Here is a 56,268-nt window from a genome sequence, read left to right on the forward strand (position 1 = left end):
CGGAAACTTTCGAGCAGGTGATCCTGCCGCTGGCCGACAAGCTCGGCGCCGCCGTCGGCGCTTCGCGCGCGGCGGTGGACGCGGGCTATGTGCCGAACGACTACCAGGTCGGCCAGACCGGCAAGATCGTGGCGCCGGAAGTCTACATCGCAGTCGGCATCTCGGGCGCGATCCAGCACCTTGCGGGCATGAAGGACTCGAAGACCATCATCGCCATCAACAAGGACGAGGACGCCCCGATCTTCCAGGTGGCGGACGTCGGCCTGGTCGCGGACCTGTTCACCGCCGTGCCGGAGCTTACCGGTAAGCTCTGAGCGGCGTTAAAACCGTGAAATGATGCGAACCCCGGTCAGGAATGGCCGGGGTTTTGCTTTGTCGGCGCTAGACGACGGTCGACGATTACGCTTGCCATGTCCGGTTTGGCACATAGTCTGCGGGGCATATTTCACGCATGTGCAAGGACTTGGCATGAGCAGAACCCATTCCGCAGCTCTGGCTGCCATGGCGGCGGTCATTTTGACGTCGGCGCCCGCCATGGCCGAGACCACGGTGCTGACGGCCAGTTCGCCCTGGCAAATGGACAATGGCACCGACTCCTGCAGCCTGAAGCGCGGCTTCGGCACGGCGGATAATCCGGCGCTTCTGGAAATCGAGCGGATCGGCCCGGGCGATCGCTTCTATGCCACGATCACTGCCAAGGCCTTCAACGGTCTGGCCGAATCCTCGCACCTCGTGCTCAAGACCGGCCCCGACGGCGTAGAGCCTATTGCCGACCGCTTCACCGTCGCGGATGCGCCGATCGAAGGCGGCGCCAAGCTGACCGCCCTGATGTTCTCCGCCACCACCTGGAACGGCTTCAGGAAAGACGGTCAGTTGCCCGCGGCGGTAACGCCCGAGCGCGAGGCGGCCATTACCTCTCTGATCGTGTCCTGGGGCGACAAGGCGGTTCAGCTCGGAACGGGTCCGCTGGGCAAGGCCATGGCGGCAATGCGCGAATGCACGGATGGCCTGGTGCGTTCGTGGGGCCTCGATCCCGCGCAGCAGGCAAGTCTTTCCGCGCGCCCTGTGCCGAAGACTTCGCCCGATACCTGGATCGCGGCCAACAGCTATCCCTTCGGCGCGGACAATCGCCATCGCCCCGGCCTGACGCGCGCGCGCCTGCTGGTCGATGCTTCCGGCGCGGTGAGCGGCTGCAAGGTGGTGGACAATTACGGCGACGCGGCCTTCGCAGCGACAGCCTGCGAGCAGATGACATCGAAGGCGGCTTTCTCGCCGGCGCTCGATCAGGCCGGCAAGCCGGCGGCGTCCTATTATGAGGCCAGCATCCGTTGGAAGGTACGGCGCCCGATGAAGCAGGTCGGCCAGCGCCGCCGCTGAACTGTGCCAAGAGTCTGTTTGAAAATCCGCGAAATGCGAATTTTGCGGGCCGGTGCCGTTCAAAAATGCCCATCTGGGCATTGTTAAAACAGTCTCTAAGGAACGCGCTCGAACAGGTTGACGATCACGGGTTTGCCGTCTTCGCCGATGTCGTGGCTGCCGCAGGGGGTGAAGCCCAGTGCGGCAGCGACGCGTTCGGAGCCGAGGTTGCCGTCCTCGATCATGCAGGCGATCCGGCGCGGGCCGTGGATGCGATCGAACCATTCCAGCGCGGCCTGCATGACTTCCCTGGCAAGGCCGATGCCCCAATGGTCCTTGCGGACGATCCAGCCCGCTTCCGGCGCGTCGTCCATGCCGTGGCCGAAGCCGCGCCAGGAGTGGAACACTCCGCAATTGGCCACGATCTCGCGCTCGCCCCGCAGGCGCACGGGGAACGTGCCGTAGCCGTAAAGCGCCCAGGAGCCGCCGTTACGCTGGAGGCGTTCGAACACGCCTTTCGGCTCGGCCTGGACAAGGCCGAGGAAACGGCGCGTCTCTTCATCGGCGATGAGGCGGATCATGTCGTCCAGATCGCCGGCCTGCGGCTTCCAGAGTTCGAAACGCTCGGTAACCAGAACCGGGCCGTCCAGCGTCGCCACGCTCACAGCAGCCCGTCCACGACATGGATGCAGACGCCGAACAGGCCGCCGACCAGCGTGCCGTTGATGCGGATGAACTGGAGGTCGCGGCCGACCGCGCCTTCGATGCGATCCGTCACGGTGCGCGCGTCCCAGCGCTTCACGGTTTCCGACACCAGCCTCACGATTTCCCCCCCATAGCGCGACACCACGCCGACCAGCGTGCGCCGCGCGAAGCGATTGACCATGTACTGTAGGCGGGGGTCTTCGCCGAGCGCCAGCCCCAATTGTGCCAGGCTTTCGCCCAGCGCGCCGGAGAGGGCCTTGTCGGGATTGCGCACGGCCTTGAGCAGGGCACTGCGCGTGCGTTCCCAGGTGCTGTCGATCCACGCACCGACGGCCGGGTTTTCGAGCAGTTCGTTCTTGATCCGCTCGACCTTGGCCTGGGTTTCCGGGCGGTGGCGCAAGTCGTCGGCAAGGCGGGTGAGCGCCTCGTCGATGCGCGCGCGCAAGGGGTGGTCGGGCTGCACGATCACTTCGGCAAGCAGGCGATAGGCGCCGTCGAGCACGCCGTTGGCAAGCCTTTCGTCCAGCCCGGTCCAGCGCATGATCGAGTTGGCGCGCTGGTGGATCATCTCGCGGATCATCGGCTCGTTGGCCTCGATCGCTTCGCCGATCTTGCGCATCAGGCTTTCGAGAAGCGGCAGGTGACGGCGGTCGGCAATGGCGTTGGAAAGCATCTGGCCCATCAGGGGCGCGGCCTCCACTTTCTCGATCTGGCGCCGCAGGCCGGTCTTGACCATGCCGCCCATCTGTTCGGGATCGAGCGATTCCAGCACGTCGCCCAACAGGTTCGCCGCGCCCGAACGGATGCGGGACTGCTCTTCGCGCGCCGGGTTGGCCAGGAAGGCACCCGCCGCCGCGGCAAGGTTGAAGCCCCGCAGCCGCCGGGCGACGACCTGGGGCGTCAGGAAATTGTCGCGCAGGAAGGTCGCCATCGAATCGGCGATGCGATCCTTGTTGTCCGGGATGATCGCGGTGTGCGGGATCGGCAGCCCGAGCGGGTGGCGGAAGAGGGCGGTCACCGCGAACCAGTCCGCCAGCCCGCCGACCATCGCGGCCTCGGTAAAGGCGATGGCATAGCCCAGCGGCCCGCTCCATTCGGGATGGAGCACTGCCAGCCTGCGGAGAACCACGAAGGCCGCCGCCATGAACAGCAGCAGCCCCGTTGCGAAGATCCGCATGCGTCTGGCCCGATCGGTCACGACCGGGCCAGACCGTAAAAAGTCTTGCCGTGCCACGGGGATGCTACGCTTGAATCCCGGCAATGTTCCTCCCCGCGGTAAACGGCGGCATCATTCGGCAGCGATCGGCTGCGGGATGGCGCCGGGGCCATCGCCGCTGACATTGTCACCATGGGCGTGGTGCGGCTCGAACGTGAGCAGCTTGCGCCGCAGCCAGGGGCCGAGCCGCTTTTCGAACCCATCCGCAAGGCTGAAGGCGGCAGGCACGATGACCAGCGTCAGCATCGTCGACAGCAGCAGGCCGCCGATCACGGTAATGCCCATCGGCGCGCGCCAGGCGGCGTCGCCCGAGAGCGAGATCGCGGTGGGCACCATGCCTGCCGTCATTGCGACGGTGGTCATGATGATCGGCTGGGCGCGCTTGTGCCCGGCGTCCATGATGGCGGTGAGCTTGTCGACGCCCTTTTCCATCTCCTCGATCGCGAAATCGATCAGCAGGATGGAGTTCTTGGCGACGATGCCCAGTAGCATCAGGATGCCGATGTAGACCGGCATCGAGATCGGCTGGCCGACTATCACCAGCGCCAGCAGTCCGCCCAGCGGTGCCAGCAGCAGCGAGGCCATGTTGACCAGCGGCGAGACGAAGCGGCGATAGAGCAGAACCAGCACCGCGAAGACCAGGAAGATGCCGCTGATCACAGCGATGACGAAGCTGTTCACCATCTCGGCCTGCCACTTGTCCTCGCCCACCGGGGCGTTCGACACGCCGGTCGGCAGGTTGGTCATGATCGGCAGCTTCTGGATCTGCTCCATGATCGGACCCTTGACCTGTCCCTCGCCGAGGTCGGCACCGACGAAGATGCGGCGCGACTGGTTGTAGCGCTGGATCTGGGTCGGCCCTGCGCCGAAGCGGATCTCGGCCACGCGCTTGAGCGGGACGGAGCCGCCGCTGGCGGTGGTGACGGGCAGGTTCTCGATGGTCGAGAAGTCCCGCCGCGAGGCGCGGGCAAGGATGACGCGGATCGGCACCTGGCGGTCGCTCAGCGAGAACTTCGCGGCGTTCTGGTCTATCTCGCCCAGGGTGGCGATGCGGATCGTCTGACTGAGCGCGGCGGTGGTGACGCCGAGCTGGGCGGCGAGATCGAGACGCGGCACGATGACCAGTTCGGGCCGCTGGAGATCGGCGGCGATGCGCGGCGCGATGACGCCGGGGATCGTGCGCATCTGGTCGGCCAGGGTCTGCGCGGTCTTGTAGAGCAGCTTGGAATCGCTGCCCGAAAGCATGACCGAGATATCGCGGCCGCTGCCGAAACCGCCCGACTGGGTGGCGAAAGTCACGCGGGCATCGGGAATGTCCTGAAGCTGCGGGGCCATCCGGCGTTCGAACTCGATGCTGGTCGCCTTGCGCTGGTCGGCGGGCTTGAGCGCGATATAGAGCGATCCCTTGCCCTCACGCGAGGCGGCCAGGATGTGCTGCACTTCGGGCTGGGCTTCCAGCAGGCGCGTCACCTTGCCGGCCACGGCGGCGGTCTGTTCGATCGTGGTGCCGGGCACCATTTCGAGATTGACCGTGCTGGTATCGTTGTTGGTGTTCGGCTGGAACTGCGAAGGCAGGCCCGCGAGCAGGGCGAACGTGAGCACCAGCGCATAGATGCCGGAGCAGAAGGCGTAGAAGCGGTGGTCGCGCATGCGGGCCGCCACGCGGTCCGAGAAGTAGCGATACCAGTCGCCGAAGCGGCCCAGGGCGCCGAGCACGGTCTTGAGGATGGCGCCCAGCAGGAAGATCACGGCCGGGATCGCGAGCGGCGCCACGACGGCGGCCAGCACCAGGGCGGCCCTATCGAGCCCGATCTGGGTGAGCAGGGCCTTGACGCCCGTAAACAGCAGCGCTGCGGCGCCGAAGCTGACGCCCAGGATGACGAGCACGGCGATCGTCGCGACGAGGTAGTACCACCAGCGCGACGGGGCTTTCACGAGCCGCGCCTTCAGGCGGTGCGCTTCCCTGGAATCGAGGGTCCAGGCCAGGATCCTGAGGTAGAAGTCCATGGCCTTGCCGCCGCCATGCTCGGCATGGCCGTGGGCTTTCAGGAAATAGGCCGCGACCATCGGCGTGATCAGGCGCGCCACGGCAAGGCTCATCAGCACGGCGGCCACGACCGTCAGGCCGAAAGCCTTGAAGAACTGGCCCGGAATGCCCGGCATCAGGCCGACCGGCAGGAACACCGCGACGATCGAGAACGTGGTGGCGACGACCGCGAGGCCGATTTCGTCGGCCGCGTCGATCGAGGCCTGATAGGCAGATTTGCCCATGCGCATGTGGCGCACGATGTTCTCGATCTCGACGATGGCGTCATCGACCAGCACGCCCGCCACCAGGCTGAGCGCCAGCAGCGAGAGGAAGTTCAGCGTGAAGCCCAGCAGGTCCATGAACCAGAAGGTCGGGATCGCCGAAAGCGGGATGGCGATGGCGGAGATCATCGTCGCGCGCCAGTCGCGCAGGAACAGGTAGACGATGACGATCGCCAGCACCGCGCCTTCCACCAGCGCTTCCATCGAGCTGGTGTACTGGCCCTTGGTATAGTCCACGTCCGAGAACAGGCGCGTGATGTGGATGTTCGGGTTTTCCTTGCGGATCTTCTCCAGCGCCTTTTCGGCGCCGTCGTAGACGGCCACGTCGGAAGCGCCGAGCGCGCGGGTGAAGCCGAAGGTCACGACCTCGCGGCCGCGCAGCTTGGCGATGCGGGTCTGTTCGGAATAGCCGTCGTAGACCTTGGCGATGTCGGAAAGCTTGACCTGCCGCCCGCCGCCCACGTTGATGCGGGTCTGCGAGAGCTGGTAGGCGTCCTGAGCATTGCCGAGCACGCGCACCGACTGGCGCGATCCGGCGATTTCCGCCTGTCCGCCCGCCGCGTCGGTATTCACCTGGCGCAGCACGGCGTTGATGTCGTTGGCGGTAAGGCCCAGCGCGATCAGCCGCTCGGGATCGACCACGACGCGAATCTCGCGGTCGACGCCGCCGTTGCGTTCCACCGAGGACAGGCCCTCGATCGAGAGCAGGGTCTTGGAGATCGTATCGTCGACGAACCAGCTGAGCTGTTCCATCGTCATGTCGTCGGCACTAACCGCGTAATAGGCCAGATTATCGCCGTTGGCCTCGATCTTGGTGACCATCGGTTCGAGAATGCCGTCGGGCAACTGCCCGCGCACCTGGTCCACCGCGTTCTTGATCTTGTTGGTCGCGACGTCGGGATCGGTGCCCACCGTGAAGAAGACCAGCGTGGTCGAAGTGCCTTCGGAGGCGGTGGACTGGATTTCCTCGATCCCCGGCACGGAGCGGACCGCGCCTTCGATGATCTGGGTTATCTGCGTCTCGATCTCGGTCGGGGCGGCGCCTGGCTGGGAGATCATGACGTGGACGCCGGGAAACTCGACGTCGGGCATGTTGTTCACGTCCATGCGCATGAACGAGACGACGCCGGCGATCATGACGCCGATGAAGAAGACGATCGGGATGATCGGGTTGCGGATCGACCAGGCCGAGATGTTGCGGAGGCTCATGGCGTTCTATCCGCTCAATTGGTCGCTTTGGTCAGGCGCGGCTTGACCTTGTCGCCTTCGTTGAGGAAGCCGCCGGCCCGCAGCACGACCTTTTCGCTGCCGTCCAGCCCGGACTTGACGGTGATGCCGCGGGCCGTGACCAGCCCGGTCTGCACCGGGCGGCGATGCACCACGTTCTTGGCGTCTACCACATAGACGAAAGAGCCCTTGTCGTCGTTCTGGATGGCCGATTCCGGCAGGACCGGGGCAACCGTCTGGCCGCCGTTGATGACGGCGCTGGCAAAGCCGCCGGGGCGCAGCGCGGTGTTGTAGGCAAGGGCGATGCGGGCCACGCCCTGGCGGTTGGTGGCGTCGATCACCGGCGCGACCTGCCAGACCTGGCCAGTGAAGCTTTCGTTGCTGCCCGTGGGCGTCACGCGGGCCGGGACGCCGACATGCATGCGGGCGAGATCGTCTTCGCTGAGCTGGGCGAGCAGTTCCATCTCGCCGCCCTTGGCAAGGCGGAACAGCACGGCGCTGCCGCCGCCGACCACCTGGCCCAGCTCGACATTGCGTTCGAGCACGAGACCGGAAGCGGGGGCGACGATGTTGAGGCGGGCGGTCTGGGCATCGAGCTGGCCCAGCGTGGCGCGCGCCACCTTGACCTGGGCGACGGCGGAATCGCGCGTGGCGGTGAGGCGATCGACGTCGGCCGCGGAGATGAAGCCGCGATCGACCAGCTTGAGTGCGCGGTCGAGATTGGCCTGGGCAAGGCGGGCATCGGCCTGGGCGACGGCGATCTGGGCCGACTGGCCGGCCTGCTGCTGCGACTGGACCGAGCGGTCGATCACGGCGAGGACCTGGCCCTGAGACACCCAGTCGCCCGCTTCGACGAGCACGGCGCGGACCTGGCCGCCTTCGCCGACCGAACCGATCGGCATCGGGCGGCGGGCCGCCAGCGATCCGGTGGCGGTGATTTCACCTTCGACCGAGGCGCGGCCGGGGACGACAACGGTAACGGCAGGCATCTGGACATCGGTTGCGCCGGGCTGCTTGGCTTCCCCGCCGCCGCGCACGGCGAACCAGATACCGGTGGCCAGCAGCACCGCCGCGATGATCGCGATCAGCCACCAGCGGCGCGAGGTGCCGCTTGGCTCGCCCTCATCGTGCAGCGTTTCGTCGCCGAGCGGATAGCCGCCCGCACCCGTACCGCCCAAGGTCTTGCCCGTGGCCGCCAACCCCTCGTTCTCCGTCACGTCGATCCTGCTGTCGTAATTCATCGTGTCACCGCAAAAACTGCGATTGCCCCCAATCCCGAATGCCTGGCCGGAGGCCCGATCTTCCGCGATGTTGCGAAAGCCGCGCGAAATCGCCGGAAGGCACGATCTGCCGTCGGAGCGCGGACACGCGGGTCCACGCCGCTGCGACGGCCAATTTCCTGCGAAAGGACATATACCTGCGGTGGACGGGTGGCAATCGACAGTCGTTCTTCCGCCGACCCGGATCGACCAGCGTCGATGAAAGTAACGGTAATGGGGTGCGCGACTTATCTGGCGGGAATTGCTTGGAGATATACAGAAAACGGCGACGAACCCAGGTTCGCCGCCGTTTCGGGGTCCTTGCGGGACCAAATAGGCAGTACGCTCAATACTTCTGCTGACGCTCGTAGAGATCGCGGTAGTGCTGAATCCGTGTGACGCGCAGGCCCTGCATGCCGGAGCGGTCCACGGCGCGCTGCCAGGACGCGAATTCCTCGAGCGTGAGCTGGTAGCGTTCGCAAACCTCGTCGATCGTCAGCAGCCCGCCGTTGACCGCCGCCACCACTTCCGCCTTGCGGCGCACGACCCAGCGAGAGGTGTTCGCCGGGGGAAGCGATTCAAGCGTCAACGGTTCGCCGAGCGGCCCGATTACCTGGGCAGGACGGATTTTCTGGTTCTCGATCATCATCACCCTCGTACGCCGGTGCTTGGATTGCCGGCGACGGAAAGGACATTGGCCTGCGCTGGCTTGCGATTGCCTGAAGCATTTGGGTTAACAGTTATTGAGACTGACGCATACGTATGAATCACATTGGCTGCCGGACCGGCGAAGCTGCCGAAGCGGTGGAGACGGGTCGAAACCGTGGTCTCGACGGCGACATCGTCGAGCACCGTGCGCAGATCGTGTGCGGCGAAAAGCCGGGAACGCAAGGAAAACCAGTCGATTGGACGATCGGCCGCGATGAACGCCTCGCTGCCGCGACCCGGCGCATGCCCTGCTGTGCAGGTTTCATGATCGTGAGCGATGTTCATACCGCCCATCTGTAGCGCGGCTTGGTCAAGGGAGTGTAAAGGCCGCGCTTACTCTTTTTTAATCATTGTTAACGCGGCTTCCCGATGCTCCTTAACCGTGACAGCGCGGGCAGGGGCAGGGCAAACCGGGGCCGAAAGCGCGGCACGTGCGGTTGAAAGGTAGGAATTCGCCGCATTCGGCTGTATGGGGCGGCGCATGACCGCCCTTTCCGATCTTGAAGGACTGGTGGCCGGCCTCGACCCCGCCACGCTGTTCCAACTGCCTGCGCCGCTTTCGGCGCGCCGCATCGTCGTTGCCATGTCCGGCGGCGTCGACAGCTCGGTCGTCGCCGCGCTGGCTGCCGCGACCGGTGCCGAGACCATCGGCGTCACGCTCCAGCTCTACGACTACGGCGCCGCGACTGGCCGCAAGGGTGCCTGCTGCGCGGGCGACGACATTCGCGACGCGCGCGCCGTGGCCGACCGCCTGGGCATCGCCCACTACGTCTTCGACCACGAGAGCGCCTTTCGCGAGGAAGTGGTCGAGCGCTTCGCGGACGACTACATGGCGGGCCGCACCCCGATCCCCTGCATCCGCTGCAACATGGGACCCAAGTTCACCGACCTGCTGACAATGGCGCGCGACCTTGGCGCGGACTGCCTCGCCACCGGCCACTACGTGCGCCGCGTGGAAGGACCGGCCGGTTCGGAGCTGCACCGCGCCTTCGATCCCGCGCGCGACCAGAGCTATTTCCTCTACGGCACGACCGAGGCCCAGCTCGATTTCCTGCGCTTCCCGCTCGGCGGACTGCCCAAGAGCGAGACCCGCCGCCTGGCCGAAGCGGCCGGGCTGCGCGTGGCGGACAAGCCGGACAGCCAGGACATCTGCTTCGTGCCCGATGGCGACTATGCCAAGATCGTGCGCGCGGTACGCCCGGAAGGCGAGGCGCCCGGAGAGATCGTCCACGCCCTGACCGGCGAGGTACTGGGCACCCACCGTGGCATCATCCACTATACCGTGGGCCAGCGCCGCGGCCTGGAGATCGGCGGCCAGCCCGAGCCGCTCTACGTCGTGCGTATCGATGCGCCCGGGCGCCGGGTCATGGTCGGCCCGCGCAGCCTGCTCGGCGTTGCCGCTGCCAGGGTGACCGAAACCAACCGGATCGGCCCGCTGCCCGATGCTCCGCTGACGGCCAAGGTCCGGTCGTTGGCCAAACCGGTGCCGATCACGCTCGAAGGACCCTTCGGCGGCGGCGCGGAAACGACGATCCGTTTCGCGACTCCCGAATATGGCGTGGCGCCGGGACAGGCGGCGGTGATCTATGCGGGAGACCGGGTGGTCGGCGGCGGCTGGATCGAGGGCACCGAGGCGGCGATTCCGCTGGATTGAGGGTGAGGGAACGCCCCGCCCCTTACTCCGCCCAGGGCTCCAGCTGGCAACCGCGATCGGCGGCGAACGTGGCGGTCTGGCTGGCCAGCAGGGGCACGCTGGCCTTGACCGTGCGGGCATCGGCATCTTCGGACAGCATCATGAAGCTGGCGGTGCGGCCCAGCCCGGCGACGGCGATCCGGCCCTTGCAGCTTCCTAGCGCCTGCCCGGAAACGAAGCGGCAGGCGCAGGCGACCCGCGCGCCGTAGGAGGTGCTCACCAGCGCTTCCTCGCGCAGGCCGCGCCATGACCAAGCCAGCAGCAGCACCGCTGCCAACAAGGCGAGCAGCACCAGGTTGCGCAGCCAGCGCGACGGCTGGCGGCTTCGCTCTGTGCCGCCCGGAATGCCGGGCTGCGGCGGGCTGTCCCCGGTCCTGTATGTCGTGCCTGTTGCCATATTCCCGCGCCTCGCACATCACACCGCGCGTCATGCCGGTGCGCCGCCCCCCCCTTATCCTCGCCCTTTCGCTCGTGCCAGTCCTGGCGCTGGCGGGCCTCGCCGGCTGTGGACAGGACGCGCAGCAGGGACCGCCGCCGCCGAGCGCCGAATCGCAGGCCGCCATCAAGGATGACGGCGGCGCCCCGCGTGCCGCTTTCGGCCGCGCCATCGACGGGCTGTTCGCAGAGGACGTCGGCCGGACCGAGGCGCTTGTGGTGATGAAGCGCGGCGCGGTCATCGCCGAGCGCTACGGCGAAGGCGTGCGTGCCGAAACGCGGCTGCACGGCTGGGGCATGGGGCAGTGCGTCACGGCGCTGATGGTCGGGCAGCTCGTCAGCGACGGACGGCTGCGGCTGGCCGAATCGGCGCCGATCCCGGCGTGGCAGCGCCCCGGCGATCCGCGCGGCGAGATCACGCTCAAGCAGCTCCTGCAGATGCGCTCGGGCCTGCGCCATTCGGAAACAGGGGGCTCGGCAAATGGCGCAAGCACTGGCGGCAGCCTAGCGCAGCAGTCCGACCGCATGCGCATGCTCTATCTCGACGGGCGCGACGACATGGCGGCTTATGCCGAGGCGCAGCCGCTGGAGGCGCCTGCCGGTGCGCGATTCGTGAACAGCGCGGCCACGCCCGTGATTCTCTCGGACCTTGCCGCGCGGGTGCTGTCGCCTGACGCCCATCCCGATCGTCGCCGCAAGGCGGTGGGCGACTACTTGCGCAACCGGGTCTTCGCGCCGCTCGGCATGGATTCGGCGATGGCCGGGTTCGACCGTTCGGGCACGATGATCGGATCGGCCATGATCCACGCCTCGGCGCGCGACTGGGCGAAGCTGGGCGAATTCCTGCGCCATACCGGCTCGATCCAGGGCGCGCAGATCCTGCCGCGCCGCTGGGTGCAGTTCATGCTGGAATCCTCGCCGCGCAATCCCGGCTACGGGGCGGGCGTGTGGCTCAACCGAACCAAGGCCAAACCCGGCGCGGGCGGGGAGGACGTGCTGTTTCCCGGCATGGCGCCGGGCAATGTCTTCGCCTGCGTGGGCGAGCAGGGCCAGTACGTGATCGGCTCGCCCGACCAGCTCCTGACCGTCGTGCGGCTGGGCGAGAGCGATCCCGTGCAGGAGCGCGTGGTTCACGATAGGCTGGGCAAGCTTCTGGCGATGTTCCCGGGCGGGATCTGAAGAGGGCACCTGCCGCAACGAAAAGGGCCGGAAGCGATGCTGCGCTTCCGGCCCTTTTCGTTAGCGATGGTAAGGCGGTTCAGCCTTCGATCGTGGTCTGTGCGTCGCGGCCGTCGCCTTCCGGGGCGGCCAGGATCGCGCGGGTGACCTGACCCTTGGCGACAGTGTAAGTGCCCGGATCGCCCACGGTGGAGCGAATCGCCGGATCCGACGGACCGGCCATGCTCAGGGTCGACTTCTCGATGTCGCTGCGGGCCTGCGGGCCGCCGAACAGCGCGTCGAGCGCCTGCTGCTGGACATTGTCGTCCGAGGGGCGAGGCTGGCCCTGCTTCGGCGGGGCGAGGGTGAAATCGGGCGGCACCACCAGCGGCGACTGGCGCTGCACGGCGAATTCGTCGGGACGGTTGTGGTCCAGCAGGCCGGTGCTTCCGCAGCCGGACACGAGCACCGCACCGGCGGCGACGAGAATCAGGGCTCCGGTCTTCTTCATGGGCATCAACTCAAATCTCCGGGGCGGCGTCGGGCGCCTTGTCATGTCCGCCATTCGTTTCGGGCTTGTCGCGCGAAAGCAATGAGCGGGCAAGGATAATCAGGACGCCGACCGTGATGGCGACGTCGGCAATGTTGAAAATGAGGAACGGACGCCATTCGCCGAAGTGAAGGTCGGCATAGTCGATCACGAAACCCATGGTGAAACGATCGCGGATATTGCCCAGTGCGCCGCCCAGCACCATGGCCAGGGCGGCGATCTCGCCGAGCTTGCGCTCGCGCAGCATCCAGATGAAGACGAACAGCGCGATGAGGCCGGTCATCGCCACCAGCGCCCAGCGGCCTTCGGGCGAATCCGCCGTGAACAGGCCCAGCGAGACGCCGAGGTTCCTGGTCCAGCGCAAGTCGAAGAAGGGGGCGATTTCGATCACCCCCACGTCCCGCAGCTTGAGCCCCGAGACGACCCAGGCCTTGAACCCCTGGTCGATCACGAAGACGACAGCGGCGATCAGCAGGCCGATCAGGCGTTTGCGGGCGACCGACATCCCGGCCGACATCCCGCCAGTCACGCCTGTTCCTCCACAGCGCCCACCACGTCATCGCAGCGGTCGCAGAGGTCGCCATCTTCCGAGACTTCGGGAAGGTGGCGCCAGCAGCGGCCGCACTTGTGGTCGGTGGAGGGGGTGACGGTCACGTCGTCTCCCTGCCCACGCGTCACTTTCGCGGTGATGAACAGTTCGGCCAGATCGGCGTCAGAGGCACTGGCAGGTGCCGAGGCCGGAACCGTGACTTCGGCGGCGAGGCTGGAACCGACGATCTTCTCGCGGCGCAGCGGCTCGATGGCCTCGGTCACCTTCACGCGCAGGGCGCGTAGGTCTGCCCAGCGGGCGGTATCGGCTTCCACGGCGGGAACGTCCGGCCATTCGAGCAGGTGGACGCTCTCGCTGCCGGGGAAGCGGCTCTGCCAAACTTCCTCGGCGGTGAAGACGGTGACCGGCGCGGCATAGCGCACCAGCGCGTGGAACAAGGTGTCCAGCACGGTGCGATAGGCGCGGCGCTTCGGATCGGAAGGCGCGTCGCAGTAGAGGCAATCCTTGCGGATATCGAAGAAGAAGGCCGAGAGGTCTTCGTTGCAGAAATCCAGCAGGGTGCGGACGTAAGTATTGAAGTCGAAGTCCGCGACGGCCTTGCGCAGCGTGGCATCGACGCCTGCGAGCAGCGAGAGCACGTAGCGCTCCAACTCGGGCATCTCCGAAACCGGCAGCTTCTCGTCGTCCGAGAACCCGTCGAGCGCGCCCAGCAGGTAGCGCATGGTGTTGCGCAGCTTGCGGTACTGGTCGGCCACGCCCTTCAGGATCTCGTCGCCGATGCGGTGATCCTCGGTATAGTCCACCGAAAGCGCCCAGAGGCGGATGATGTCGGCGCCGTTGGTCTCCAACACCTTGATCGGGCTGATGGTGTTGCCGAGCGACTTCGACATCTTGAAGCCCTTGGCATCCATCGTGAAGCCGTGGGTCAGCACCGCCTTGTACGGCGCATGGCCGCGCGTGGCGCAGCTCTCGAGCAGCGAGGACTGGAACCAGCCGCGATGCTGGTCGCTGCCTTCAAGATAGAGGTCGGCGGTGGGGCCGACATGATCCTCGGCGGGCACCAGTTCGGGCCAGCGGCCGGATTCGAGCACGAAGGCGTGGGTCGAGCCGGAATCGAACCAGACGTCGAGAATGTCGACCACGCGCTCGTAGTCATCGGCGCTGTACTTGCTGCCGAGGTATTCCTGCGCGCGCGCGTCCGACCAGGCATCGACGCCGATCTCGCGGATGGCGGCGATGATGCGGGCGTTCACTTCGGCATCGACGAGGTATTCGCCGGACTTGCGATCGACGAACAGCGTGATCGGCACGCCCCAGGCGCGCTGGCGCGACAGCACCCAGTCCGGGCGGCCTTCGACCATGGCGCCGATGCGGTTGCGGCCCTTTTCGGGGACGAAGCGCGTTTCGGCGATGGCGTCCAGCGCGGCTTCGCGCAGCGTCGGCGAGGCTTCGGCGGTTTCGTCCTGCGGATCGATGGCGCCGCCTTCCCCTTCCCAGCGGCGCTCTGCGCGAGTCTTGGAGGGCAGGTGGCCGAGAACCTTGTCCATCGGCACGAACCACTGCGGGGTGCAGCGGAAGATCACCTTGGCCTTGGAACGCCACGAATGCGGGTAGGAGTGCTTGTAGTCGGCCGAAGCCGCCAGCAGCGCGCCAGCCTCACGCAGGTCCGAGCAGATCGGGCCGTCGGGGGCGTTGAACTTGGGATTGATGACCGAGCCCTGACCTCCGAGCCAGCCCCAGTCCTCGCGATACTTGCCGTCGGCTTCGACCACGAACTTGGGGCCGATGCCGTTCGCCTTGCAGAGCAGGAAGTCGTCCTCGCCATGGTCGGGCGCCATGTGGACGAGGCCGGTGCCGCTCTCGGTGGTGACGAAATCGCCCGCGAGCAGGGGACGCGGTTCGGCAAAGAAGCCGCCCAGCGCGTGCATCGGGTGGCGGGCGAGGGTTCCGGCGAGTTCGGAGCCTTTGAAGGTTTCCCGCGAACGACCGGCGATCTGCGCGCCAAGGTTCACCACTTCGGGGTTAACGGCGTTCGATCCGCTGAAATCGATCCGCTTCAATTGGGCGTTCAAACGGGCAAGGAAACCGCCGACCAATTCCGTCGCGATCAAGAACGGGCGGCCAAGGATGAAGCCATTTTCGGCCGCGATACGCTCGGCATCAATGGTGCCTGCCTGGGGAACATTGGCATCCGAGGAACCAGCATCGATGCCGGGGTAAACGAGGGTGTACTCAACCTCAGGCCCATAGGCGAGCGCCTGGTTGGTCGGAATCGTCCACGGCGTGGTCGTCCAGATCACAGCATAGGCACCGACCAGTTCCGGCACGGCGGATTCGGTGATCTCGAAAGCCACGTCGATCTGGGTGGAGACGATGTCCTCGTACTCGACTTCGGCCTCTGCCAGCGCGGTCTTTTCGACCGGGCTCCACATCACCGGCTTGGCGCCGCGATAGAGCATGTCATGCTCTGCGAACTTCAGCAGTTCGGTGACGATGGTGGCTTCGGCCTGGAAGTCCATGGTGAGGTAGGGTTTGTCCCAGTCACCGTTGACGCCGAGGCGCTTCAGCTGCTCGCGCTGCACGTTCACCCAGTTCTGGGCATAGGCGCGGCATTCGGCGCGGAATTCCTCGGCCGGAACCTCGTCCTTGTTCTTCTTCTTCTTGCGGTATTCTTCCTCGACCTTCCACTCGATGGGGAGGCCGTGGCAGTCCCAGCCGGGGACGTAGGGTGCGTTCTTGCCCAACAGGGTCTGGGTGCGCACGACCATGTCCTTCAGGATATGGTTCAGCGCGTGGCCGATGTGCATGTCGCCATTCGCGTAGGGCGGGCCGTCATGCAGCACGAACTTCTCGCGGCCCGCGCGGGCCTCGCGGGTCTTGGCGTAAATGTCCTGTTCCTGCCAGCGCGCAAGAATACCCGGCTCCTTCTGCGGGAGCCCGGCCTTCATGGGGAAATCGGTCTTCGGCAGGAAGACGGTCGATCGATAATCGCGCTGTTCGGTCATATGCGCTGCGCACTAGAGCAAATGCGCGGATGTTGGAAGGGTTCGCAGGCATTGCGGCGCGCGGGTTTTGACGGCGGAGAACCTCTCCACTCCCAGCTCGTCACCCTGAACTTGTTTCAGGGTCCATTTCCCAGCACGCACGGTCCGGTCGGTGTTGCGCGATGGATCCTGAAACAAGTTCAGGATGACGTTGCTTATTGGGCTAACGGGTTTGTCGCGAGCGGGCGTTCACCCGATATGCGACAGCAGTTCCCGGGCGCGGTCGCAGTCGCGGCGCATCTGGGCGACGAGGGCGTCGAGCGAATCGAACTTCGCCTCGGGGCGCAGGAAGTGGTGGAAGGCCACTTCGATCTCCTGGCCGTAGAGATCGCCGGAGAAGTCGAAGAAATAGGGTTCCAGCAGTTCGATCGGCGGCTCGAAGGTGGGGCGCACGCCCATGTTGGCGGCGCCGGGCAGGATGCGCCCGTCCGGCATGCGGCCGGTCACGGCGTAGATGCCGTAGCGCGGGCGCAAGTAGTTGTTCATGTTGATATTGGCGGTGGGGAAGCCGATGGTCCGGCCCAGCTTGCCGCCGTGCTGCACCACCCCGCGCGCCGCGAAAGGGCGGGTGAGCAAGCGGGCGGCGGTCTCGCACTCGCCCAGCTTCAGCGCGTCGCGGATGCGGCTGGAGGAAATCACGCCCTCTGCATCATGCACGGGGCCGACGGTGCGCCCTTCCAGGCCGAAGCCCGCGCCCACTTCGCACAGGACGCGCGGATTGCCGCCGCGGCCCTTGCCGAAGGTGAAATCCTCGCCGGTGACGACCCCGGCGCAGCCGAGCTGGCGGCCGAGCACCTGCTCCACCCAGTCCGCCGCTTCCATCGAGGCCATGGCCCGGTCGAAATGGAGCACCAGCATGGCATCGGCACCGGCAGCCTCGAACAGGTCCTGCCGCTGGTCGAGCGTGGTCAGGCGAAACGCGGGGGCGTCGGGTTTGAACAGGCGGACGGGATGGGGATCGAAAGTCGCGACAATGGCAGGGCGGCCGCGTTCGCGCGCCCAGCGAATCGCTTCGCCGACCACGGCCTGGTGGCCCTGATGAAACCCGTCGAAATTGCCGAGCGCCAGAATGGCGCCGCGCATCGATTCGGGAATGGCTTCGCGGTTGTCGAGACGAATCATGTCGATTGAGGCCTATAAGTCCCGGACCAGCGTTACGAAAGCGTGCGCGGGATAGTCACCGTCCGCCTGATGTTCCTCGCGCGCGGTTTCCCGCCATTCGGGACCGGTCGCGGGCATTGCGGTGTCGCCGGGATAGTCGGCGTGGATCTCGGTCAGTTCGATGCGGCGGGCCAGCGGCAGGAACAGCCGGTAGATCTCGGCGCCGCCGATCACCGCCACGTCGTCGCCGCCCGCCCGCGCAAGGGCGTCCTCTACCGAATGCGCTACTTCCGCGCCCTCGGCTTGCCATGCGGTATCGCGGGTGAGCACGATGTGGCGGCGGCCGGGCAGCGGCGAGGGGAAGCTGTCGAACGTCTTGCGGCCCATGATCATGGGCTTGCCCATCGTCATGGCCTTGAAGCGCCGGAGATCGGCGGGCAGGCGCCAGGGCAGGGCGCCGTCGCGGCCGATCACGCCGTTCGCGGCGCGGGCGTAGACAAGGAAGAGGTCCTGCGCCAAGTGCCGGTCAGTCCCGCTGGAAGGTCAGGCGGGTGACGTGGCCCATCTTGCGGCCGGGACGCGCGGCACCCTTGCCGTAGAGGTGAAGGTGGTTGGCCGGATCGGACAGGATCGCCCGCCAGTCATCCGCTTCGTCGCCGATCAGGTTGCGCATTTCCACGGCATCGGCGGCAAGCCCGGTATCGCCCAGCGGCAGCCCGCAGATGGCGCGGACGTGATTTTCGAACTGGCTGGTGACCGCGCCCTCGATGGTCCAGTGCCCGGAATTGTGGACGCGCGGCGCCATCTCGTTGAAGACGGGGCCGTTTTCGGTCGCGAAGAATTCCAGCGTGAGCACGCCGACATAGTCCAACGCGTCGGCCACTTTGGCGGCGAGTTCGCGCGCGGCGGGAACCTGTTCCAGCAGACGCGCGGGCGCGGGCACGGTGCTGAGCGCCAGGATGCCGCCCTCATGCACGTTGTGGGCCGAATCGAAATAGCGGATCTCGCCGTCCGCGCCGCGGCACAGAATCACCGAGAACTCGGCGAAGAACGTGACGAAGCCTTCGTAGATCAGCGGCTGGTCGGGAAGGTCGAGGCCCTCGGCGTCCCCCGCCGTCATGATGCGCCACTGGCCCTTGCCGTCGTAGCCGTCGCGCCGGGTCTTGAGAATGCCGGGCGCGCCGATCGCGGCGATGGCTTCGGCAAGATCGGCGGCGGAATCGACCGGATGGAAGGGGGCAGGGGTGCCGCCGAGGTCCGTGACGAAGCGCTTCTCGTTGAGCCGGTCCTGCGCGGTTTCCAGCGCGAGAGGCTTTGCCAGCAGCGGCACGTCACCCAGCGCGGCGAGCGGGCCGACCGGCACGTTCTCGAACTCATAGGTGACGACGGCGCAGCCTGCGGCGAAGCGGGCCATGGCCTCGGCATCGTCCCAGGCGGCGCAAGTGAATTCCGCGCTGACTTCGGCGGCGATCGAATCGGCTTCGGGGGCGTAGATATGGCTACGGTAGCCGAGCTGGGCCGCGGCCATCGCGATCATGCGGCCGAGCTGGCCGCCGCCGAGGATGCCGATGGTTTCGCCGGGAGGGATCATCTTTTGGACTCGTTGCATGCAGGCCCTTCGACAAGCTCAGGGCGAGCGGACTTCAATTCAACTCGGATAACACCGTTACCCGCTCATGCTGAGCCTGTCGAAGCATCATGCCCGAGCTGGCAAGACAGCCGGGCCGAAGCGATCAGACCGGCTTTTCCGCCACGCTGGCCGTCTGGTCCGCGCGGAAGGTCTTGAGGCGCGCGGCCAGGGCCGGGTCGGAGGTGGCGAGGATCGCGGCGGCCAGCAGGCCCGCATTGGCTGCGCCCGCCTCGCCGATCGCCAGGGTGCCGACCGGAATGCCGGCGGGCATCTGCACGATCGAGAGCAGGCTGTCCTGCCCCGAAAGCGCCTTCGACTGCACCGGCACGCCCAGCACGGGAAGGTGCGTCATCGAAGCGATCATGCCGGGCAGGTGGGCGGCGCCCCCCGCTCCGGCGATCACCACCTTGAAGCCTTCGCCGTCCGCGCCCTTGGCGAAATCGACCAGACGCTCGGGCGTGCGGTGTGCCGAGACGATCCGGGCGTCATAGGCGACGCCCAGCTTGTCCAGCATCTCGGCGGCGCGGATCATGGTCGGCCAATCGGACTGGCTGCCCATGACGATGGCAACAGGAGCCCCCACCCCGCTCATCTCAGCGCTCCGAGAGATAGTAGCGGTCGAGCACCGCGAGATCGTCCGCCAGTTCGTAGACGATCGGCTGGCCGGTCGGGATTTCGAGGCCGGTGATCTCGTCGTCCGAGATGCCGGACAGGTGCTTCACCAGTGCGCGCAGGCTGTTGCCGTGGGCGGAGATCAGCACGTCGGCGCCGGCCTTGAGGTGCGGCACGATCGAGCCTTCGTAGTAAGGCAGGACGCGCGCGATGGTGTCCTTCAGGCTTTCGGTCTGCGGCACGTCGATCCCGGCGTAGCGCGGGTCGGTGGAGAGATCGAATTCGCTGCCGATTTCGAGGACCGGCGGCGGCGTGTCGAAGCTGCGGCGCCAGATCTTGACCTGATCGTCGCCGTGCTTCGCCGCGGTCTCGGCCTTGTTGAGGCCGGTGAGGCCGCCGTAGTGGCGTTCGTTGAGGCGCCAGTCCTTGGTCTCGGGGATCCACAGCAGGCCAGCGGCTTCCAGGGCGAGATGCAGCGTGCGGATCGCGCGGGTCTGGAGCGAGGTGAAGGCGACGGCGGGCGCCAGGCCCTTTTCCTTCAGCAGGGTGCCGGCGGCGCGGGCTTCTTCCTCACCCTTTTCGGTAAGGTCTACGTCCCACCAGCCGGTGAAGCGGTTTTCGAGATTCCATTGGCTCTGGCCGTGGCGGACGAGGATCAGGCGAGGCAAGGCGTACTCCCAGGTCTCAGCGGCGATCCCCTCGGGAAACGCCCGTTGGCAGACTGACTCTATGTCTGGGCGCAGCCCCTAGCTTTCCGGCGCCGGTTTGGAAAGACCGCCTGATTCGTTTTCATGACCTGATTCGGAAGAGGAGGCGGATTCGTCGGCGGAGGAGATGGCCCGCGCCTGCGCTTTGCGGCGGCGAAGATTTTCACGAAGCTTGGCGGCAAGCCGTTCCTCGCGGGAATGCGCGGTATTCGTCATGGTCAGGGCGTCTTTCGAGGGGCCTTGGAGTGGGCTTGAAATGGCTTTCTGAAAAAGAATGCGCAAGAGGCGCTTGACAATCTTCGCGGTCACGGACATTAGCGCGCCCCTGCCCCGGGTCGCCGGGACAAGCGCTTCCGGCAACGGAAATCAGGCGCTGCTGTAGCTCAGTGGTAGAGCGCGTCATTGGTAATGACGAGGTCGGGAGTTCAATCCTCCCCAGCAGCACCATTCTCCCCCATATCGAGAATTGGTGATCCCGTAGCAAGCTGCGGATGTTCCACGTGAAAACGCGTGAACTGTGACTTTTTTGCTGCACCGCAGCGCTGTCACGAAAGTGCCATCCCATTGGCACCTAACTGTCACGAACCCTGCCTAGACGCGCCGCAATTCGTTGCAAAACAGGGTTCCAGTACATGAAGACTTCCCTCCGCATCGCTGCGGGACTGCTCGCCTCGGCATCGTTCGCCACGATCGCCCATGCCGGTGAAGTGGCCGGCAGCGTGCATGACGCATCGGGCGTGCGTCCTCTGCAGTCGGCTTCGGTCCGCATCGTCGAACTGAACCGCTCGGCCGAGACCGATCGCGGCGGCAACTTCATCTTCGGCGACGTGCCGGCCGGAACCTATACCGTGGAAGCGCGCTACGTCGGCGCCGAAGTGACCACCCAGTCGCTCACCGTTCCCGCCACCGGCCGCATCGCCAGCGACTTCAACCTGCCCGCGATCGGCGGCGGCGACATCCTGGTGACCGGCCAGACCGCCAACCTGACCAGCGCCCTGTCGCGCCAGAAGGCGGCCGACGGCGTGGTTTCCGTGCTCACCCGCGACGCCGTGGGCCAGTTCCCCGACCAGAACGTGGCCGAATCGCTGCGCCGCCTGCCGGGCATCAATATCCTCAACGACCAGGGCGAGGGCCGCTTCGTGGCCGTGCGCGGCCTCGATCCCAACCTCAACTCGACCTCGCTCAACGGTGTGCGCATCCCGGCACCGGAATCGGACGTGCGCCAGGTCGCGCTCGACGTCGTCTCGTCGGACACCATCGAATCGGTGGAAGTGAAGAAGTCCTTCACCCCCGACATGGACGGTGACTTCATCGGCGCATCGGTGGAGATCAAGACCACCAGTGCCTTCGATTCGAAGAAGAACCGCTACTCGCTGAACGCCGAAGGCAGCTGGAACGACTATTCGGGCAAAGTCACGCCGAAGGGTGCGTTCGACTTCACCCAGAAGCTGGGCGAGAACTTCGGCATTGCCGGCTCCGTCAGCTACTACAAGCGCAAGTTCGAGACCGACAACGTCGAGGCGGCGGACTGGACCGAGGACGATAACGGCAACGCCTATGCCGAAACCCTGGAATACCGCGACTACGACGTCGAGCGCACCCGCATCAACGCGGCGCTCTCGTTCGACTGGCGCGTTTCGGACACCACCAAGGCCTATGTGCGCGGCAACTGGGCGCAGTTCGACGATCATGAATATCGCCGCCGCACCACTTTCGACTTCAGCGACTTCGGCGAAGCCAGCGGCGCCACCGGATCGACCGTGCGCTTCGACACCGCCGATCTCGACGATGGCGACAAGCTGACCATCGAGCGCGACCACAAGGATCGCTTCGAGCGCCAGCGCATCCGCTCGGTCGCCATCGGCAGCGACACCGACACCGGCACCTGGAAGTTCAACTGGCAGGGCAGCTATGCCAAATCGACCGAGAAGGAGACCTTCTCGCTCGATCCCAGCCGCTACACCGCCGAGTTCGAGAACGATTCGGGCGTTGCCATCGACGTGAACAACGGCAACAAGTTCTTCCCGGCTTACTCGGTCGCAAACGGCGCGGCATCGGTGAACGATGCAAGCAACTACGGGTTCGACCGCCTCGAACTGACGACCCTGTCGGACAGCCAGGACGAGGAATGGGCGGCCAAGGCCGACCTCGCCCGCACCTTCGCCGGCGACAATGGCGACTTCACCGTGCAGGGCGGCGTCAAGGCACGCTGGCGCAAGAAGTCCTACGATTTCAACATGAGCCGCTTCGACGGCTATGACGGCGACTATACGCTGGCCGATGTGCTGGGCAAGCAGACCTACCGCCTGCTCGACATGGGCCCGGTGGCCAGCAAGCGTGGTCCGGCCGACTTCTACCTCGCGAACGAAGGCGGCTTCGAATACAACGATGTCGACAGCCTGATCGACAGCTCGACCAGCGACTACTCGGTGCGCGAGGACATCCTGGCCGGTTACCTGCTCGGCCGCTGGGACTCTGCCACCCTGCGCGTGATCGGCGGCGTCCGCGTGGAACGCACCTACAACAAGCTGAACGGCAACCTTGTCGCCGTGAGCGAGAACGACGACGGCGATAGCGTGGTCGATGTCTCGGGCGTGGGCTACGAGCGCAACTACACCAACTGGCTGCCCAGCCTGACCCTGCGCTGGAGCCCGCAGAGCAACCTCGTCGCCCGCGCGGCCGGCTACAAGACGGTGGTACGCCCCAAGCTGGCCGACCTCGCGCCGCGCTACAGCATCAACGAGGATGGTGAGGCCGAATTCGGCAACCCCTACCTCAAGCCCTACCAGGCCTGGAACTTCGATGCCGGGTTCGACTACTACTTCACCAACAACGGCGCGATCTCGTTCGGCGGCTTCTACAAGTCGATCAAGGACTACACCTACAGCGCCTTCTCCAGCGAGGAAGGCACCTTCAACGGGGTGGACTATACCGAGCTGCGCACGCCGGTGAACGGCGACACCGCGACCGTCGCGGGCCTGGAAGCCAGCTTCAGCCAGGTCTTCTCGATGCTGCCTTCGCCCTTCGATGGCCTGCTGACCCAGCTCAACTACACCTACACTTACGCGCGCGGCACCGTGCTCGACGATGACGGCGTGGCCCGCCGCATCTCGCTGCCTTCGTCGTCGAAGAACACCTTCAACGTCGTGCTCGGTTACGAGAAGGGCCCGGTCAGCCTGCGCGCCGCCGGTACCTTCCGCGACAAGTACCTGGACGAAGTGGGCGGTGCCCCGGATCAGGACCGCATCGTCAACCAGCACTTCCAGCTGGACCTCTCGGCCAAGTACAAGCTGACCGAGAACGTGCGGCTCTTCGCGGACTGGGTGAACGTGAACAACGCCAAGTTCTATGCCTATCAGGACTTCGCCGGTTCCAAGCGTCTCCTCCAGTACGAGGAATACGGCTCGACCGTGAAGTTCGGCGCGAAGGTGACCTTCTGATGAAGGCACCTTTCACGACTGTCGCCGATATCGTGAAGCAGGGGTCGGGAGCATTGCTTCCGGCCCTTCTGCTTGCCGGCTGCGCAACCACGGGCGGAGCGCCTGCCGCCGTCATGCTTCCCGCCGTGAACGTTCCGGCCGAGGCCGAAACGGTGCCGGTGGGCACGCCCAACGCCGATGCCGCGGACGATCCGGCTATTTGGCGCAATGCCGCCGATCCGGCCGCCAGCCTGGTCCTCGGCACCGACAAGAAGGCGGGGCTCTACGTCTACGGCCTCGACGGCAAGGTCCGCGATTTCGCGGCGGCGGGCGCGCTCAACAATGTCGACCTTCGCGAAGTGCGCATGGCCGATGGTTCCAGGCGCATCCTCGTCGGCGCCAGCGACCGCACCGACCGCGCCGAACCGCGCATCGCGCTGTTCGCGCTCGACGGCGCGACCGGCAAGCTGGCGGCGCTGGGTGCCGAGACCTTCCTGCCCGCCGGTCATGCCCCGGCAGAGGCCTATGGCTTCTGCATGGGCAGCGCGCTGGCGCGCGGCGAACTGGCGCGGGCCTATGTCGTGCTCAAGGACGGCTCGGTGGCGGAAAGCCGCCTGCTGGAGAAGGACGGACGGATCGCGGCGGACTATGTCCGGCTGGTGAAGTTCGCCACCCAGTCCGAAGGCTGCGTGGTGGACGATGCAGGCAAGGTCCTGTTCGTGGCCGAGGAAGACGTCGGCATCTGGAAGGTTCCGCTCGCCGGGGCCGATCTCGTGGCCCAGCCTTTCGCCCGCGTCGGCGCCGAGGACGGTCTCGTGGCCGATGTCGAGGGTCTGGCCGTGGCGCGCGAGGACGGCGGCCGGGCCTGGCTGGTGGCGTCGAGCCAGGGCGACAATGCCTATGCGCTGTTCGACTTGTCCTCAAACACGCTGTCTGGGGGCAAGCCTGCGGGGCGTTTCCGCATCGATGGTGGCACGATCGGCGGCACTAGCGACACCGATGGCATCGAAGTCATGCTCGGCGATTTCGGCCCGCAGTTCCCCGAGGGCCTGATGGTCGCGCAGGACGGCAACAATGCGCCCAAGGCACAGAACTTCAAGATGTTGTCCTGGCGGTCGATCCGCACCGCGCTGGGGATCGAGTGAGCGCTATGGCCCGGCTTGAGAAACCGTACTCCACTGGAGTATCAGGGCGGGCCATGACGCGCTTTTCGAATCGCCTGAAACTCTCTGTCGGTGCGGCCGTTCTGGCCGCGTCCGGCCTGCCCTGCGCGGCCTCGGCCGACGTGTTGGAGATTGGCTCTAACGGCTATCAGTGGGTGGCCGGAGGTCCGGCAGGGCAGGGCCGTGACGCCGTGGGCGCGGACGTTGCATCAGTGGAGGCGGTTCCGGCGGCGCTCGAAGCCGCGCAGCTTCATCCGCAATCGATCACCGATGCCCTCGATGCGGCCGGACCGACCCGCTGGCGCGCGCGCGTGGCGGAACTGGCTGCCAAGTACGACATCAGCCCGGCCCTGTTCGAGGCCGTGGTCTGGCAGGAGAGCCGCTGGAACGAGGCGGCCCGTTCGCCGGTGGGTGCGCGCGGACTGGCGCAACTCATGCCCGGTACGGCGGCGCAGATGGGCGTGAATCCCGGCGATCCCATGGCCAATCTCGAAGGCGGCGCGCGCTACTTGCGCATGCAGCTCGACGCTTTCGGGGGCGATATCGAAAAGGCGCTGGCGGCCTACAATGCCGGTCCCGGCCGCGTGCAGAAGGCGGGCGGCATTCCCCGCATCCGCGAAACCCAGGCCTATGTCGCCGCGATCATGGCGCGTCTGACGGACCCGGTGCGGCGCTGAGGCTTTCGGGGCTTCGTTCCTGACTGAGGGGCCTTCGACAAGCTCAGGCTGATCCTTCGACAGGCTCAGGATGAGCGGAGGAAGGCTTTTTGGGCCGCATGGGCATGCTCGCGGATATACCAACACCCGCTCACCCTGAGCCTGTCGAAGGGTCATACCGAGCCTGTCGAATGCATCTGGCACAAGAAAAAAGCGCGCCTCCAAAGGAAGCGCGCTTTCGTCAGACCCAATTCTGCAAAAAGCCTCAGCCCAGCAGCTTCTTCGCGATGGTGCGCACTTCGCCGCCCATGTCCGGGCGGTCGAGGGCGATGGCGAGAGTCGCTTCCACGAAGCCGACCTTGGAGCCGCAGTCGAAACGCTGGCCTGCGAACGTCACCGCGTGGAACGGCTGCTCGCCGATCAGCTTGGCCATCGAATCGGTGAGCTGGATCTCGCCGCCCGCGCCCTTGCCCTGGTTGGCGAGCAGGCCCATGATCTCCGGCTGGAGAATGTAGCGGCCCGAGACGATCTTGTTCGAAGGCGCTTCGGCCACCTTGGGCTTTTCGACCAGGCCCTTCACTTCGGTCAGCGCGCCGTTCACGGCGCCCGGTGCGATCACGCCGTAGCTGGAGACTTCCTCCATCGGCACTTCCAGCACCGAGACGAGGTTGCCGCCCACTTCGTTGTAGGCATCGACCATCTGCTTCATGCAGCCGGGCGAGCCGTACATCAGTTCGTCGGGCAGGAAGATCGCGAAAGGCTCGTCGCCGATGACGGCGCGGGCGCACCACACGGCATGGCCGAGGCCGAGCGGCACCTGCTGGCGCACGGTCACGAGATTACCGGGCTGGATACGGGTGGGTTCCAGCGGATCGAGCGACTTGCCGCGGGCGGACATCGTCGCTTCCAGTTCATAGGCCGTGTCGAAATGTTCGACGATGGCGGTCTTGCCGCGGCCGGTCACGAAGACGAACTCTTCGATTCCCGCCTCGCGCGCTTCATCCACCGCGTATTGGATCAGCGGCCGGTCGACGACGGGAAGAAGTTCCTTCGGGATCGCCTTTGTTGCGGGAAGAAAGCGGGTTCCAAGTCCTGCTACCGGGAATACGGCTTTTCGGACGGGCTTTTTGAACTGTGGTGCAGACATAGGTAAGGGTCTGACTCCGTTTGGTTACAGTGCGATTAAAGCCGCTTCGCAGATGCAGCGCAACAGTCCATCCATCTTTCTCCGAGGTGTGCTTGCTGCACGGCCAAATCCGGTTAAAGAGCGGCCATGGACAAGATCATCATCGAAGGCGGCAAGCGCCTTGCCGGCACCATCCCCGTTTCCGGCGCGAAGAACGCGGCGCTGACGCTGCTGCCTTGCGCTATGTTGACCGAAGAACCGCTGACTTTGCGGAACTTGCCGCGCCTGGCGGACATCGACGGTTTCCAGCATCTGATGAACCAGTTCGGCATCTCGACGATGATCGCGGGCAGCCGGCCGGAAGATTTCGGCCGGGTGATGACGCTTCAGGCGACGCGAATCACCAGTTCGGTGGCGCCCTACGATCTCGTTCGCAAGATGCGTGCCTCGATCCTGGTGCTCGGCCCGATGCTGGCGCGCATGGGCGAGGCCACCGTGTCGCTGCCCGGCGGCTGCGCCATCGGCAACCGCCCGATCGACCTGCACCTGAAGGCGCTGGAAGCGCTCGGCGCGCAGATCGAGATGGCGGCGGGCTACGTCCGCGCCATTGCCCCCGACGGCGGCCTGCCGGGCGGGCGCTATTCGTTCCCGGTCGTCTCGGTCGGCGCGACCGAGAACGCGCTGATGGCGGCGGTGCTCTGCACGGGCAAGTCCACCCTGCATAACGCCGCGCGCGAGCCGGAGATCGTCGACCTCTGCAACCTGCTGGTCGCGATGGGCGCGCAGATCGAGGGCATCGGCACTTCGGACCTTACCATCCACGGCGTCAGCCGTCTGCACGGCGCGACCTACATGGTCATGCCCGACCGCATCGAGGCAGGTTCCTATGCCTGCGCGGCGGCGATCACCGGCGGCGAAGTCACGCTGAAGGGCGCCAAGATCGAGGACATGGAAGCCACCGTGCAGGCGCTGCGCGATGCCGGGGTCCATGTCGAGCAGACTGCCGACGGTCTTCACGTCGCTGCGGACGGCCCGCTGAAGCCGGTCACCCTGTCGACCGCGCCCTATCCCGGCTTCGCCACCGACATGCAGGCGCAGCTCATGGCACTGCTTTGCCGCGCCGAAGGCTCCAGCGTGCTGACCGAGACGATCTTCGAGAACCGCTACATGCACGTTCCCGAACTCAACCGCATGGGCGCGCATATCGAGACCAAGGGCCGTACTGCCGTGGTTCACGGCGTGCAGAAGCTGACCGGCGCCGAAGTCATGGCGACCGACCTCCGCGCCTCGATGAGCCTGGTCATCGCCGGTCTTGCGGCCGAGGGCGAGACGCAGGTTCACCGCCTCTATCACCTCGATCGCGGCTATGAGCGGCTGGAGGAAAAGCTGGCTCTGGTCGGCGCGCAGATCGAACGGGTCGGCGGCGAATAAGGCAACCTATCGGCCCGGCGGCGCGTTGCTCCACCTGAATCCCGAAAGGGTGACCCCGAGAGGAGCAACGATCATGGGCTTGATCAAGTTGGCCGCAGCCGGTGCCATCGGCTACGCGCTCTACAAATATGCCAACCGCGCTGGCGAGCAGACCGCCACGGCGGGCGGGCCCGACAACTACAGGGTCCGCGATGCCGGACCGGAAAACATGACCAACAAGCCGCCGCGCTGGTCCAAGACCGACGAGGCGATCGACGAGAGTTTTCCGGCCAGCGATCCGCCGTCGAGCTACTGATTGCCTGAGAGCCACCCCCAAGAACCACCGAAGTAAAGGGGCGGAGCCGCGAGGTTTCCGCCCTTTTGCCTGTTTCAGGGGAGGGCGGCTACCAGCCAGACCCGGATCGCGCTGGCGAGGCCGGGCGGCGTGTCGGCCTCAAGCCGCTCCGCATCGATCCGCGCCACCAGGGCATTGATCGGCACGTTCTCCCGCAAGGCGCATTGCCGCAGCAGGTCCCAGAACAGGGGCTCCAGGCTGATGGACGTCTTGTGCCCGGCGATCTCGATCGAGCGCTTGACCGGCGGGTGATAGATCGAGGTCATCCGGCCTGTCTAACAGCCGCAATGCCGAAAGGGAAAGACGGCAGACAAAGGCGGCAGACAGGGCGGCGTCCGGGCGCTATCCAGCGAAAATGCAAAGCATCATCATATACATCGGCGCGGCGCTGGCCGAGATCGGCGGCTGCTTCGCGTTCTGGGCCTGGCTGCGGATGGGAAAACCGGCGTTCTGGCTGGTGCCGGGCTGTGCCTCGCTGGTGCTGTTCGCCTGGCTGCTCACCCTGGTGGACAGCAGCAATGCGGGCAGGGCCTATGCGGCCTACGGCGGCATCTACATCATGTCGGCGCTGCTGTGGCTGTGGATAGCCGAGGGTGTGCGCCCGGACCGCTGGGACCTTGGCGGCGCCGCGATCTGCCTGACGGGCGCGGCGGTGATCCTGTTCGGCCCGCACCGGGCCTAAGAAAAACTGGGCTTAGGTAAAAACTGGGCCTGATAAAAGGAGGGACCGAGCCGAAGAGCCCGGTCCCGTCCCTGATCAGTACATGTGCTGGCCGCCGTTGATGCTCAGCGTGGAGCCGGTCACGAATGCGGCGTTCTCCGAGCAGAGGAAGGCGCAGCCGCGCGCGATCTCGTAGGCGCTGCCGAGGCGGCCGACCGGGATCTTGGCGACGATCTTTTCCAGCACCGGCGGGGGAACGGCCGCGACCATGTCGGTATCGATATAGCCCGGCGCGATGGCGTTGACGGTGACGCCGTACTTGGCGCCTTCCTGGGCCAGGGCCTTGGTGAAGCCGTGGATGCCGGACTTGGCGGCGGCATAGTTCACCTGGCCGTACTGCCCGGCCTGGCCGTTGATCGAGCCGATGTTGACGATCCGGCCCCAACCCCGCTCACGCATGCCGGGGAACGTCGCCTTGGCCATGTTGAAGCAGCCGCCGAGGTTGATCCGCATGACCTCGTTCCAGTCGTCGAAGGTCATCTTGTGAAGCACGCCGTCGCGCGTGATGCCGGCGTTGTTGATGACGATATCGACCGGGCCCACTTCCTCGGTCACGCGGGCCACGCCGTCCAGCGTCGCTTCATGGTCGCCCACGTCCCATTTGTAGGCAGCGATTCCGGTCTTTTCGGTAAAGGCCTTAGCCTTTTCGTCATTGCCTGCGTAATTTGCAACTACAGTGTGGCCCCTTTCCTGGAGGGCCAGCGAAACGGCCTCCCCGATACCTCTGGTTCCACCGGTAACGATAGCAACGCGCGCCATTATAAAGCCTTTCGCTTAGTGAGCATCCACCAAGGACAGGCTAGGAAAAGGCACAGGGCAGGGCAAGCGGAAGCCCGGGGTCAGCAAGGTTTATTTACGCCGAAATGACTTGATTGAAATGCAAGCTCACTTGCAAAAATCAGAACTTGAACTGGGTCCCGACATAGACCGCCTGGCTATCCTGCCGTCCATCGGTCAGGGGCACCAGACGCTCGCGCTCCTGCGAGTAACGCAGGCCTGCGGTAAGATCGAGATTGTTGGTCACGCGGTAGGATCCGCCTACATCGACCTCGCCCGCCTCGCCCGCGAAAGTGTGGGGCGCACGGCCGGGGGCGCGCTTCTCGTCGATCGAGAGGCGGGTGGTGAAGCGCGGCTCCTTGGGTTCGGCGCTGCCCGACTGAAGGCTGAACTTCTTGAGCTCGGGCGCATCGGAAATGCCGCGCGGCGCCGTGGCGGCCGAAGCGGCGGCGGAGATGTCCGGCGCGAAGTTCTGGTAGCCGCGCGCCACGCCCAGGTTGAAGGCGGTCGGCGCGATCTTCAGGTTGCCGACCAGCGGCACGTCGCTGCGGGCGATCTGGTTGCGGTTACGCACGATGATGGCCTGGGCGGCTTCCGGGTCGACGCGCACCGCCACGGTCACCGCGCGGTCGCGGCGGGCCGAGGGGCCGGCGGGCGTGAAGGGAAAGCGTTCGCCGTCGCTCAGCGAGCGCATCGCAATCGCGCGCGACAGGTTCTCCGGCGTGGTTTCCGGGTCGAGCGCGCCGATCGCGCGATCGGAAGGATCGGCCTTGAACGTGGTGGTGAAGGCCAGGACGGCGCTGGGCAGCGCAAGCACGGTCACGCAGCAGGCCAGCATCAGGCTGGTCTTCATGCCGCCTTTCGAAAGGGCGCCGTTCTGGGGATGCCCATTCTGCAAGTGAGCGCGCTGCGTATCCATCACAAGAGTCGTTCCTGCCGATCTTCTTTCTGTCGTTTCCGCCGTTCCATCATCTGGCAGCGGGATCGATGGCCTTATCCTCGATCCGCGAGCTTAACACAGGATGATCGCGAAAGGGAGGGCTGCCCGTCACGGTCCGTCACGCTCCGTCACGGTTTGCTCCGTTCAGCCGGTGTTTAGCCATGGCACGGTTATGGCTGCAAGCTGATCAAGCCGCACTTGCCGCCCGGGCAGCGGCGGCTATAGAGGCGTTTCACGGCTGGCGCGCGGGAAGTCCGGCGCCTTCGCCAAGACAGGAACTGGGAATTACGATGACAGGCAGCACCCATACCGGCCTTCTCTCCGCTCGATCGCTGGCAACCGCGGGCTTCTGCGCCGTGGCCGCGCTTGCGCTGGCCGGTTGTGGCGGTGGCCGCAAGCAGGTGAATTCCTCGATCGCACCTTCGGCGGTGACCACGATCGGCGTGAACAGCTATCTCTGGCGCGCTAGCCTCGATTCGCTGTCGTTCATGCCGCTGCTCCAGTCGGACAGCGCGGGCGGCGTCATCGTCACCGACTGGTACGTCAACCCCAAGCAGCCGGGTGAGCGCGTCAAGGTCACCGTCATGATCCTGGACAAGGACCTGCGCGCCGATGCCCTGCGCGTTACCGCGCAGCGCGAAGTCTCGGCAAACGGCGCCTGGGCTCCGGCGCCGGTGCAGGCCGCCACCGTGCAGAAGCTTGAGGACATCATCCTCACCCGCGCCCGCGACCTGCGTCGCGATTCGATCGGCGGCTGATTTTCCCTGCGGGCTGAACCGGCCCGCAGTTCCAATTGCGCGGGCGGCAGAAGCTCGCAGGAGACTTGATAGAGATGACCGAGCGGTTCGATCCGGCTCAGGCGGACACGCGCTGGCAGGCTGCGTGGGACGACGCGCAGTGCTTCAAGGCTGACGATACCTCGTCGAAGCCGCGCAGCTTCGTGCTTGAGATGTTCCCCTATCCTTCGGGGCGCATCCATATCGGCCACGTCCGCAATTACACGATGGGCGACGTGCTGGCGCGCTACAAGCGCATGACCGGCCACGAAGTGCTCCATCCGATGGGCTGGGACGCCTTCGGCATGCCCGCCGAGAACGCGGCGATGGAAAAGGGCGTCCACCCCGGCGACTGGACGCGCGAGAACATCGCCAACATGAAGGCGCAGCTGAAGCGCCTGGGCTTCGCGCTCGACTGGAGCCGCGAAATCGCCACGTGTGAGCCGGAATACTACGGTCACGAGCAGGCGCTGTTCATCGACCTCTATGAGAACGGCCTGGTCTACCGCAAGGAATCGGCGGTCAACTGGGATCCGGTCGACCAGACCGTGCTTGCCAATGAGCAGGTGATCGACGGGCGCGGCTGGCGCTCGGGCGCGCTGGTGGAGAAGCGCAAGCTCTCCCAGTGGTTCCTCAAGATCACCGACTTCGCGGACGAGCTGCTGGAAGGCCTCTCCACGCTCGACAAGTGGCCCGAGAAGGTCCGCACGATGCAGGAGAACTGGATCGGCAAGAGCCAAGGCCTGCAGTTCAAGTTCGATCTGACCGCCGAAGTCGGCGGGATCGGCTCGGTGGAAGTCTACTCGACCCGCCCGGATACGATCTTCGGTGCCAGCTTCGTGGCCGTCGCTGCCGATCACCCGATCGCGCAGGCGGCTGCCGTCGGCCGCCCCGAGGTCGAGGACTTCATCGCGCTGTGCAAGCAGGGCGGCACCACCGCGGCCGAACTGGAAACCGCGGAGAAGCTGGGCTTCGACACCGGCATCAAGGCCAGGCACCCGTTCACGGGCGCCGACCTGCCGGTCTACATCGCCAACTTCGTGCTGATGGACTACGGCACCGGCGCGGTCATGGCCGTTCCCGGCCACGACCAGCGCGACTTCGAATTCGCCACCAAGTACGGCTTGCCGATCCTGCGTGTCGTCGCGGCAAGCGAAGCCGATGCCGACAAGCCGTTCGATGGCGAGTCCGAGGCCGGTGACGGCGTCTGCGTCCATTCCGACTTCCTCAACGGCATGGCCGTGAAGGATGCCAAGGCCGCCGTCATCGCGCGTGCCGAGGCCGAAGGCTGGGGTGAGGGCAAGACCGTATGGCGCTTGCGCGACTGGGGCGTTTCGCGCCAGCGCTACTGGGGCACGCCGATCCCGTTCATCCACTGCGAGGTCTGCGGCGTGGTGCCGGTGCCCAAGAAGCACCTGCCGGTCACGCTGCCCGAGGACGTCGATTTCGCGACTCCCGGCAACCCGCTGGTCCGCCACCCGACCTGGAAGCATGTCGATTGCCCGCAGTGCGGCCACGCCGCCCGCCGCGAGACCGACACGCTCGATACCTTCGTCGATTCCTCGTGGTATTTCCTGCGCTTCGCCAGCCAGCCCGAGGATCGTCCGTTCGACCCGGCAAAAATTGCCGAGTGGCTGCCGGTGGAGCAATATATCGGCGGTATCGAGCACGCGATCCTGCACTTGCTCTACGCCCGCTTCTGGACGCGCGCGCTGGCCCGCATCGGCAAGATCGAGGTGAAGGAGCCCTTCGCCAGCCTGTTCACGCAGGGCATGGTCACGCACGAAACCTACTTCCGCATCAACGATGCCAATGGCCAGCCGGTCTACTTCTCGCCCGGCGAGATCGAGCGCGGCGCGGAAACCGCGACGCTCAAGGCCGATGGCGCCCCGGTCGAGATCGGCCGCGTCATCAAGATGTCGAAGTCGAAGAAGAACGTGGTCGATCCCGACGAGATCGTCGCCACCTACGGCGCCGACGCGATCCGCTGGTTCATGCTGTCGGACAGCCCGCCGGAGCGCGACCTGCCGTGGTCGGAAGCTGGCATCGAAGGCTGCGGCCGCTTCGTCCAGCGCCTGTGGCGCCTATTCGCCCAGTACGACGCTGCGGCGACCGGCGAGGACAAGGCGATTGACCGCAAGGTCCACCAGACGGTGGCCGCTGTCGCTTCGGACATCGAATCGCTGGGCTTCAACAAGGCCGTGGCACGCATCTACGAACTGACCGGCGCGGTCGAGAAGGCGGCCCCTTCGGCCAGCCGCTCGAACGCGATCCGCACGGTTCTGCTGCTCGTCTCGCCGATGATGCCGCACCTTGCCGAAGAGGCATTCGCCCAGTTCGGGGAAGGCCTCGTCTCGCAGGCGGCATGGCCCGAAGTCGATCCGGCGCTGCTGGTCGAGGACGAAGTGACCGTGGCCGTCCAGGTGAAGGGTAAGCTGCGCGACACCCTCACCGTCGCCAAGGGCACTTCCAAGGAAGAGCTTGAAGCCCTTGCCCTTGCCAGCGAGAAAGTGCAGCGTGCGCTGGATGGAGCCGAGGTGAGGAAAGTGATCGTCGTCCCCGACCGCCTGGTCAATCTCGTCGCGTGATGCGTTTCCTGCGCCTCCTGGGTCCGGCATTCGTCGGGGCCGCCCTGCTTTCCGGGTGCGGCCTCCAGCCGATGTATGCCGGCGGCGGCAACGGCGCGGTGGCGCGCGGCCTTCAGGGCGTGCAGGTCGCCGCGATCGAGGGGCGCGCGGGCTGGCTGGTCCGCAACGCCATCACCGACCAGCTCGGTGCCGACAAGGCGGGTGAAGCGCCGCGCTACCGGCTCGACATCCGGCTTGACGACAAGCTCGAAGGCTTCGCCCTGCTCTCGGACGACACCATCGGCCGTGAACGCCGCACCTTGCGTGCGCGCTATCAGCTCGTCGACATGTCCAATCAGGAAATCGTGCTCGATGCCACGGCCGGTTCCGATGCGGGAATCGACGTGGTTTCGTCCGACTATGCCACGATCGCGGCCGAACAGACGGCGCTGGAGAACATGTCCAAGGACATCGCGACGCGCATCGTCACCGCCGTGGCCCTGCGCCTGCGCGGCGATACCAAGCAGTAGACGGCGTGACGCGGTGAAAGCCACCCAGAAGGATTTCGGCGGCCTTGCAGCCCGCGCCGCTCAGCAGGCGCGGGTTTTCTTCTTTTGCGGCCCGGACGAGGCCGGTGCCAGCGATGCCGCCGCCAGGATCGTCTCGCTCCTGTCCGAACCGGGCGAGCGGGTGGAGATGTCCGGTTCGGAGCTGCGCCGCGATCCGGTCAAGCTGGGCGATGAGGCCCGTTCCAATTCGCTGTTCGGCGGCACTTCGCGCCATATCTGGGTCCGTGCCCAGGGCGATGAGGCGCATGACGCGGTGCAGATCCTGCTCGAAAACGGGGTCGATGCCTGTCCGGTCCTGATCGTGGCGACCGGCGCGACCGACAAGTCGCGTACGGCGAAGCTGCTGGCGGCCCGGCCGGACGGACTGGTCGCCATGTTCTACCCACCCGATCTGGCCGCGGTGACCGGTGCCGTGCGGACCATGGCCAATGGCGCGGGCCTGAAGATGGGCAGCGACCTGGCCGAGCGAATCGCGCGGGCTTCCGGCCTCGATACCCGGCTGGCACGGTCGGAAGTGACCAAGCTGGCGCTTTATCTCGATGCCAGCGCGGAAACCCCGCGCCCGGTTTCGGGCGCCGACCTCGATGCGGTGGGCGCTGCGACCGAGGATGACGACTTCGGCCCGCTGGTCGATGCCGTTCTGGGCGGCAAGCGCGAGGCAATCGGCCCGGAACTCAAGCGGATGCGCGACCAGGGCATCAACGCGGTCGGCCTGCTGCTTGCCTTCGAGCGGCGCACCGCGCAACTGGCGGGCCTCAATTCGCGACTCGGCAGGACCGGCGATCCGGGCGCCCTGATCGAGGCCGAGGCTTCCGCGCGCCGAATTTTCTGGAAGGACAAACCAGCACTCGGGGTGCAATTGCGTATCTGGCGTGGTAATCGTTTGGAGCGCCTGGTGGCCCGTCTTATTGCGATGCACCAATCGCTTTTGAGCAATAGCCAGGACGCCGACCTTCTGCTGGCAGAAGGGTTAGTCGAAATAGCCAGAATTGCTACGATTGATGGCAAACAACGGATAAAAAGAACAGCTTAACTGAATCGGCTTTCCCACGCCGATGGAATGTTCATAAGGACATTCGCCTATTGCAGTGCAGCACGGAAAGGAATCCGTGGTACAAGCCTTAGGACAGGACGAGGGGATCCGGGGGGCATGAGTTCGACAATCGGGAGTGTTGAACGCATGAATGCGCCATTTGCAGTATCGACCCAAGCCGTTCAGCGCTCCGAAGTAGACGAACTTCTCGTCGCACCTTCGCTCGAACGTCGGCGGCTTCAATGTTATCTCGCCTTGCTGGTTGGGGACCTCGCGGCCCTTCTGGCAGGCTTCGCCCTTGCCGGCTGGCTCTATGACACGGGCCGGGGATTGCAGATGGCACTCGTCTACGGACAAGTGCTGCTGCCGATCTTCCTCACGCTGGCGCTGTACAACGCGGCCTATTCCACCGACGCCCTGCGCGACGGCTGGCGCGGGATCTTCCGTGCCGAAGTCTCCATGGTGGTGGCGGTCGTCGTCGTCGTCTTCGTGCAGTTCCTGATGAAATCGTCGGCGGAACTGTCTCGCGGCGCCTTCAGCGGCGGCGTGATCTGCGCCATGGCGCTGATCGCCTGGTCGCGGCTTCAGTTGCGCAGCTTCGTGCGCTGGCGCTGCGGCGCCAACGTGATCAACGAACTGATCATCGACGATGGCGGGCCGCAGCTGCGCATGGCAGGCGCGATCCGCGTATCGGCGGCGGCCATGGGCCTGCGCCCCAATCTCAAGGACCCGGACTCGCTCGACCGCGTCGGCCTTGTCCTGCGCAATATCGACCGGGTGGTGGTAAGCTGCCCTGCCGATCGCCGCGCCGAATGGGCAATGGTGCTCAAGGGCGCCAATGTCGATGGCGAAGTGCTGGACGACGAAGTGGCGCGTCTCGGCGCCCAGGGTGCGCGGGTGACCGGGCAGCACGGACTGCTGCTCGTCTCCGCAGGGCCGTTGGGCCTGCGCGAACGTGCGATCAAGCGCATCTTCGACGTCGCCTTTTCCGGCGGCGCGATCCTTGCGCTCTCGCCGTTGCTGCTGGTGGTGGCGCTGGCGGTCAAGTTGCAGGACGGCGGGCCGGTGTTCTTCGTCCAGCGGCGCATGGGCCGCGGCAATACCTTCTTCAACATGTACAAGTTCCGCAGCATGACGCAGGCCTTGTGCGATACCAACGGCAATGTCTCGGCTTCCAAGGAAGACCAGCGCATCACCGCCGTGGGCCGCTTCATCCGCCGCACCAGCATCGACGAGCTGCCGCAGCTCTTCAACGTGCTGCTGGGCGACATGAGCCTGGTGGGGCCGCGTCCCCACGCCACGGGCTCGCTGGCGGGCGACAAGCTGTTCTGGGAAGTGGACCGCCGCTACTGGCAGCGCCACTGCCTGAAGCCGGGTCTCAGCGGTCTGGCCCAGGTGCGCGGCTATCGCGGCGCCACCGACCAGGAATCGGATCTCATCAACCGTCTCCAGTCGGACCTCGAATATCTCGAAGGCTGGACGATCATGCGCGACCTGCACATCATCTTCCTGACCGCGCGGGTGCTGGTTCACGACCGGGCGTTCTGATCTTCAACGAGGAGGACCGGCCTTCCCGAGGGCTTGTCCTTTCTCCCAAAGCAAAAGGCCGGTCACGACATCGAAGTCGTGACCGGCCTTTTGCTTTGGGGGCCGCCGGTAGAACCGGCGCCGGGTTCTCAGTTGTTCTTCTTGGGAACGTTGAAGGTGCCCTTCACGCGGCCGCCCGAGGCCGAGGAGACGCCGCTCTTGAGGTCCATCACGAAACGGCCGCCGCGCAAGGTATCGCCGGTGCCGCGCTTGAGCGAGGCATTGCCGACCATGGTGATGATGCGCTGGTTGAAATCGTAGATGGCGGTGTCGCCCGTGGCCACCTGGTCCTGCCGGGTGACGACGACATTGCCGCTGGCGGTGATGCGCTGGACCTGGGTCTGGTCGCCCTTGGTGAAATCGATCACCGTGCGGGCGCCGCGCAGGCGCAGGTCCGCCTGGGTGATGTCGACATTGCCGGTCAGCACCACGCGGTTCTGCTTGTCCTGAAGCTCGATCCGGTCGGCACCGAAATCGACAGGGGCGTTCGAGTTGTGGCCCGAGATCGCCTGCGCGCCGAGCTGCTGGCCGGCCGCGAACAGGGCAAGGCCTGCCACCGGTACGGCGAGAGCGATCCGAACCGAGCGGGATTCAAAAAAGCGGCGGGTCATTGCGGCATCCTCAGCTTGCCGGGCGTGATGCGCATCCGGGCATTGCCTTCGAGTGTAACGGTGCGGGTGTCGAGATCGGCGTGCATCGTATCGGCCTTGAAGGTGCCCGAGGGCACGGTGCCCTGCACACCGCCCGATGCGACGGCCAGCTTCTGCTTGATGTCGACGTCGACCTTGCTGGTGGTCATGGTGTAGCCGTCGGACGACTTGAAGTTGACCGGGCCGTCCACCGCCATGGTGTCGTTGTCGAAATTGTAGGCGCCGCGCGGCGCGGCGATATCCGCCGGGCCGTCACGCAAGTTCATCTGGGCGACCAGCGTTTCCATCTCGACGATGGGAATTTCGGGCGAGCGCTGCACCGCCGTGCCCGCCGTGACCACGAAATCGCGGCCCTGGTTGTCCTGCCCGCGATAGGCGGCGCGCGAGACGGCGATACGTTCGCCGGTGGTCGCCACCTTGTTGCGGTCGAGCAGAAAGCTGATCTCTCCGCGCGGAGAGAGCGGGACCAGGATCATCACGGCGGCGACCAGGCCGATGCCTGCGGGCAGGGCCTTGGCCAGGATCGACACCATGCGATCGTGCGAGCCGCCGGGCGCGGCGAATTGCCGGCGGCGGTTGCGGACCTGGTTGGCTTCGACCGACATGCGTGATCAGGCTCCGGTCAGGCGGCTTCGTGGCTGAAGATATCGTGATCGGGCCAGCCTGCAAGGTCGAGCCGGGCGCGGGCGGGCAGGAAATCGAAGCAGGCCTGGGCGATCTCGGTGCGATTCTCGCGGGCGAGGCGGACCACCAGGATTTCGTGCATGGCGTGCAGGTAACGCACGTCCGAGGCGGCGTATTCCTTCTGCGGCTCGGTCAGTTCGGCCGCGCCCCAGTCGCTCGACTGCTGCTGCTTCGACACTTCCTTGCCGAGCAGTTCGCGCACGAGGTCCTTGAGGCCGTGACGGTCGGTATAAGTGCGGGTCAGCTTGCTGGCGATCTTGGTGCAGAACACCGGCGCGGCGGTGACCCCCAGGTAGTGCTCTATCGCCGCCAGGTCGAACCGGGCGAAGTGATAGAGCTTCAGCCGGGCCGGATCGGCCAGTACCGCCTTCAGGTTCGGCGCGGCAAAGTCGCTGCCGGGAGCAAAGCGTACGAGATGCTCGTCGCCCTGTCCGTCGGAAATCTGGACCACGCAAAGGCGGTCGCGCGGGGTGATCAAGCCCATCGTCTCGGTGTCGACGGCAACGGGTCCCGGCGCAAGCACGCCTTCGGGGAGATCTTCTTCGTGGAGATAGACAGCCATGGTCCTAAAATGCTTAGGGACTGGGCCTCGGTTTCGCAAATGGTTTAGGCGGGAGTACGGCGCGAATGGACGTCTCGGGATCGCTTCAGGGCGTGCCGCCATCCTGGCAACCGGCTCTCGGCGGGGTGCTCGATTCCCCCGAATCGCGCCGACTGGGCGGGTGGCTCAAGGCCGAAGAGGCTGCGGGCAGGCGAATCTATCCGCCGCGTGGCAGTCGGCTCAGGGCGCTGGAACTGACGCCGCTCGATTCCGTGCGCGTCGTTATCCTGGGGCAGGATCCCTATCACGGGCCGGGGCAGGCGCATGGCCTGTCGTTCTCGGTGCCGGAAGGGGTGAAAGTGCCGCCCTCGCTCGTCAATATCTACAAGGAACTGGCGAGCGACTGCGGCGTGACCCCGCCGGGGCACGGCAATCTCGAACACTGGGCGCGGCAGGGCGTGCTGCTGCTCAACAATGCGTTGACGGTGGAGGAAGCACAGGCCGGTTCGCACCAGAACAAGGGTTGGGAAGCGATCACCGATGCAGCCGTCGCGGCGGTCGCCGCCAAGGCGGAGCCTTGCGTGTTCCTGCTGTGGGGCAGTCACGCTCAGAAAAAGGCGATGCGGGTGCCGGGGCTGGCGTCGAGCCACCATCTGGTGCTGAATGCCCCGCATCCCAGTCCGCTGTCGGCCCATCGTGGGTTTTTGGGGTGCCGTCATTTCAGCAAGGCCAATGCGTTTCTGGCGGAGCACGGTCGCGGAACGATCGACTGGTAGGCCGATTGGTAAGGTCTAATGGAAAGGTCGTCGTCCCGGATCAGGTCCGGGACGACGTCAGGCTGAAGCGCCCGGGATGGCTTCGTCCATCACGTAGTGGCTCATCGCTCCGCCCACGCCCATGTCGCCGAAGGCCGCGCGGAAGCGACCGAAGGCATCCAGCCCGCGCGCGGCTTCGTGCGCTTCCATGGATGTCCAGACGACGTTGAAGGTGAATTTCGACGGATTCTCCACCCCGCGTCCGAAACGGACCGAGACGACGCCTTCACAGGCGGCCAGATCGGACAGGCCTGACCGGTGCATGGCTTCGGCAAAGCTTTCCTCCGCCCCGGCGCGCACTTCGATTTCCGCGATTTCCAACAGCATTCGGCCTCCTATCGTCCGTGGTAGGCTCAGCGAGAGCGGCGCGGCGGTCAACCGCTGGGCAGGAGTGATCGCCGGAGCGTCGGCAACTGGTAAACGAAAAAGGGCGCCCCTTGCGGAGCGCCCTTTCCCGAAATCGAGGTCTGCCGGGCTCAGCGCGGCAGTTCGGAAGCACCCATGAGCGCTTCGTCCACAGCGCGCGCGCACTGGCGGCCTTCGCGGATGGCCCAGACCACCAGCGACTGGCCACGGCGCATGTCGCCGCAGGAGTAGATGGCGGGATCGCTGGTGCGGTAGTCGGCCATGGTGGCCTTGACGTTGCCGCGCGCGTCCAGATCGACGCCCGACTGGTCGAGCATGCCGGCCTTGCGCGGGCCGACGAAGCCCATGGCGAGCAGGATGAGGTCGGCCTGGAGCGTGAACTCGCTGCCTTCCACTTCCTGCATCTTGCCGTCCTTCCACTCGACGCGGACGCATTCGAGGGCACGCACGTCGTTGTCGCCGATGACGCGCTTGGTCAGCACGGCCCAGTCGCGCTCGACGCCTTCCTCGTGGCTCGACGAGGTGCGCAGCTTGAGCGGCCAGTTCGGCCAGGACATCGCCTTGTTTTCATGCAGCGGCGGCTTGGGCATGATTTCGAGCTGGGTCACCGAAGCGGCGCCCTGGCGGTTCGAGGTGCCCACGCAGTCCGAGCCGGTGTCGCCGCCGCCGATGACGATGACGTGCTTGCCGGTGGCCGAAAGCGTGCCGCGCGGGGCGGCGCGAAGTTCGTCGTCGCCCGCGTTGCGCTTGTTCTGCTGGGTGAGGAATTCCATCGCGAAGCGCACGCCAGGCAGTTCGAAGCCCGGAATGTTCAGCGGGCGGGGATCCTCGGCGCCGCCCGCGAAGACGACGGTGTCGAAGTTTTCCTTGAGCGAGGCGACCGAGACGCTGACGCCGACTTCGGTGGAGGTTTTGAACTCCACACCTTCCGCCATCATCTGCACGAGACGGCGGTTGATGAGGTGCTTTTCCATCTTGAAGTCAGGGATGCCGTAGCGAAGCAGGCCGCCGACGCGGTCGCTCTTCTCGAACACCGTCACCGAATGGCCGGCGCGGGCCAGCTGCTGGGCGCAGGCCATGCCGGCCGGGCCGGAACCGACCACGGCCACCGACTTGCCGGTCTTCTTCGCGGCGGGCTTGGGCGTGATCCAGCCTTCCTGCCAGCCCTTGTCGACGATCGCGCATTCGATCGACTTGATGGTGACGGGCTGGTCGATGATGTTCAGGGTGCAGGCCGCCTCGCAGGGTGCGGGGCAGATGCGGCCGGTGAACTCGGGGAAGTTGTTGGTCGAATGGAGGACTTCCAGCGCGTTGCGGAAGTCGTCCTCGTAGACCAGGTGGTTCCAGTCCGGGATGATGTTGTTGACCGGACAGCCGGTGTGGCAGTGCGGCACGCCGCAGTTCATGCAGCGCGAGGCCTGGTCCTTGAGCGCCTGCGGCGCCAGCGGGACGACGAACTCGTTGTAGTTCTTGAGGCGCTCCTTGGCATCGCCATAAGTGCGGTCCTGGCGGTCCAGTTCGAGGAAGCCGGTTTCCTTGCCCATCTTACTAATTCCCGATCTTATTCTGCTGCGACCGAAGCGGCTTCGAGGCGTTCAGCCTCCTGCTGGCGCAGAGCCTTCGCGTAGTCGCGCGGCATCACCTTGACGAACTTGCCCAGCGCGTTCGACCAGTCGTCGAGCAGTGCGCGGGCCCGCTTCGAGCCGGTGTGCAGGTGGTGGCGTTCGAGCAGGATGCGCAGGCGCTCCGCATCGTGGCGCAGCATGTCGCCCATGCCCAGGTCGCGGACCGAGACGGTGCGCTGCTGGGGACGGCCGGTGCCTTCTTCCTCGTCGGCTTCGGCGGAGATCTTGAGCAGGTCCACCATTGCGGGGTTGACCAGCCTGTCGAACTCGCCGTCCTCGTCGTAGACGTAGGCGATGCCGCCGGACATGCCTGCCGCGAAGTTGCGGCCGGTCTTGCCGAGCACCATCACGACGCCGCCGGTCATGTACTCGCAGCCGTGGTCGCCGCAGCCTTCGACGACCGCGATCGCGCCCGAGTTGCGGACCGCGAAGCGCTCGCCGCCGACGCCGTTGAAGAACGCCTCGCCGGAGATCGCGCCGTAGAGCACGGTATTGCCGACGATGATGTTCTTGAGCGGATCGCGGTTCACATGGCCGGGCTGGCGCACGATCACGCGGCCGCCCGAAAGGCCCTTGCCGACATAGTCGTTGGCATCGCCGGTCAGGTCGAGCGTGACGCCGTGGGCGAGCCAGGCGGCGAAGCTCTGGCCGGCGACGCCGGTGAGCTTCACGTTGATGGTGTTGTCGGGCAGGCCGTCATGGCCGTAGCGACGGGCCACTTCGCCCGAAAGCATCGCGCCGACCGTGCGGTTGACGTTGATGACGCTCTTTTCGATGCGGACGGGCTGGCGGCCCTCCAGCGCATCGGCAGCGGCGGCGATCAGGCTGTTGTCGAGTGCGTTCTCGAGGCCGTGGTCCTGCAGCTCGCTCCAGCCCAGCGAGGGGCTGTCGCCCAGCGGGGCCTGGTAGAGGACCTTGGAGAGGTCCACGCCCTTGGCCTTCCAGTGCGAGATCGCTTTCTTCATGTCGAGCTTGTCCACGCGGCCGACCATTTCGGCGATCGTGCGGAAGCCCAGCTGCGCCATGATCGCGCGCAGTTCCTCGGCGACGAAGAAGAAGTAGTTGACCACGTGCTCGGGCTGGCCGGTGAAGCGGGCGCGCAGGACGGGGTCCTGGGTGGCGACGCCGACCGGGCAGGTGTTGAGGTGGCACTTGCGCATCATGATGCAGCCCGCCGCGATCAGCGGTGCGGTGGCGAAGCCGAACTCTTCCGCGCCGAGCAGCGCCGCCACGGCGACGTCACGGCCGGTGCGCAGGCCGCCGTCGGCCTGGACCACCACGCGGCTGCGCAAGTTGTTGAGCAGCAGGGTCTGCTGGGTTTCGGCCAGGCCGATTTCCCAGGGCGAACCCGCGTGGGTCAGCGAGGTTAGCGGCGAAGCGCCGGTGCCGCCTTCGTAGCCCGAGATCGTGATGTGATCCGCGCGGGCCTTGGAAACGCCCGCCGCGACCGTGCCCACGCCCACTTCGGACACCAGCTTCACCGAGACGCGGCTGGTCGGGTTCACGTTCTTGAGATCGTGAATGAGCTGCGCGATGTCTTCGATCGAGTAGATGTCGTGGTGCGGCGGCGGCGAGATCAGGCCGACGCCCGGTGTCGAGTGACGGGTGGCGCCGATGGTCTTGTCCACCTTGTCACCCGGCAGCTGGCCGCCTTCGCCGGGCTTGGCGCCCTGGGCCATCTTGATCTGGATGTCGTCGGCATTGACGAGGTATTCGGTGGTCACGCCGAAGCGGCCCGAGGCGACCTGCTTGATCGACGACCGCATGGTGTCGCCGTTCGGCAGGGGCTTGAAGCGCGAGGGATCCTCGCCGCCTTCGCCGGTGTTCGACTTGCCGCCGATGCGGTTCATCGCCAGTGCCAGCGTGGTATGCGCCTCCCACGAGATCGAGCCGTAGCTCATCGCGCCGGTGGCGAAGCGCTTCACGATCTCGCTGGCCGGTTCCACCTCGGAGATGTGGATCGCCTGGCTAGGGGCGAATTCCATCAGCCCGCGGATGGTGAGCATCCGGGTCGACTGGTCGTTGATGGTGCGGGCGAATTCCTCGTACTTGGCGGGGACATTGCCGCGAACCGCGTGCTGGAGCGCGCCGATGTTCTCGGAGGTCCAGGCATGTTCCTCGCCGCGCACGCGCGCGCCGTAGATGCCGCCGACGTCGAGCATGTTGGCGTAGATCGGGTTGTCGCCGTAGGCCGCGTTGTGGCGCTGCACGGTTTCCGCCGCGATCTCGGCCAGGCCCGCGCCCTCGATCGAGGTGGCGGTCCCGGTGAAGTACTTGTCCACGAAAGCGGTCGAGAGGCCGACGGCGTCGAAGATCTGCGCGCCGCAATACGACTGGTAGGTCGAGATGCCCATCTTGGACATGACCTTACGGATGCCCTTGCCGATGGCGTAGACGTAGTTCTTCGCCGCCTGCTCCGCCGTCACCGGCAGGTTCTTGCGAACGCGCACGGCTTCGATGGTTTCGAGCGCCAGATAGGGGTTGATCGCTTCCGCGCCGTAGCCGGCCAGAGCGCAGAAGTGATGCACTTCGCGCGCTTCGCCGGTTTCCACGACGAGGCCGGTCTGCATGCGCAGGCCCTGGCGGACGAGGTGGTGGTGGACGGCGGCCGTCGCCAGCAGTGCCGGCATCGGGATGCGGTCCGGGCCCTGGGCGCGGTCGGACAGGACGAGGATGTTCTTGTCCGCCAGCACCGCTTCGGTGGCGGCCCAGCACATTTCCTTGATCGCCATCTCCAGCCCTTCGACGCCGGAAGCGGCATCCCAGGTCATGTCGATGGTCTCGGTGCGGAAGGCGCCGTCGAGCGCGGCTTCCACCGAGCGGATCTTGGCAAGGCCAAGGTCGGTCAGGATCGGCTGGCTGACTTCCAGGCGCTTGTGGCTGCCCGCGTCATGACCGAGCAGGTTCGGGCGCGGGCCGATCATGGTGACCAGGCTCATCACCAGTTCCTCGCGGATCGGGTCGATCGGCGGGTTGGTGACCTGTGCGAAGTTCTGCTTGAAGTAGTCGTAGAGCAGGCGCGCTTTGTTCGACAGCACCGGAATCGGCGTGTCGGTGCCCATCGAGCCGAGCGGATCGTCGGCATTGACGGCCATCGGTTCGAGGAAGCGGCTGACGTCTTCCTGGGTATAGCCGAAGGCCTGCTGGCGATCGAGCAGAGTGCCGGTCGGCTGGGGCAGCTCGGCCAGTTCGGGCTCGATCACGTCGAGATCGGCCAGCTTGTACTGCGCCTGCTCAAGCCACTTTTCGTAGGGCTCTTCGTTGGCGAGCTGGGTCTTGATCTCTTCGTCTTCGATGATGCGGGCCTGTTCGAAGTCGATCAGGAGCATCTTGCCGGGCTGGAGGCGCCACTTGCGGACGATGTTGTCTTCCTTGATCGGGAGCACGCCCGATTCCGAAGCCATGACGCAGATGTCGTCATCGGTGACGAGGAAGCGCGCGGGGCGCAGGCCGTTGCGGTCGAGGGTGGCGCCGATCTGGCGGCCATCGGTGAAGGCCACGGCGGCCGGACCGTCCCAGGGTTCCATCAGGGCGGCGTGATATTCGTAGAACGCGCGGCGTTCCGGCGTCATCAGCGCATTGCCCGCCCAGGCTTCCGGGATGAGCATCATCATTGCGTGGACGAGCGGATAGCCGCCCGCCAGCAGCAGTTCGAGCGCATTGTCGAGGCAGGCGGTGTCCGACTGGCCGTGGGGGATCAGCGGCCACATCTTGTCGAGATCGGCGCCGAGCAGCTCCGATTCCATGGTGCGGCGGCGGGCGTTCATCCAGTTCACGTTGCCGCGAACGGTGTTGATCTCGCCGTTGTGGGCCATGAAGCGGAACGGGTGCGCCAGCTTCCAGCTCGGGAAGGTGTTGGTCGAGAAACGCTGGTGGACCAGGCCGAGCGCCGAGACGAACTCGGGATTGCGCAGGTCGTCGTAGAACGAGCCGACCTGGGTCGCCAGCAGCAGGCCCTTGTAGACAATCGTGCGGCTGGAGAAGCTCGGCATGTAAAGCTCGGTCAGGCCGGGCAGGTCGTGCTTTTCGGCCATGGCCTTGAGCGGATTCTGCGTCTGCTTGCGGATCGCCAGGATCTTGCGCTCGAAAGCGTCCTGATCGGCGCAGTTTTCACCGCGGCCGACGAAGCACTGGCGGATCACCGGCATCGAATCGATCACGGTCTTGCCGAGGCCGTCGAGCGTGACGGGCACGTCGCGCCAGCCGATCAGGTGCTGGCCTTCCTTGGCGATGAACTTCTCGAAAGTCTGCGTGATCAGGTCGCGGCTGGCCTCGTCCTGCGGCAGGAAGCACATGGCGACGGCATAGTCGCCCGCCTGCGGCAGCGTCACGCCGGTGGCGGCGGCCCAGCTGCGGAACAGGGTATCGGGAAGCTGCGTCAGGATTCCTGCGCCGTCACCCAGCAGGGGATCGGCGCCCACCGCACCGCGGTGGTCAATATTTTTCAGGATTTCCAGCGCCTGAGTAATGATTGCATGCGTTTTCTGGCCTTTGATATGGGCTACGAAACCCACACCACAAGCATCGTGTTCATTACGCGCATCATAAAGGCCCTGGGGCTTAGGAAATCCCATCGATAAAAACCCATCCTGTCATTTTTTGCCGGGGACCATGCGTCGCTCCAGACCCGCACGAATCGTGCGGCGCCTTGGTGCGTCATGGTGGTCCCAAGCGCCCCCATGACGATTACGGGACGCTTTTGCAATGGCGAAGACAGGGGTTCGCGCAAAATTCGGTGCGTGTGCGCGGTAAAAAAGGGAATTTTGTTATGCGAAGATGCGTTTCAGTTGCGTGAGACGCGTCTTTCGCCGGAAACGGAGCCCCGTCAGGCGGCTCCGCTCATGCGCTGCAAGGTGGCGAGTGCCGCGCGCAGGGCCTTTTCGGTTTCGGTAGGATCCGGGCGGGCCGGAGGGTCGAAGGGACGATGGGCGGATTCTTCGTCGGACGATGCTTCCAGCTCGTTTGACTGGAGGACCTCGGCGGCCGGTTCGTCGAAGCGCACGAAGTTCTGGCGCGGCGCTTGGCGGGTGAGGTTGAGCAGCGAGGAATAGCCCCGTTCGAGCACGGCTTCCTCCTCGTCGTCCTCGGGCGCCTCGCGGTAATCGAAGTCTGCCGAAAGCGTGTTGAAGGCCGCGTACTTTCCGGCGTCCTCCGCTTCGTCCTGCTCGTCCTCAGCGGCGATCGGTTCCGCTGCAACAGCCTGATGCGTGGGGGCAAGGCCGATATGGCGCGGCGGGACATAGCCGGGCAGGGCGTCGTCCGCGTCGTCATGGCCGAAGGCGTCGAAGCCGACCGGCCGCAGCGCCGCGGGAATGCGGGTCGTCGCGGCAGGGGCGATTTCGGGTTCGTTCCGCTCGCTGTCCGGCACGGGGCGCAGGGGGGCAGCGAAAGGGGCTACCGTATCGGCGAGCGTATCGGCGACTGGGGCAAGACGCGGGAGCGCGAAGCTCTTCGGCGCATCGCTGTCGGGGAATTCGATCGGCGCCGATGAGGGGAAGGCGATGGTCCCGCCGCTCTCCACCGCATTTTCCGAAACGCTTTGCGGGGCGGCTGCGGGCGGCGTCGAGTCCGGTCCGGGAGATCCGGCGCGGCGGCGACGCTCCTGTTCCATCGCCAGGGCCAGACGTTCCAGCAGTTCCACTTGCGACAGGTCTTCGAGATGGGCACCGGCGATGCGCTCCGCCGCGGGGAGGCGTTCGTCCTCGGCGGAAGTCCCGGTCGATTCGGTGGTGTCCTGCGCGAAGAGCGGCTGGACCTCGGTGGCCTGCCGGTTTTCCGACAGGGGCCGCGAATAGGCTTCGAACAGGCGATTGCTCAGGTCTTCCGGCTTCGTCTGCACGGCAGGCTCGGGAATCTCGTCGGCGTCTTCGCGGGCGGCGGCCCAGCGTGCCGGGGAGAAGGGGTGGGGATCCTGGCGCGGTTCGAGCCATTCCGGGATTCGGCCGAACGGACCTTTCTCTTCTTCGCTTTCAGCTTCGTCTTCGGACTCGGCGGCGAGGGGGCTTTCGCTTTTGCCCTCGGTCAGCGACCATTCGGCGGGAATCGGTGCATCTACCGGGGCTTCTGTTTCAAGCGCGCGCTCTTCCGGGGCGGGTGCCGGTATGGTGAGTGCGGCGGCCTCGATGCTCTGAAGGTCCAGTTCGGAGAGGTTGAGAATCGGTGGTTGCTCGGCTGAGACGGTTTCAGCGGGGGCTTCTGCTTCTTCCGGGGCGAGCGGCGCGGCGTCCTCGGCCACCAGGGCGAAGGCGCGGCGGCGGCGGGGAAGCGCCGGACGCGCGGGTTCCTCTGCGGATTCGGCTTCCGGCTCGACGGTGACCTCACCAGCTTCGAGACCGGCGAAGGGCATGCGGGCAGGCGCTTCCTCGGCGGTCTGCGCGACGCGGCGGCCTGCGACGAGGCCGACCAGACCGCCGAGTCCCGTCAGCGCCAACGCGAAGAGGATGCGTGCCGTGGTGCCGAGCGGCGGCGCGGCCATCGGCAGGATCTTGTCGATACCGGCGGCGGAAACGATCCGCTCGATCAGTGCCGGGCTGACGATGAGCGATCCGAGGCCGAACAGGGCGGCGAACCACAGCGCGACAATCGCCGGGAACAGGGGGTGCCGGCTGATCGGTTGGGGTTTCCTGTTTTCTGGTTTCGCCACGTCGTTAACCCCGTTCTGAGATCCTGATGGAGGAAACCTGCCAGCTCACGCAGCGGTTTCCAGCCCTTTTCGTGCGTCGAGAGGTGCCACCATTTGGTAAACGTCTCGATAATGGCGGGCATTTGCGGCCCAATCGTGCCGTTCCCGTACATGACGGCGCCCGGCTTCGCGGTAGCTTTCCCACGATTCGCGCGCTTCCAGCAAGTCTGCAAGGGTAGCCGCGCAGGCGGCGGGATCGTCGGGGGCGAACAGCACGCCGGTCCGGCCGTGAGTCACGAGTTCGCGATGGCCGCCGACGTCGCTGGCGGCGACCAGCTTGCCTTGGGCCATGGCTTCCAGCGGCTTGAGCGGGGTGACGAGGTCGGTCAACCGGCTCTTCTTGCGCGGATAGGCCATCACGTCGGCCAGCGCGTAGTAGCGCTCTACCTCATGATGCGGCACCCGGCCGATGAAGCGGATCGCGGCGGCGGCGGGCGAGGCCTGCGCCTGCGCGCGGAGGGCCTGCTCGCGCGGGCCGCCGCCGACCAGCAGCAGGCGCGCGTCGGGCTGGCGCTCCAGCAGCAGCGGCATGGCGGCGATCAGGTCGTCCAGCCCCTCGTAATCGTAGAAGCTGCCGATGAAGCCGATCACCGGGCAGGGCCTACCGTCCCGCTCGAAGCCGAGTTCGCGGGCCAGCACGGGATCGCGGGCGGGGGGCGCGCCGAAAAGGTCGAGGTCGACGCCATTGGGCATCTGCGAGATCTTCGCGGCGGGAACCCCGCGCGCGATCAGGTCGGTGCGCAGGCCCTCGCAGATCGTCACCACGGCATCGGCGCGCGCGATCACGCGGTTCTCCAGGGCGCGGGTGAGCCGGTACTTGAGCGAGCCTTCGGTGCCCGTGCCGTTGCCGACCGCTGCGTCTTCCCAGAAGGCGCGGATTTCGTAGACCAGCGGGATGGCATGGCGGCGGGCCACGCGCGCGGCGGCGGCACCGCAGAGCGAGGGGGAATGGGCGTGGAGCACATCGGGCCGCCACTCCCGCACCAGCCGCTCGATCGATTCGGCGAAAAGGGCGATCTCGCGCCATTCGCGAAGGCCCGGCGGGCCGCTCACGGTTCCTTCGGTGCGGTGGAAGACAAGGCCGTCGGCCTGCTCCACGGCAGGGCCTTCCGCCTTGTGGCGTATGCCGGTAATGCCCCTGATCTCGAAGCCCATGGCCTCCTGCGCCTTCAGGATCGCACGGGTGCGGAAGGTATAGCCGCTGTGCATCGGCAGCGAATGGTCGAGAACGTGAAGGATGCGGGTCATGGCGGTAATTCCTATGTCTGCAAGGCTTAACGCCGCGTCAACTCCGCGCTGGTAGGCCCCGGGCAATGGTGGACATCCTTGCTCTTGCCCTGAGCCATGGCTTGCTGGCACTCGCCGCCTGGCGGCTGCTGTTCCGCCCGGATCTGGATGAGGAAGTGGCGCGCGAGGCGCCTCGCGCGGATAGCACCTCTCGACAGGTTTCGGGCCGAAAAGGCGCCGTCCGCCGCGAGATGCGCTGGCCGGGCGGCAGCGAGGACAAGGGCAGCGGCGGGGGGGACAGCAACGATGCTTGACCTTGCGCTGACCGGATTCGTCGTGTGCTTCCTGCTGATCGGCTTCCGGCGCCCATTCCTCTGGGTGCTCTGCTATCTTTATGTCGATATCGTCAGCCCGCAGATCATTTCCTGGGGCATCCTGTCCCGTCTGCCGATCTCGCTCATGGCCTTCGCGGCGGCTTTCCTTGGCTGGGTGGCCTTCGACGACAAGCGCGATTCGCGCTTCACCCTGCGCCAGGGCATTCTGGTGGCGCTGCTGCTCTATTGCGGGTTCACCACTTTCACGGCCGATTATCCTGTGGAGGCGGCCGAGAAGTGGGCCTGGGTCTGGAAAGCGCTGGTCTTCGCGATCTTCCTGCCCTTCACCTTGCGCACGCGCCTGCGGATCGAGGCGGTGGCCCTGGTCATGGTGCTGGCCGCAAGCGCGCTGATTATCGACGGCGGCCTCAAGACCGCGGGCGGCGGCGGCGGCTACGGGACCCTGCGCATCTTCGTGGAGAACAATACCGGCCTTTACGAAGGTTCGATCCTTTCGGCGGTGGCCATTTCGATCATCCCCATCGTGCTCTGGCTGGTGAAGCACGGCACCGTGTTTCCCGCGGATTGGCGGGTCTATCTGTTTGCCGCCGCGCTGATCTTCGCCTGTTCGCTGATCCCGGTTGGCACGCAGGCGCGCACCGGGCTGGTGTGCCTGGGCGTGCTGTGCCTGTTCTATCTGAGGACCGCGCGGCACAAGGTGCTGATCGCGGGGGGCATGGCCCTGGCGGTGATCGTCGCGGTGCCGTTCCTGCCGCCCGCCTTCCTCGCGCGGATGGGCACGATCGAGAATCACGAGGCCGACCAGTCCGCCAGCACGCGCCTGGGTGTGTGGAAATGGACCTGGGGCTATGTGAAGGAGCATCCGCTCGGTGGCGGCTTCGTGGTCAACCAGTCCAGCCGCGTCGAATACGATACCGTCATGCGCAAGACCGTGGACGGCAGCACGGTGATCAGCCGCGAGCACATCGTCGAGCAGGGCCGTGCCTTCCATTCCAGCTACTTCGAGATGCTGGGCGAGCAGGGCTTCCCCGGATTCGGGCTGTGGATCCTGCTGCAACTGACCGGCCTGCTGCAGATGGAGCAGATCCGCCGCAGCTGGAGGAAGCGCACGGGCCCGGACGAGAGCTGGGTGGCGCCGCTGGCGATCGCGCTGCAGCTGGCGCAAGTGGTCTATCTGATCGGCTCGCTTTTCGTGGGCATCGCCTTCCAGCCCTTCATTCTCATGCTGATCGGCCTTCAGTGCGGGTTGTGGAGCTATCTCAAGCGAATCGAGACGGCCTCCGGGGAGGGGGTGTTACGGGCGGGCGCGCGGCGGATCGGCGGCATGAAGACGCCGGGAAGGTTGCGGGAAGAGGGCGCTTGAGAAGATTTAATCCTAACGCCCGCAGGATTCCTGTGCCCCCGAAAACGTCCATGCACCCGAATTTACGGCAAATTAACCTTTAACCTTCATTGCTCCTATGGTTAATACAGGGAAATATCCGTTCCGGCTGGGGATAGCGTCGGAACGGGGGGCGAAAGGGAATTTCCGATGCGAGTGCTGCTGATCGAGGATGAACCGACTACTGCGCGGGCCATCGAACTCATGCTGACCGCCGAAGGCTTCAACGTCTACTCCACCGACCTCGGTGAAGAAGGCCTCGATCTCGGCAAGCTCTACGATTACGATATCATCCTGCTCGATCTCAACCTGCCCGACATGCACGGGTACGACGTGCTGAAGAAGCTGCGCGTCGCCAAGGTTCAGACGCCGGTTCTGATTCTCTCGGGTATCTCCGAAATGGATTCGAAGGTCCGCTCGTTCGGCTTTGGCGCCGACGACTATGTGACCAAGCCTTTCCACCGCGAGGAACTGATCGCGCGTATCCACGCCGTCGTCCGCCGTTCGAAGGGCCATTCGCAGTCGGTCATCCGCACCGGCAAGCTGGTGGTGAACCTCGACGCCAAGACCGTCGAGGTCGACAGCGCCCGCGTGCACCTGACCGGCAAGGAATATGCGATGCTGGAGCTGCTCTCGCTGCGCAAGGGCACCACGCTGACCAAGGAAATGTTCCTCAACCACCTCTACGGCGGCATGGACGAACCGGAACTGAAGATCATCGACGTCTTCATCTGCAAGCTGCGGAAGAAGCTGGCCCATGCCTGCGGCGGCGCCAACTACATCGAGACCGTATGGGGCCGCGGCTATGTGCTGCGCGACCCGGACGAGCTTCAGGAAGTCGCCTGAACCGCGCACAAGCAGCTTGCATGGAACGGCCTGCCCCCTTGGGGTGGGCCGTTTCGTTTTGGTGACGGATAAAGGGCGGCGTTGACCTTGCCGGGCATCGGTGTCAGTGGCCGCCGCCATGACGGCTCACAAATCCGGCGATCCGACCACGCTCAACCGCCTCTACGGCCGCGCCAAGGGCAAGCCCCTGCGCGCGGGCCAGCAGGCTCTGGTCGACAACCTGCTGCCGCAGATCGCGGTTCCTCTCGAAGGCCCGGTCACGTCCGCGCTGCTGTTCGGCGACGATCGCCCGATGCATTTCGAGATCGGTTTCGGCGGCGGCGAGCACATGGCAGGCCGGGCCGACATGCTGCCGAGCCACGGCTTCATCGGTGCCGAGCCTTTCATCAACGGCGTCGCCCAGGCGCTGACTCATGTGGCGGGCGACAACGGCGCCAGCCCGCCGCTCGCCAATGTGCGCATCCATCACGGCGATGCGCTGGAAGTGCTCGCGCGGATTCCCGACGCATCGCTCTCGTTCCTCTACCTGCTGCACCCGGACCCCTGGCCCAAGGCGCGCCATGCCAAGCGGCGCATGATGAACGACGGCCCGGTGGACATGTTCGCGGCCAAGCTCAAGCCCGGCGGCGAGTTCCGCTTCGGCACCGACCACGACATCTACTTGCGTCATGCACTGATGGTCATGCAGCGCCATACCGACCAGTTCGAATGGCTCTGCGACAAGCCGCAGGACTTCCAGGTCCGTCCCGGCGGCTGGCCGGAAACGCGCTACGAAACCAAAGCGCGCACCGTTTATGGGCATGAGGTCTGGTATTTCCGCTATCGGCGGAAGTGAGGCGAGGATGATGTCCCGGCAATGACGTCGTCCCGGACCTGATCCGGGACCGCTGGCGGTGAACGGCCCACGTTTGCGGCTAGGCCCGGCAGGCGCTCTTCTGCCAGGTTCCGCCTAAAGACTTGCCAGCGGTCCCGGATCAAGTCCGGGACGACGGTCTTTCTACGACGGTCTTTTCAGACACGGCATGCCTGAAAAGGGGCGCCCCGGTTGACCGGAGCGCCCCTTTTTCATTTACCCGGCGATCCCCGCCGCCGCCAGCACCGCCAGCGTCAGCACGTCCGGCGCCAGCGCGGTCATCGGCACGATCTGCACCGGCTTCTCCGCGCCCAGCAGCATCGGCCCGATCGAGGTCGTGCCGCCGATCTCCTTGAGCAGCTTGGCCGAGATATTGGCCGACTGAAGCCCCGGCATGATCAGCACGTTCGCCGGAGCCGACAGGCGGCTGAACGGATAGAGCTTCATGATCTTCGGGTTCAGCGCGGCGTCGGGGGCCATCTCGCCCTCGTACTCGAAGTCCACCTGCTGCTCGTCGAGGATGCGGATCGCCTCGCGGGTCTGCTCCAGCCACTTGCCCGAGGGGTTGCCGAAGGTGGAGTAGCTGAGGAAGGCGACGCGCGGCTCATGGCCCAGGCGGCGGGCGACGGCGGCGGTTTCCTTGGCGATCACCACGAGCTGCTCGGCGGTGGGGCGCTCGTTGATCGTGGTGTCGGCCATGAACACCGTGTGGTTCTTGCCGACCAGCAGGTGAATGCCGAAAGCGAGCTTGCCCTCGGCCGGGTCGAGCACGCGGCGCACTTCCTTGATGGACTGTGCGAAGGGGCGGGTCATGCCGGTCACCATCGCATCGCCCACGCCCAGCTTGAGCAGGCCGGAGGCGAAGATGTTGCGGTCGGTATTGACCATGCGCTGCACGTCGCGCTGCAGGAAGCCGCGGCGCTTGAGGCGCTCGTAGAGCATCTCCACCATCGGCGCGACGTGATCGGAGACCATCGAGTTCTCGATATGGTAGCTCTCGGGATCGGCGACGCCGAGTTCCGCCATCTTGTCGAGAATGACCTGGGTGCGGCCGACCAGGATCGGTTCGCCGTAGCCGAAGTCGCGGTACTGGATCGCCGCGCGCAGGACGACTTCGTTGTCCGCTTCCGCGAAGATCATGCGCTTGGGATTGGCGCGGACCTGCTCGTAGACGCGGGTGAGCACCGAAGTGGTGGGGTTTAGGCGGGCCTTGAGCTGGTCGCGGTAGGCCTCGAAATCCTCGATGGGGCGGGTGGCGACGCCCGAATCCATTGCCGCCTTGGCGACGGCCATCGAGACGACTTCCATCAGGCGCGGATCGAACGGGGCCGGGATGATGTAGTCGCGGCCGAACTGCTGCGTCTCGCCATAGGCGGCGGCAACGTCTTCATGGACCTGCTCGCGCGCCAGTTCGGCAATCGCCTTGGCGGCGGCGATCTTCATCTCTTCGTTGATCGCGGTGGCCGAAACGTCCAGCGCGCCGCGGAAAATGAAGGGGAAGCCCAGCACGTTGTTGACCTGGTTCGGATAGTCCGAACGGCCGGTGGCGACGATGGCGTCGGGGCGCACGGCCTTGGCTTCGGGCGGGGTGATTTCCGGGTCCGGGTTGGCCATGGCGAAGATGATCGGCTGGGGGGCCATGGACTTGACCATCTCGGGCGTGATCGCGCCCTTGGCCGAGAGGCCGAGAACGACGTCCGCGCCGACCAGCGCTTCGGTCAGCGTGCGCCTGTCGGTCTTGACCGCATGGGCGGACTTGAACTGGTCCACCCGCTCGCGGCCCGGATAGATCACGCCCTTGGTGTCGCAGACCAGCACGTTCTCGTGGCGCACGCCCATCGACTTGATCAGCGCGGTGCAGGCCAGTGCCGAGGCGCCGGCGCCGTTCACCACGACTTTGATCTCGTCCAGCTTGCGGCCGGTGATTAGGCAGGCGTTGATGAGACCGGCAGCGGCGATGATCGCAGTGCCGTGCTGGTCGTCATGCATGACCGGGATGTTCATGCGTTCGCGCAGCGCCTGCTCGATGATGAAGCACTCGGGCGCCTTGATGTCTTCGAGGTTGATGCCGCCGAAGCTGGGTTCCATCATGGCGATGGCCTCGATCAGGGCCTCGGTGTCCTCGCTGGCCAGCTCGATGTCGATGGAATCGACGTCGGCGAAGCGCTTGAACAGCACCGCCTTGCCTTCCATCACCGGCTTCGAGGCAAGGGCGCCGAGGTTGCCCATGCCCAGGATCGCGGTGCCGTTCGAGATCACCGCAACGAGGTTGCCCTTGGCGGTGTAATCATAGGCGGTGGCGGGATCGTCGGCGATCGCCTGGACCGGAACGGCGACGCCCGGCGAATAGGCAAGGCTGAGGTCGCGTTGCGTGGCCATGGGCTTTGACGCAATGATCTCGATCTTACCGGGGCGGATCGTGTTGTGATAGAACAGCGCCTCGCGCTCGGTGAACTGGACCTTGGACTTTTCGGACAAGCGATTTCTCCCGATTTGGGAGTGGCCCTAACGAATGTTATCGCGACGCGATAGGGGAAAGGCACCGTGTCCGCGCTTCCCTAAAAGGGGGCGGCGGCGCTAACGCTCGATGCCATGAGCGGACATTCTGACAAGGCGGGCGTGACCCCGATGATGGCCCAGTACCTTGCCCTGCGCGAGGTGGCCGGGGACTGCCTGTTGTTCTACCGGATGGGCGACTTCTTCGAGCTGTTCTTCGAGGATGCGAAAATCGCAAGCCAGGTGCTCGATATTGCACTCACCACGCGCGGCGAACATGGCGGCCAGCCGATTCCGATGTGCGGGGTGCCGGTCCATGCGGCGGAGGGCTACCTCGCCCGCCTGATCAAGGCCGGTTGCCGCGTGGCCATAGCCGAGCAGACCGAAACGCCCGCCGAGGCCAAGGA

General features: G+C 65.9%; 50 protein-coding genes and 1 tRNA gene (1 of these 51 only partly in view). 22 read left to right on the forward strand and 29 right to left on the reverse strand.

Annotated elements, in window-relative coordinates; genetic code table 11:
• Both NTCA1_RS03320 and NTCA1_RS03325 read left to right on the forward strand, forming a co-directional pair.
• Positions 1 to 314, forward strand: a 314-nt coding sequence (locus tag NTCA1_RS03320; protein ID WP_201282407.1) for an FAD-binding protein, incomplete at its 5' end; no start/stop codon positions are given.
• Between the two features lie 154 nt (positions 315 to 468).
• On the forward strand, positions 469 to 1,377 hold the full coding sequence (locus tag NTCA1_RS03325) for an energy transducer TonB (RefSeq protein WP_159828361.1): 909 nt from the start codon (positions 469 to 471) through the stop codon (positions 1,375 to 1,377).
• Between the two features lie 95 nt (positions 1,378 to 1,472).
• Here the strand turns inward: NTCA1_RS03325 and NTCA1_RS03330 are convergent, their stop codons facing one another.
• From NTCA1_RS03330 to NTCA1_RS03355, 6 genes are all read right to left on the reverse strand, one after another.
• Positions 1,473 to 2,021 (reverse strand): GNAT family N-acetyltransferase, encoded by a 549-nt coding sequence (locus tag NTCA1_RS03330; protein ID WP_236549082.1) that lies wholly within the window; start codon positions 2,019 to 2,021, stop codon positions 1,473 to 1,475.
• Positions 2,018 to 3,238 carry a DUF445 domain-containing protein gene (locus tag NTCA1_RS03335; protein WP_086490947.1) on the reverse strand — a complete coding sequence of 407 codons (1,221 nt, stop codon included), beginning with the start codon at positions 3,236 to 3,238 and terminating at the stop codon, positions 2,018 to 2,020. Before NTCA1_RS03335 ends, NTCA1_RS03330 begins: the two co-directional genes overlap by 4 nt.
• Positions 3,239 to 3,349: 111 nt before the next feature.
• Positions 3,350 to 6,796, reverse strand: a complete 3,447-nt coding sequence (locus tag NTCA1_RS03340; protein WP_159828365.1) for an efflux RND transporter permease subunit — start codon at positions 6,794 to 6,796, stop codon at positions 3,350 to 3,352.
• Positions 6,797 to 6,810: 14 nt separating this feature from the next.
• Positions 6,811 to 8,055, reverse strand: a complete 1,245-nt coding sequence (locus NTCA1_RS03345) for an efflux RND transporter periplasmic adaptor subunit (protein ID WP_159828370.1) — start codon at positions 8,053 to 8,055, stop codon at positions 6,811 to 6,813.
• A 364-nt stretch (positions 8,056 to 8,419) separates the two neighbouring features.
• Positions 8,420 to 8,719: a DUF1153 domain-containing protein gene (locus NTCA1_RS03350; RefSeq protein ID WP_086490989.1), complete on the reverse strand. Its 300-nt coding sequence runs from the start codon at positions 8,717 to 8,719 to the stop codon at positions 8,420 to 8,422.
• A 2-nt stretch (positions 8,720 to 8,721) separates the two neighbouring features.
• Positions 8,722 to 9,066, reverse strand: a complete 345-nt coding sequence (locus NTCA1_RS03355; RefSeq protein ID WP_159828373.1) for a hypothetical protein — start codon at positions 9,064 to 9,066, stop codon at positions 8,722 to 8,724.
• A 196-nt stretch (positions 9,067 to 9,262) separates the two neighbouring features.
• On the opposite strand from NTCA1_RS03355, the gene mnmA reads away from it, so the two are divergent.
• Positions 9,263 to 10,435, forward strand: coding sequence for a tRNA 2-thiouridine(34) synthase MnmA (mnmA, locus tag NTCA1_RS03360; RefSeq protein ID WP_159828376.1), 1,173 nt, complete (start codon positions 9,263 to 9,265; stop codon positions 10,433 to 10,435).
• A 22-nt stretch (positions 10,436 to 10,457) separates the two neighbouring features.
• Here mnmA and NTCA1_RS03365 read toward each other — a convergent pair whose 3' ends face one another.
• Entirely contained in the window at positions 10,458 to 10,871 is a 414-nt protein-coding gene (locus NTCA1_RS03365) for a hypothetical protein (protein WP_236549083.1), read from the reverse strand.
• Between the two features lie 32 nt (positions 10,872 to 10,903).
• Between NTCA1_RS03365 and NTCA1_RS03370 the strand changes: the two genes are divergently transcribed.
• Positions 10,904 to 12,088 carry a serine hydrolase gene (locus tag NTCA1_RS03370; protein ID WP_159828936.1) on the forward strand — a complete coding sequence of 395 codons (1,185 nt, stop codon included), beginning with the start codon at positions 10,904 to 10,906 and terminating at the stop codon, positions 12,086 to 12,088.
• Positions 12,089 to 12,167: 79 nt separating this feature from the next.
• Here the strand turns inward: NTCA1_RS03370 and NTCA1_RS03375 are convergent, their stop codons facing one another.
• The 9 genes from NTCA1_RS03375 to NTCA1_RS03415 all read right to left on the reverse strand — a co-directional run bounded on the left by NTCA1_RS03375 (position 12,168) and on the right by NTCA1_RS03415 (position 20,576).
• A complete protein-coding gene (locus NTCA1_RS03375) occupies positions 12,168 to 12,584 on the reverse strand; it encodes a DUF3035 domain-containing protein (RefSeq protein ID WP_086490991.1) in 417 nt (138 codons plus the stop codon).
• Between the two features lie 4 nt (positions 12,585 to 12,588).
• Positions 12,589 to 13,122, reverse strand: a complete 534-nt coding sequence (gene lspA, locus NTCA1_RS03380; RefSeq protein ID WP_159828939.1) for a signal peptidase II — start codon at positions 13,120 to 13,122, stop codon at positions 12,589 to 12,591.
• 20 nt (positions 13,123 to 13,142) lie between these two features.
• A complete protein-coding gene (locus NTCA1_RS03385) occupies positions 13,143 to 16,172 on the reverse strand; it encodes an isoleucine--tRNA ligase (protein WP_159828379.1) in 3,030 nt (1,009 codons plus the stop codon).
• A gap of 228 nt (positions 16,173 to 16,400) precedes the next feature.
• A complete protein-coding gene (locus NTCA1_RS03390; protein ID WP_201282408.1) occupies positions 16,401 to 17,333 on the reverse strand; it encodes a bifunctional riboflavin kinase/FAD synthetase in 933 nt (310 codons plus the stop codon).
• Positions 17,334 to 17,345: 12 nt separating this feature from the next.
• Positions 17,346 to 17,831, reverse strand: a complete 486-nt coding sequence (locus NTCA1_RS03395; RefSeq protein ID WP_159828382.1) for a dihydrofolate reductase — start codon at positions 17,829 to 17,831, stop codon at positions 17,346 to 17,348.
• Positions 17,832 to 17,838: 7 nt separating this feature from the next.
• Positions 17,839 to 18,903, reverse strand: coding sequence for a 5-(carboxyamino)imidazole ribonucleotide synthase (locus NTCA1_RS03400; RefSeq protein WP_159828385.1), 1,065 nt, complete (start codon positions 18,901 to 18,903; stop codon positions 17,839 to 17,841).
• 142 nt (positions 18,904 to 19,045) lie between these two features.
• On the reverse strand, positions 19,046 to 19,534 hold the full coding sequence (gene purE, locus NTCA1_RS03405; RefSeq protein ID WP_159828388.1) for a 5-(carboxyamino)imidazole ribonucleotide mutase: 489 nt from the start codon (positions 19,532 to 19,534) through the stop codon (positions 19,046 to 19,048).
• 1 nt (position 19,535) lies between these two features.
• A complete protein-coding gene (gene gpmA / locus NTCA1_RS03410; protein ID WP_159828391.1) occupies positions 19,536 to 20,222 on the reverse strand; it encodes a 2,3-diphosphoglycerate-dependent phosphoglycerate mutase in 687 nt (228 codons plus the stop codon).
• Positions 20,223 to 20,300: 78 nt separating this feature from the next.
• Positions 20,301 to 20,576, reverse strand: a complete 276-nt coding sequence (locus NTCA1_RS03415) for a hypothetical protein (RefSeq protein WP_086490959.1) — start codon at positions 20,574 to 20,576, stop codon at positions 20,301 to 20,303.
• 57 nt (positions 20,577 to 20,633) lie between these two features.
• Between NTCA1_RS03415 and NTCA1_RS03420 the strand changes: the two genes are divergently transcribed.
• From NTCA1_RS03420 to NTCA1_RS03435, 4 genes are all read left to right on the forward strand, one after another.
• A tRNA-Thr gene (locus tag NTCA1_RS03420) sits at positions 20,634 to 20,708 on the forward strand.
• Positions 20,709 to 20,893: 185 nt separating this feature from the next.
• Positions 20,894 to 23,701 carry a TonB-dependent receptor gene (locus NTCA1_RS03425; RefSeq protein ID WP_159828394.1) on the forward strand — a complete coding sequence of 936 codons (2,808 nt, stop codon included), beginning with the start codon at positions 20,894 to 20,896 and terminating at the stop codon, positions 23,699 to 23,701.
• Complete coding sequence (locus NTCA1_RS03430) at positions 23,701 to 24,825, forward strand: phytase (protein ID WP_159828397.1); 1,125 nt, start codon at positions 23,701 to 23,703, stop codon at positions 24,823 to 24,825. Before NTCA1_RS03425 ends, NTCA1_RS03430 begins: the two co-directional genes overlap by 1 nt.
• A gap of 53 nt (positions 24,826 to 24,878) precedes the next feature.
• On the forward strand, positions 24,879 to 25,520 hold the full coding sequence (locus NTCA1_RS03435; protein WP_159828400.1) for a lytic transglycosylase domain-containing protein: 642 nt from the start codon (positions 24,879 to 24,881) through the stop codon (positions 25,518 to 25,520).
• Between the two features lie 244 nt (positions 25,521 to 25,764).
• On the opposite strand, the gene NTCA1_RS03440 is transcribed toward NTCA1_RS03435, so the two are convergent.
• Entirely contained in the window at positions 25,765 to 26,646 is an 882-nt protein-coding gene (locus NTCA1_RS03440; protein WP_086492592.1) for a UTP--glucose-1-phosphate uridylyltransferase, read from the reverse strand.
• A gap of 126 nt (positions 26,647 to 26,772) precedes the next feature.
• On the opposite strand from NTCA1_RS03440, the gene murA reads away from it, so the two are divergent.
• Complete coding sequence (gene murA, locus NTCA1_RS03445; RefSeq protein ID WP_086492593.1) at positions 26,773 to 28,056, forward strand: UDP-N-acetylglucosamine 1-carboxyvinyltransferase; 1,284 nt, start codon at positions 26,773 to 26,775, stop codon at positions 28,054 to 28,056.
• Between the two features lie 73 nt (positions 28,057 to 28,129).
• Positions 28,130 to 28,351 (forward strand): hypothetical protein, encoded by a 222-nt coding sequence (locus NTCA1_RS03450; RefSeq protein WP_086492594.1) that lies wholly within the window; start codon positions 28,130 to 28,132, stop codon positions 28,349 to 28,351.
• A 74-nt stretch (positions 28,352 to 28,425) separates the two neighbouring features.
• Here NTCA1_RS03450 and NTCA1_RS03455 read toward each other — a convergent pair whose 3' ends face one another.
• Entirely contained in the window at positions 28,426 to 28,656 is a 231-nt protein-coding gene (locus tag NTCA1_RS03455; RefSeq protein ID WP_159828403.1) for a ribbon-helix-helix domain-containing protein, read from the reverse strand.
• Between the two features lie 89 nt (positions 28,657 to 28,745).
• On the opposite strand from NTCA1_RS03455, the gene NTCA1_RS03460 reads away from it, so the two are divergent.
• The gene (locus tag NTCA1_RS03460; protein WP_086492596.1) at positions 28,746 to 29,072 is read left to right on the forward strand and encodes a YnfA family protein; all 327 of its coding nucleotides are present in this window, start codon (positions 28,746 to 28,748) and stop codon (positions 29,070 to 29,072) included.
• A gap of 75 nt (positions 29,073 to 29,147) precedes the next feature.
• Here NTCA1_RS03460 and phbB read toward each other — a convergent pair whose 3' ends face one another.
• Both phbB and NTCA1_RS03470 read right to left on the reverse strand, forming a co-directional pair.
• Positions 29,148 to 29,870, reverse strand: coding sequence for an acetoacetyl-CoA reductase (gene phbB / locus NTCA1_RS03465; protein WP_086492597.1), 723 nt, complete (start codon positions 29,868 to 29,870; stop codon positions 29,148 to 29,150).
• 139 nt (positions 29,871 to 30,009) lie between these two features.
• On the reverse strand, positions 30,010 to 30,807 hold the full coding sequence (locus NTCA1_RS03470) for a hypothetical protein (protein ID WP_236549084.1): 798 nt from the start codon (positions 30,805 to 30,807) through the stop codon (positions 30,010 to 30,012).
• A gap of 311 nt (positions 30,808 to 31,118) precedes the next feature.
• Here NTCA1_RS03470 and NTCA1_RS03475 point away from each other — a divergent pair, with 311 nt between their 5' ends.
• The 5 genes from NTCA1_RS03475 (at position 31,119) to NTCA1_RS03495 (ending at position 37,321) form a co-directional block, all read left to right on the forward strand.
• Complete coding sequence (locus tag NTCA1_RS03475) at positions 31,119 to 31,586, forward strand: DUF3576 domain-containing protein (protein WP_086492598.1); 468 nt, start codon at positions 31,119 to 31,121, stop codon at positions 31,584 to 31,586.
• A 74-nt stretch (positions 31,587 to 31,660) separates the two neighbouring features.
• On the forward strand, positions 31,661 to 34,192 hold the full coding sequence (gene leuS, locus NTCA1_RS03480; RefSeq protein ID WP_159828406.1) for a leucine--tRNA ligase: 2,532 nt from the start codon (positions 31,661 to 31,663) through the stop codon (positions 34,190 to 34,192).
• Positions 34,192 to 34,701, forward strand: coding sequence for an LPS assembly lipoprotein LptE (gene lptE, locus NTCA1_RS03485; protein WP_086492600.1), 510 nt, complete (start codon positions 34,192 to 34,194; stop codon positions 34,699 to 34,701). The genes leuS and lptE overlap by 1 nt, the downstream gene beginning before the upstream one ends.
• A 13-nt stretch (positions 34,702 to 34,714) precedes the next feature.
• Positions 34,715 to 35,773, forward strand: a complete 1,059-nt coding sequence (holA, locus tag NTCA1_RS03490) for a DNA polymerase III subunit delta (protein ID WP_159828409.1) — start codon at positions 34,715 to 34,717, stop codon at positions 35,771 to 35,773.
• Positions 35,774 to 35,920: 147 nt separating this feature from the next.
• Positions 35,921 to 37,321, forward strand: coding sequence for a sugar transferase (locus tag NTCA1_RS03495; protein ID WP_086492602.1), 1,401 nt, complete (start codon positions 35,921 to 35,923; stop codon positions 37,319 to 37,321).
• 128 nt (positions 37,322 to 37,449) lie between these two features.
• On the opposite strand, the gene NTCA1_RS03500 is transcribed toward NTCA1_RS03495, so the two are convergent.
• Genes NTCA1_RS03500 through NTCA1_RS03510 form a run of 3 tightly spaced genes read right to left on the reverse strand, consistent with a single transcriptional unit; the run spans position 37,450 to position 39,256 of the window.
• Positions 37,450 to 37,971, reverse strand: coding sequence for an LptA/OstA family protein (locus NTCA1_RS03500; RefSeq protein WP_159828412.1), 522 nt, complete (start codon positions 37,969 to 37,971; stop codon positions 37,450 to 37,452).
• Positions 37,968 to 38,615 (reverse strand): LPS export ABC transporter periplasmic protein LptC, encoded by a 648-nt coding sequence (gene lptC / locus NTCA1_RS03505; RefSeq protein WP_086492604.1) that lies wholly within the window; start codon positions 38,613 to 38,615, stop codon positions 37,968 to 37,970. The genes NTCA1_RS03500 and lptC overlap by 4 nt, the downstream gene beginning before the upstream one ends.
• A 17-nt stretch (positions 38,616 to 38,632) precedes the next feature.
• Positions 38,633 to 39,256: a ribonuclease D gene (locus tag NTCA1_RS03510; RefSeq protein WP_086492605.1), complete on the reverse strand. Its 624-nt coding sequence runs from the start codon at positions 39,254 to 39,256 to the stop codon at positions 38,633 to 38,635.
• A 65-nt stretch (positions 39,257 to 39,321) separates the two neighbouring features.
• Here NTCA1_RS03510 and NTCA1_RS03515 point away from each other — a divergent pair, with 65 nt between their 5' ends.
• Positions 39,322 to 40,011: a uracil-DNA glycosylase gene (locus tag NTCA1_RS03515; protein WP_159828415.1), complete on the forward strand. Its 690-nt coding sequence runs from the start codon at positions 39,322 to 39,324 to the stop codon at positions 40,009 to 40,011.
• A gap of 57 nt (positions 40,012 to 40,068) precedes the next feature.
• On the opposite strand, the gene NTCA1_RS03520 is transcribed toward NTCA1_RS03515, so the two are convergent.
• The 5 genes from NTCA1_RS03520 to NTCA1_RS03540 all read right to left on the reverse strand — a co-directional run bounded on the left by NTCA1_RS03520 (position 40,069) and on the right by NTCA1_RS03540 (position 49,971).
• Entirely contained in the window at positions 40,069 to 40,377 is a 309-nt protein-coding gene (locus NTCA1_RS03520; RefSeq protein WP_086492607.1) for a putative quinol monooxygenase, read from the reverse strand.
• Positions 40,378 to 40,526: 149 nt separating this feature from the next.
• On the reverse strand, positions 40,527 to 41,960 hold the full coding sequence (locus NTCA1_RS03525; protein WP_159828418.1) for a glutamate synthase subunit beta: 1,434 nt from the start codon (positions 41,958 to 41,960) through the stop codon (positions 40,527 to 40,529).
• A 17-nt stretch (positions 41,961 to 41,977) separates the two neighbouring features.
• Positions 41,978 to 46,615 (reverse strand): glutamate synthase large subunit, encoded by a 4,638-nt coding sequence (gltB, locus tag NTCA1_RS03530; RefSeq protein ID WP_159828421.1) that lies wholly within the window; start codon positions 46,613 to 46,615, stop codon positions 41,978 to 41,980.
• A gap of 251 nt (positions 46,616 to 46,866) precedes the next feature.
• Positions 46,867 to 48,684 carry a hypothetical protein gene (locus NTCA1_RS03535; protein WP_159828424.1) on the reverse strand — a complete coding sequence of 606 codons (1,818 nt, stop codon included), beginning with the start codon at positions 48,682 to 48,684 and terminating at the stop codon, positions 46,867 to 46,869.
• A gap of 45 nt (positions 48,685 to 48,729) precedes the next feature.
• Complete coding sequence (locus NTCA1_RS03540; RefSeq protein WP_159828427.1) at positions 48,730 to 49,971, reverse strand: TIGR04063 family PEP-CTERM/XrtA system glycosyltransferase; 1,242 nt, start codon at positions 49,969 to 49,971, stop codon at positions 48,730 to 48,732.
• Positions 49,972 to 50,036: 65 nt separating this feature from the next.
• Between NTCA1_RS03540 and NTCA1_RS03545 the strand changes: the two genes are divergently transcribed.
• From NTCA1_RS03545 to NTCA1_RS03560, 4 genes are all read left to right on the forward strand, one after another.
• The gene (locus NTCA1_RS03545) at positions 50,037 to 50,264 is read left to right on the forward strand and encodes a hypothetical protein (RefSeq protein WP_159828430.1); all 228 of its coding nucleotides are present in this window, start codon (positions 50,037 to 50,039) and stop codon (positions 50,262 to 50,264) included.
• Entirely contained in the window at positions 50,257 to 51,648 is a 1,392-nt protein-coding gene (locus tag NTCA1_RS03550) for a putative O-glycosylation ligase, exosortase A system-associated (protein WP_159828433.1), read from the forward strand. Before NTCA1_RS03545 ends, NTCA1_RS03550 begins: the two co-directional genes overlap by 8 nt.
• Positions 51,649 to 51,816: 168 nt before the next feature.
• A complete protein-coding gene (ctrA, locus tag NTCA1_RS03555; RefSeq protein WP_021233000.1) occupies positions 51,817 to 52,512 on the forward strand; it encodes a response regulator transcription factor CtrA in 696 nt (231 codons plus the stop codon).
• A gap of 118 nt (positions 52,513 to 52,630) precedes the next feature.
• Positions 52,631 to 53,347 (forward strand): tRNA (guanosine(46)-N(7))-methyltransferase TrmB, encoded by a 717-nt coding sequence (locus NTCA1_RS03560; protein ID WP_086492614.1) that lies wholly within the window; start codon positions 52,631 to 52,633, stop codon positions 53,345 to 53,347.
• Between the two features lie 234 nt (positions 53,348 to 53,581).
• On the opposite strand, the gene NTCA1_RS03565 is transcribed toward NTCA1_RS03560, so the two are convergent.
• On the reverse strand, positions 53,582 to 55,843 hold the full coding sequence (locus NTCA1_RS03565) for an NADP-dependent malic enzyme (protein WP_159828436.1): 2,262 nt from the start codon (positions 55,841 to 55,843) through the stop codon (positions 53,582 to 53,584).
• 150 nt (positions 55,844 to 55,993) lie between these two features.
• On the opposite strand from NTCA1_RS03565, the gene mutS reads away from it, so the two are divergent.
• Positions 55,994 to 56,268, forward strand: the beginning of a protein-coding gene (gene mutS / locus NTCA1_RS03570) for a DNA mismatch repair protein MutS (protein ID WP_159828945.1). The gene runs 2,323 nt beyond the window's last position; only the first 275 of its 2,598 coding nucleotides appear in the window; it begins with the start codon at positions 55,994 to 55,996; the stop codon falls past the right edge of the window.

This window comes from Novosphingobium sp. TCA1 (assembly GCF_009811895.1).
Classification (GTDB): domain Bacteria; phylum Pseudomonadota; class Alphaproteobacteria; order Sphingomonadales; family Sphingomonadaceae; genus Novosphingobium; species Novosphingobium panipatense_A.

What these genes read in the sequence shown, in the direction of transcription:
- leuS (WP_159828406.1), top strand. Translation starts at nt 31,661, where the DNA reads ATGACCGAGCGGTTCGATCCGGCTCAGGCGGACACGCGCTGGCAGGCT.
- NTCA1_RS03335 (WP_086490947.1), bottom strand. Translation starts at nt 3,238, where the DNA reads ATGCGGATCTTCGCAACGGGGCTGCTGCTGTTCATGGCGGCGGCCTTC.
- NTCA1_RS03325 (WP_159828361.1), top strand. Translation starts at nt 469, where the DNA reads ATGAGCAGAACCCATTCCGCAGCTCTGGCTGCCATGGCGGCGGTCATT.
- NTCA1_RS03520 (WP_086492607.1), bottom strand. Translation starts at nt 40,377, where the DNA reads ATGCTGTTGGAAATCGCGGAAATCGAAGTGCGCGCCGGGGCGGAGGAA.
- lspA (WP_159828939.1), bottom strand. Translation starts at nt 13,122, where the DNA reads ATGTCGGTCGCCCGCAAACGCCTGATCGGCCTGCTGATCGCCGCTGTC.
- NTCA1_RS03430 (WP_159828397.1), top strand. Translation starts at nt 23,701, where the DNA reads ATGAAGGCACCTTTCACGACTGTCGCCGATATCGTGAAGCAGGGGTCG.
- NTCA1_RS03500 (WP_159828412.1), bottom strand. Translation starts at nt 37,971, where the DNA reads ATGACCCGCCGCTTTTTTGAATCCCGCTCGGTTCGGATCGCTCTCGCC.
- NTCA1_RS03400 (WP_159828385.1), bottom strand. Translation starts at nt 18,903, where the DNA reads ATGATCCCTCCCGGCGAAACCATCGGCATCCTCGGCGGCGGCCAGCTC.
- NTCA1_RS03510 (WP_086492605.1), bottom strand. Translation starts at nt 39,256, where the DNA reads ATGGCTGTCTATCTCCACGAAGAAGATCTCCCCGAAGGCGTGCTTGCG.
- ctrA (WP_021233000.1), top strand. Translation starts at nt 51,817, where the DNA reads ATGCGAGTGCTGCTGATCGAGGATGAACCGACTACTGCGCGGGCCATC.
- NTCA1_RS03415 (WP_086490959.1), bottom strand. Translation starts at nt 20,576, where the DNA reads ATGTCCGTGACCGCGAAGATTGTCAAGCGCCTCTTGCGCATTCTTTTT.
- NTCA1_RS03425 (WP_159828394.1), top strand. Translation starts at nt 20,894, where the DNA reads ATGAAGACTTCCCTCCGCATCGCTGCGGGACTGCTCGCCTCGGCATCG.
- NTCA1_RS03540 (WP_159828427.1), bottom strand. Translation starts at nt 49,971, where the DNA reads ATGACCCGCATCCTTCACGTTCTCGACCATTCGCTGCCGATGCACAGC.
- mnmA (WP_159828376.1), top strand. Translation starts at nt 9,263, where the DNA reads ATGACCGCCCTTTCCGATCTTGAAGGACTGGTGGCCGGCCTCGACCCC.
- NTCA1_RS03560 (WP_086492614.1), top strand. Translation starts at nt 52,631, where the DNA reads ATGACGGCTCACAAATCCGGCGATCCGACCACGCTCAACCGCCTCTAC.
- NTCA1_RS03475 (WP_086492598.1), top strand. Translation starts at nt 31,119, where the DNA reads ATGACAGGCAGCACCCATACCGGCCTTCTCTCCGCTCGATCGCTGGCA.
- NTCA1_RS03440 (WP_086492592.1), bottom strand. Translation starts at nt 26,646, where the DNA reads ATGTCTGCACCACAGTTCAAAAAGCCCGTCCGAAAAGCCGTATTCCCG.
- NTCA1_RS03495 (WP_086492602.1), top strand. Translation starts at nt 35,921, where the DNA reads ATGAATGCGCCATTTGCAGTATCGACCCAAGCCGTTCAGCGCTCCGAA.
- NTCA1_RS03470 (WP_236549084.1), bottom strand. Translation starts at nt 30,807, where the DNA reads ATGGATACGCAGCGCGCTCACTTGCAGAATGGGCATCCCCAGAACGGC.
- NTCA1_RS03370 (WP_159828936.1), top strand. Translation starts at nt 10,904, where the DNA reads ATGCCGGTGCGCCGCCCCCCCCTTATCCTCGCCCTTTCGCTCGTGCCA.
- NTCA1_RS03345 (WP_159828370.1), bottom strand. Translation starts at nt 8,055, where the DNA reads ATGAATTACGACAGCAGGATCGACGTGACGGAGAACGAGGGGTTGGCG.
- NTCA1_RS03355 (WP_159828373.1), bottom strand. Translation starts at nt 9,066, where the DNA reads ATGAACATCGCTCACGATCATGAAACCTGCACAGCAGGGCATGCGCCG.
- lptC (WP_086492604.1), bottom strand. Translation starts at nt 38,615, where the DNA reads ATGTCGGTCGAAGCCAACCAGGTCCGCAACCGCCGCCGGCAATTCGCC.
- lptE (WP_086492600.1), top strand. Translation starts at nt 34,192, where the DNA reads ATGCGTTTCCTGCGCCTCCTGGGTCCGGCATTCGTCGGGGCCGCCCTG.
- purE (WP_159828388.1), bottom strand. Translation starts at nt 19,534, where the DNA reads ATGAGCGGGGTGGGGGCTCCTGTTGCCATCGTCATGGGCAGCCAGTCC.
- NTCA1_RS03545 (WP_159828430.1), top strand. Translation starts at nt 50,037, where the DNA reads ATGGTGGACATCCTTGCTCTTGCCCTGAGCCATGGCTTGCTGGCACTC.
- NTCA1_RS03450 (WP_086492594.1), top strand. Translation starts at nt 28,130, where the DNA reads ATGGGCTTGATCAAGTTGGCCGCAGCCGGTGCCATCGGCTACGCGCTC.
- NTCA1_RS03455 (WP_159828403.1), bottom strand. Translation starts at nt 28,656, where the DNA reads ATGACCTCGATCTATCACCCGCCGGTCAAGCGCTCGATCGAGATCGCC.
- NTCA1_RS03390 (WP_201282408.1), bottom strand. Translation starts at nt 17,333, where the DNA reads ATGATTCGTCTCGACAACCGCGAAGCCATTCCCGAATCGATGCGCGGC.
- NTCA1_RS03435 (WP_159828400.1), top strand. Translation starts at nt 24,879, where the DNA reads ATGACGCGCTTTTCGAATCGCCTGAAACTCTCTGTCGGTGCGGCCGTT.
- NTCA1_RS03350 (WP_086490989.1), bottom strand. Translation starts at nt 8,719, where the DNA reads ATGATCGAGAACCAGAAAATCCGTCCTGCCCAGGTAATCGGGCCGCTC.
- gltB (WP_159828421.1), bottom strand. Translation starts at nt 46,615, where the DNA reads ATGGGATTTCCTAAGCCCCAGGGCCTTTATGATGCGCGTAATGAACAC.
- NTCA1_RS03460 (WP_086492596.1), top strand. Translation starts at nt 28,746, where the DNA reads ATGCAAAGCATCATCATATACATCGGCGCGGCGCTGGCCGAGATCGGC.
- NTCA1_RS03385 (WP_159828379.1), bottom strand. Translation starts at nt 16,172, where the DNA reads ATGACCGAACAGCGCGATTATCGATCGACCGTCTTCCTGCCGAAGACC.
- NTCA1_RS03365 (WP_236549083.1), bottom strand. Translation starts at nt 10,871, where the DNA reads ATGGCAACAGGCACGACATACAGGACCGGGGACAGCCCGCCGCAGCCC.
- murA (WP_086492593.1), top strand. Translation starts at nt 26,773, where the DNA reads ATGGACAAGATCATCATCGAAGGCGGCAAGCGCCTTGCCGGCACCATC.
- NTCA1_RS03525 (WP_159828418.1), bottom strand. Translation starts at nt 41,960, where the DNA reads ATGGGCAAGGAAACCGGCTTCCTCGAACTGGACCGCCAGGACCGCACT.
- phbB (WP_086492597.1), bottom strand. Translation starts at nt 29,870, where the DNA reads ATGGCGCGCGTTGCTATCGTTACCGGTGGAACCAGAGGTATCGGGGAG.
- NTCA1_RS03515 (WP_159828415.1), top strand. Translation starts at nt 39,322, where the DNA reads ATGGACGTCTCGGGATCGCTTCAGGGCGTGCCGCCATCCTGGCAACCG.
- NTCA1_RS03375 (WP_086490991.1), bottom strand. Translation starts at nt 12,584, where the DNA reads ATGCCCATGAAGAAGACCGGAGCCCTGATTCTCGTCGCCGCCGGTGCG.
- NTCA1_RS03340 (WP_159828365.1), bottom strand. Translation starts at nt 6,796, where the DNA reads ATGAGCCTCCGCAACATCTCGGCCTGGTCGATCCGCAACCCGATCATC.
- NTCA1_RS03550 (WP_159828433.1), top strand. Translation starts at nt 50,257, where the DNA reads ATGCTTGACCTTGCGCTGACCGGATTCGTCGTGTGCTTCCTGCTGATC.